At 71.3% G+C, this 44,553-nt stretch carries 39 protein-coding genes; 17 read left to right on the top strand and 22 right to left on the bottom strand.

Going from position 1 to position 44,553, the window contains the following annotated elements; all coding sequences use genetic code 11:
• Positions 1-60: 60 nt before the first annotated feature.
• Together FHE66_RS06200 and ileS are read right to left on the bottom strand one after the other, a co-directional pair.
• Positions 61-1,584, bottom strand: coding sequence for a folylpolyglutamate synthase/dihydrofolate synthase family protein (locus FHE66_RS06200; protein ID WP_255303614.1), 1,524 nt, complete (start codon positions 1,582-1,584; stop codon positions 61-63).
• Entirely contained in the window at positions 1,581-4,829 is a 3,249-nt protein-coding gene (ileS, locus tag FHE66_RS06195; protein WP_139072101.1) for an isoleucine--tRNA ligase, read from the bottom strand. Before ileS ends, FHE66_RS06200 begins: the two co-directional genes overlap by 4 nt.
• 377 nt (positions 4,830-5,206) lie before the next feature.
• Here ileS and FHE66_RS06190 point away from each other — a divergent pair, with 377 nt between their 5' ends.
• Genes FHE66_RS06190 through FHE66_RS06175 form a run of 4 tightly spaced genes read left to right on the top strand, consistent with a single transcriptional unit; the run spans position 5,207 to position 8,038 of the window.
• Positions 5,207-5,506, top strand: a complete 300-nt coding sequence (locus FHE66_RS06190) for a hypothetical protein (protein WP_139072100.1) — start codon at positions 5,207-5,209, stop codon at positions 5,504-5,506.
• A complete protein-coding gene (locus FHE66_RS06185; protein WP_139072099.1) occupies positions 5,506-6,669 on the top strand; it encodes a hypothetical protein in 1,164 nt (387 codons plus the stop codon). The genes FHE66_RS06190 and FHE66_RS06185 overlap by 1 nt, the downstream gene beginning before the upstream one ends.
• Positions 6,666-7,364, top strand: a complete 699-nt coding sequence (locus tag FHE66_RS06180; RefSeq protein ID WP_139072098.1) for a hypothetical protein — start codon at positions 6,666-6,668, stop codon at positions 7,362-7,364. The genes FHE66_RS06185 and FHE66_RS06180 overlap by 4 nt, the downstream gene beginning before the upstream one ends.
• On the top strand, positions 7,361-8,038 hold the full coding sequence (locus FHE66_RS06175; RefSeq protein ID WP_139072097.1) for a hypothetical protein: 678 nt from the start codon (positions 7,361-7,363) through the stop codon (positions 8,036-8,038). Before FHE66_RS06180 ends, FHE66_RS06175 begins: the two co-directional genes overlap by 4 nt.
• Before the next feature lie 214 nt (positions 8,039-8,252).
• Here the strand turns inward: FHE66_RS06175 and FHE66_RS06170 are convergent, their stop codons facing one another.
• The 3 genes from FHE66_RS06170 to FHE66_RS06160 all read right to left on the bottom strand — a co-directional run bounded on the left by FHE66_RS06170 (position 8,253) and on the right by FHE66_RS06160 (position 13,683).
• Positions 8,253-10,178, bottom strand: coding sequence for a DUF262 domain-containing protein (locus tag FHE66_RS06170; protein ID WP_176554673.1), 1,926 nt, complete (start codon positions 10,176-10,178; stop codon positions 8,253-8,255).
• A gap of 342 nt (positions 10,179-10,520) precedes the next feature.
• On the bottom strand, positions 10,521-10,742 hold the full coding sequence (locus FHE66_RS06165) for a hypothetical protein (protein ID WP_139072095.1): 222 nt from the start codon (positions 10,740-10,742) through the stop codon (positions 10,521-10,523).
• 304 nt (positions 10,743-11,046) lie between these two features.
• Positions 11,047-13,683: a TrlF family AAA-like ATPase gene (locus FHE66_RS06160; protein ID WP_139072094.1), complete on the bottom strand. Its 2,637-nt coding sequence runs from the start codon at positions 13,681-13,683 to the stop codon at positions 11,047-11,049.
• Between the two features lie 647 nt (positions 13,684-14,330).
• On the opposite strand from FHE66_RS06160, the gene FHE66_RS06155 reads away from it, so the two are divergent.
• On the top strand, positions 14,331-14,786 hold the full coding sequence (locus tag FHE66_RS06155) for an SRPBCC family protein (RefSeq protein WP_139072093.1): 456 nt from the start codon (positions 14,331-14,333) through the stop codon (positions 14,784-14,786).
• Positions 14,787-14,906: 120 nt separating this feature from the next.
• On the opposite strand, the gene FHE66_RS15410 is transcribed toward FHE66_RS06155, so the two are convergent.
• Positions 14,907-15,272, bottom strand: a complete 366-nt coding sequence (locus tag FHE66_RS15410; protein ID WP_176554672.1) for a PadR family transcriptional regulator — start codon at positions 15,270-15,272, stop codon at positions 14,907-14,909.
• Positions 15,273-15,274: 2 nt separating this feature from the next.
• Positions 15,275-15,727 (bottom strand): hypothetical protein, encoded by a 453-nt coding sequence (locus FHE66_RS15405; RefSeq protein WP_176554671.1) that lies wholly within the window; start codon positions 15,725-15,727, stop codon positions 15,275-15,277.
• A 98-nt stretch (positions 15,728-15,825) separates the two neighbouring features.
• Between FHE66_RS15405 and FHE66_RS06145 the strand changes: the two genes are divergently transcribed.
• Positions 15,826-16,431 (top strand): hypothetical protein, encoded by a 606-nt coding sequence (locus FHE66_RS06145; protein ID WP_139072091.1) that lies wholly within the window; start codon positions 15,826-15,828, stop codon positions 16,429-16,431.
• A 70-nt stretch (positions 16,432-16,501) separates the two neighbouring features.
• Here FHE66_RS06145 and FHE66_RS06140 read toward each other — a convergent pair whose 3' ends face one another.
• Positions 16,502-17,269: an SDR family oxidoreductase gene (locus tag FHE66_RS06140; RefSeq protein ID WP_139072090.1), complete on the bottom strand. Its 768-nt coding sequence runs from the start codon at positions 17,267-17,269 to the stop codon at positions 16,502-16,504.
• A 77-nt stretch (positions 17,270-17,346) separates the two neighbouring features.
• Between FHE66_RS06140 and proC the strand changes: the two genes are divergently transcribed.
• The 5 genes from proC to FHE66_RS06115 all read left to right on the top strand — a co-directional run bounded on the left by proC (position 17,347) and on the right by FHE66_RS06115 (position 22,696).
• Positions 17,347-18,162 (top strand): pyrroline-5-carboxylate reductase, encoded by an 816-nt coding sequence (proC, locus tag FHE66_RS06135; protein WP_139072089.1) that lies wholly within the window; start codon positions 17,347-17,349, stop codon positions 18,160-18,162.
• Between the two features lie 68 nt (positions 18,163-18,230).
• On the top strand, positions 18,231-19,664 hold the full coding sequence (locus FHE66_RS06130; protein ID WP_139072088.1) for a sugar porter family MFS transporter: 1,434 nt from the start codon (positions 18,231-18,233) through the stop codon (positions 19,662-19,664).
• Positions 19,665-19,812: 148 nt separating this feature from the next.
• Positions 19,813-20,799 (top strand): putative F420-0 ABC transporter substrate-binding protein, encoded by a 987-nt coding sequence (locus FHE66_RS06125; protein ID WP_139072087.1) that lies wholly within the window; start codon positions 19,813-19,815, stop codon positions 20,797-20,799.
• Positions 20,796-21,896: an iron chelate uptake ABC transporter family permease subunit gene (locus FHE66_RS06120; RefSeq protein WP_139072086.1), complete on the top strand. Its 1,101-nt coding sequence runs from the start codon at positions 20,796-20,798 to the stop codon at positions 21,894-21,896. The genes FHE66_RS06125 and FHE66_RS06120 overlap by 4 nt, the downstream gene beginning before the upstream one ends.
• A complete protein-coding gene (locus FHE66_RS06115) occupies positions 21,893-22,696 on the top strand; it encodes an ABC transporter ATP-binding protein (RefSeq protein WP_139072085.1) in 804 nt (267 codons plus the stop codon). Before FHE66_RS06120 ends, FHE66_RS06115 begins: the two co-directional genes overlap by 4 nt.
• A 12-nt stretch (positions 22,697-22,708) precedes the next feature.
• On the opposite strand, the gene FHE66_RS06110 is transcribed toward FHE66_RS06115, so the two are convergent.
• From FHE66_RS06110 to FHE66_RS06080, 7 genes are all read right to left on the bottom strand, one after another.
• Positions 22,709-23,785: an ABC transporter ATP-binding protein gene (locus tag FHE66_RS06110; protein ID WP_139072084.1), complete on the bottom strand. Its 1,077-nt coding sequence runs from the start codon at positions 23,783-23,785 to the stop codon at positions 22,709-22,711.
• Positions 23,785-24,849 carry an ABC transporter ATP-binding protein gene (locus FHE66_RS06105; protein ID WP_139072083.1) on the bottom strand — a complete coding sequence of 355 codons (1,065 nt, stop codon included), beginning with the start codon at positions 24,847-24,849 and terminating at the stop codon, positions 23,785-23,787. The genes FHE66_RS06110 and FHE66_RS06105 overlap by 1 nt, the downstream gene beginning before the upstream one ends.
• Complete coding sequence (locus FHE66_RS06100; RefSeq protein ID WP_139072082.1) at positions 24,849-25,760, bottom strand: carbohydrate ABC transporter permease; 912 nt, start codon at positions 25,758-25,760, stop codon at positions 24,849-24,851. The genes FHE66_RS06105 and FHE66_RS06100 overlap by 1 nt, the downstream gene beginning before the upstream one ends.
• Positions 25,760-26,698 carry a carbohydrate ABC transporter permease gene (locus FHE66_RS06095; protein ID WP_139072081.1) on the bottom strand — a complete coding sequence of 313 codons (939 nt, stop codon included), beginning with the start codon at positions 26,696-26,698 and terminating at the stop codon, positions 25,760-25,762. Before FHE66_RS06095 ends, FHE66_RS06100 begins: the two co-directional genes overlap by 1 nt.
• Positions 26,699-26,706: 8 nt before the next feature.
• Positions 26,707-28,074 (bottom strand): extracellular solute-binding protein, encoded by a 1,368-nt coding sequence (locus tag FHE66_RS06090; RefSeq protein ID WP_218013631.1) that lies wholly within the window; start codon positions 28,072-28,074, stop codon positions 26,707-26,709.
• Between the two features lie 113 nt (positions 28,075-28,187).
• Complete coding sequence (locus FHE66_RS06085; RefSeq protein ID WP_139072079.1) at positions 28,188-29,669, bottom strand: NAD-dependent succinate-semialdehyde dehydrogenase; 1,482 nt, start codon at positions 29,667-29,669, stop codon at positions 28,188-28,190.
• Positions 29,666-30,937, bottom strand: a complete 1,272-nt coding sequence (locus tag FHE66_RS06080; RefSeq protein ID WP_139072078.1) for an iron-containing alcohol dehydrogenase — start codon at positions 30,935-30,937, stop codon at positions 29,666-29,668. The genes FHE66_RS06085 and FHE66_RS06080 overlap by 4 nt, the downstream gene beginning before the upstream one ends.
• Positions 30,938-31,095: 158 nt before the next feature.
• Here FHE66_RS06080 and FHE66_RS06075 point away from each other — a divergent pair, with 158 nt between their 5' ends.
• From FHE66_RS06075 to FHE66_RS06065, 3 genes are all read left to right on the top strand, one after another.
• Positions 31,096-31,818, top strand: a complete 723-nt coding sequence (locus tag FHE66_RS06075) for a GntR family transcriptional regulator (RefSeq protein ID WP_218013630.1) — start codon at positions 31,096-31,098, stop codon at positions 31,816-31,818.
• Positions 31,819-31,950: 132 nt separating this feature from the next.
• Positions 31,951-32,514, top strand: coding sequence for a DJ-1/PfpI family protein (locus tag FHE66_RS06070; RefSeq protein ID WP_139072077.1), 564 nt, complete (start codon positions 31,951-31,953; stop codon positions 32,512-32,514).
• Positions 32,515-32,536: 22 nt separating this feature from the next.
• Positions 32,537-33,349, top strand: a complete 813-nt coding sequence (locus FHE66_RS06065) for an alpha/beta fold hydrolase (RefSeq protein ID WP_139072076.1) — start codon at positions 32,537-32,539, stop codon at positions 33,347-33,349.
• A 17-nt stretch (positions 33,350-33,366) separates the two neighbouring features.
• On the opposite strand, the gene FHE66_RS06060 is transcribed toward FHE66_RS06065, so the two are convergent.
• The 4 genes from FHE66_RS06060 to FHE66_RS06045 all read right to left on the bottom strand — a co-directional run bounded on the left by FHE66_RS06060 (position 33,367) and on the right by FHE66_RS06045 (position 36,923).
• Entirely contained in the window at positions 33,367-33,813 is a 447-nt protein-coding gene (locus FHE66_RS06060) for an iron chaperone (RefSeq protein ID WP_139072075.1), read from the bottom strand.
• A gap of 135 nt (positions 33,814-33,948) precedes the next feature.
• Positions 33,949-34,311, bottom strand: a complete 363-nt coding sequence (locus FHE66_RS06055) for a hypothetical protein (protein WP_139072074.1) — start codon at positions 34,309-34,311, stop codon at positions 33,949-33,951.
• Positions 34,312-34,386: 75 nt separating this feature from the next.
• Positions 34,387-36,006, bottom strand: a complete 1,620-nt coding sequence (locus FHE66_RS06050) for an ABC transporter permease (protein WP_139072073.1) — start codon at positions 36,004-36,006, stop codon at positions 34,387-34,389.
• On the bottom strand, positions 36,003-36,923 hold the full coding sequence (locus FHE66_RS06045) for an ABC transporter ATP-binding protein (RefSeq protein WP_139072072.1): 921 nt from the start codon (positions 36,921-36,923) through the stop codon (positions 36,003-36,005). The genes FHE66_RS06050 and FHE66_RS06045 overlap by 4 nt, the downstream gene beginning before the upstream one ends.
• 93 nt (positions 36,924-37,016) lie before the next feature.
• On the opposite strand from FHE66_RS06045, the gene FHE66_RS06040 reads away from it, so the two are divergent.
• On the top strand, positions 37,017-37,652 hold the full coding sequence (locus tag FHE66_RS06040; protein ID WP_139072071.1) for a TetR/AcrR family transcriptional regulator: 636 nt from the start codon (positions 37,017-37,019) through the stop codon (positions 37,650-37,652).
• 75 nt (positions 37,653-37,727) lie between these two features.
• On the opposite strand, the gene cofE is transcribed toward FHE66_RS06040, so the two are convergent.
• Positions 37,728-38,510, bottom strand: a complete 783-nt coding sequence (gene cofE / locus FHE66_RS06035; RefSeq protein ID WP_139072104.1) for a coenzyme F420-0:L-glutamate ligase — start codon at positions 38,508-38,510, stop codon at positions 37,728-37,730.
• A gap of 2 nt (positions 38,511-38,512) precedes the next feature.
• A complete protein-coding gene (locus FHE66_RS06030; RefSeq protein WP_139072070.1) occupies positions 38,513-39,505 on the bottom strand; it encodes a TIGR03557 family F420-dependent LLM class oxidoreductase in 993 nt (330 codons plus the stop codon).
• 131 nt (positions 39,506-39,636) lie between these two features.
• Between FHE66_RS06030 and valS the strand changes: the two genes are divergently transcribed.
• The gene (valS, locus tag FHE66_RS06025; RefSeq protein ID WP_139072069.1) at positions 39,637-42,345 is read left to right on the top strand and encodes a valine--tRNA ligase; all 2,709 of its coding nucleotides are present in this window, start codon (positions 39,637-39,639) and stop codon (positions 42,343-42,345) included.
• Between the two features lie 48 nt (positions 42,346-42,393).
• Positions 42,394-44,214 carry a long-chain fatty acid--CoA ligase gene (locus tag FHE66_RS06020; protein ID WP_139072068.1) on the top strand — a complete coding sequence of 607 codons (1,821 nt, stop codon included), beginning with the start codon at positions 42,394-42,396 and terminating at the stop codon, positions 44,212-44,214.
• A 9-nt stretch (positions 44,215-44,223) separates the two neighbouring features.
• Here the strand turns inward: FHE66_RS06020 and FHE66_RS06015 are convergent, their stop codons facing one another.
• Entirely contained in the window at positions 44,224-44,526 is a 303-nt protein-coding gene (locus tag FHE66_RS06015; protein WP_139072067.1) for a chorismate mutase, read from the bottom strand.
• Between the last annotated feature and the right edge of the window lie 27 nt (positions 44,527-44,553).

Raw genomic sequence — 44,553 nt, 5'->3', positions numbered from 1 at the left:
CCGCCGAGCGCTGGATCGTGCACGCGCGGGGCGTGCGGGATCCAGCGCTCGGCGGAGGGGTCAGTGGCCGCGGAGGAGGAGGCGGGCCTCGCCGACGAGGACGATCGAGCCGGTGACGAGGATGGCCCCGTCCTGCTCCCCGCCGTACTCGGCGCGGGCGGCCGCGAGGTCGATCGCCTCGTCGAGCCGCTCGGCGACGTGGACGCGGTCCTCGTCGAAGACGTCGCGCGCGAGGTCCGCGAGGTCCTCGAGGTCATACGCACGGCTCGAGGACGGCCGGGTGATGACGACCTCGTTGAGCAGCGGCTCGAGCCCGGAGAGGATCGACTCGGCGTCCTTGTCGCCCATGACGCCGACGACGCCGACGAGCCGGCTGAGCGAGAACGCCTCCTCCAGCGCGCGGCGCAGCGCCTCGACCCCGGCGGGGTTGTGCGCGGCGTCGAGCAGGACCGTCGGGCTCGTGCGGACGAGCTCGAGGCGGCCCGGGGAGTCCGAGCCGGCGAGCCCCTGCTCGATGACCTCCGCGCTCAGCGCCCCGCCGCCGAAGAACGCCTCGACGGCGGCCACGGCGAGGAGCGCGTTGTGCGCCTGGTGCTCCCCGTGGAGCGGCAGGAAGACGTCGGTGTACGTCGCTGCGGGGGTGCGCAGGACGAGCATCTGCCCGCCGACGCCGAGCTGCCGGTCGACGACGGCGAGGTCCGCGCCGTCGACGAGCAGCCGCGCATCGAGGGCGTGGGCGGCGTCGCGCACGAGCGCCGCGACGTCCTCCTCCTGCTCGGCGCACACGACGGTGGAGCCGGGGGTGAGGATGCCGACCTTCTCGGCGGCGATCTCGGTGAGCGTGTGCCCGAGCCAGCGCTCGTGGTCGCGGGAGATGGAGGTGAGGATCTCCACGGTGCCGTCAGCGACGTTCGTCGCGTCCCAGCGCCCGCCCATCCCCGTCTCGACGACGGCGACGTCGACCGGCGCGTCGGCGAACGCCGCGTAGGCCATGACGACGAAGACCTCGAAGAAGCTCAGGCGCGGCCCTCCCTCGGCGCGCGAGCGCTCGTCGACGAGCTCGATGTAGGGCGCGACCTCCTCCCAGAGCGCGACGAACGCCTCCGGGGAGATCGGCTCGCCGTCGATCGCGATGCGCTCGCGCACGTCGCTGAGGTGCGGGGAGGTGAAGCGCCCGGTGCGCAGGCCGCGCTCGCGCAGCAGGCGCTCGGTGATGCGGGCGGTGGTCGTCTTGCCGTTCGTCCCGGCGATGTGGATGACCGGGTAGGCCCGCTGCGGCTCACCGAGCAGCTCGAGTACCTGGCGGACCCGCTCGAGGCTCGGCTGGACGTCGTGCTCCGGGGCGCGGGCGAGGATCTCGGTGTAGATCCGGTGCACCTCGGACTGCGCCTGGGCGCGCTCGACGGGGTCGACCTCGGCGGTGACGTCCGGGGAGGCCAGGACGTCGTCCACGACCGTCGGGTCCGGCCCGGCGAACAGGCCGGACGACGTGAGCTCCTGCGCGGCGAGGTCGTGCTCGGCCTGCGCGGCCTCCTCCTCGGCCGTGCGGTCCTCGTCCTCGTCCATGTTCATGTCCCTGCTCACGCCTCCACGACCTCCAGTCGGACGCCGACCTCGTCGGTCGGGCTCACGTCCACGGCGAGGGAGACCGCGAGGGTCTCCGCGGTGACGAGCTCGGCGTGGTTCTCGATCCACCGCGCGTAGCGGCCGGGCACGTCCACCGCGAGCGCGATGCGGTCGGCGACGTGCAGGCCGGCGGCCTTGCGCTCGTCCTGGACGCGGCGCACGAGGTCGCGGGCGAAGCCCTCGGCGAGCAGCTCGTCGTCCAGGCCGGTGTCGAGGACGACGAAGCCGCCGCTGTCGAGCACGCCGGCGGCGCGCTCGTCCCCGGGCCGGTCCTCGACCTCGGTCGTCAGGGTGTACTCCTGCTCCTCCAGGGCGATGCCGTCGACGACGACGCCGTCCTCGGTCTGCTCCCAGGCGCCCGAGCGGGCGGCCTTGATGACCCGCTGGACGTCCTTGCCGAGCCGCGGCCCGGCGACCCGGGCGTTGACGGTGAGGCGGGTGTACACGCCGTACTCCTCCGCGGCGCCGTCGGCGAGCGAGCGCAGCTCGACCTCCTTGACGTTGACCTCCTGCGCGACGAGCGCGGTGAAGGGCTCGAGCAGCCCGGGCTCGTCGGTGACGACCTGGAGGCGGCGCAGCGGCTGGCGCACCCGCAGGGAGCCGGCCTTGCGCAGGCCGAGCGTGGTGGACACGACGTCCCGCACGCGGTCCATGGTGGCGACGAGCTCGTCGTCGGCGAAGGCGTCGTCGAGCACCGGCCAGTCGGTGAGGTGGACGCTGCGCCCACCGGTGAGCCCGCGCCACACCTCCTCGCTGATGAGCGGGGCGAGCGGGGCCATGACGCGCATGAGGACCTCGAGCGCGGTGTGCAGGGTGTTGACGGCGTCGGCGTCCTCCTGCCAGAAGCGGTCCCGCGAGGTACGCACGTACCAGTTGGTGAGGACGTCGAGGTGCTCGCGCACGGCCTGGCTCGCGCCGGGCACGTCGTAGGCCTCGAGCAGGCGGCGCACGTCGGCGGCCAGCGTGCGGGTGCGGGCGAGGAGGTAGCGGTCCATCACCGGCAGGCCGGCGGCCTCCTCGGGGCGAACCTCGCGGCCGACCATGCCGGCCCCGCCGTTCGCGGCGCCCGCGTACAGGGACAGGAAGTACCACGTGTTCCACACGGGCAGGAGCACCTGGCGCACGTTCTCCCGGATGCCCTCCTCGGTGACGACGAGGTTGCCACCGCGCAGGATCGGGGAGGCCATGAGGAACCAGCGCATCGCGTCCGAGCCGTCGCGGTCGAAGACCTCGTTGACGTCGGGGTAGTTGCGCAGCGACTTGCTCATCTTCCGGCCGTCGGACCCCAGGACGATGCCGTGGGAGACCGACGTCGTGAACGCCGGGCGGTCGAACAGCGCGGTCGCCAGGACGTGGAGGGTGTAGAACCACCCGCGGGTCTGCCCGATGTACTCGACGATGAAGTCGCCCGGGTTGTGGTGCTCGAACCAGTCGGCGTTCTCGAACGGGTAGTGCACCTGGGCGTAGGGCATCGACCCGGAGTCGAACCACACGTCCAGCACGTCGGGGATGCGGCGCATCGTCGACCGGCCGGTCGGGTCGTCCGGGTTCGGCCGGGTGAGCTCGTCGATGAACGGGCGGTGGAGGTTCGGCCGGCCGTCACGGTCCAGCGGCAGACGCCCGAAGTCGGCCTCGAGCTCGGCGAAGGAGCCGTAGACGTCGATGCGCGGGTAGGCCGGGTCGTCCGAGACCCACACCGGGATCGGGGTACCCCAGTAGCGGTTGCGGGAGATCGACCAGTCGCGCGCCCCGGCGAGCCAGTTGCCGAACTGGCCGTGCTTGATGTGGTCGGGCACCCAGCTGATCTGCTCGTTGAGCTCGACCATCCGGTCACGGAAGTCGGTGACGCGCACGAACCAGCTCGTCACCGCCTTGTAGATGAGCGGCTGACGGCAGCGCCAGCAGTGCGGGTAGGAGTGGTCGTAGGTCTCCTGGCGCACGAGGACGGCGCGCTCGGCCTCCGCACGGCGGGCCAGCGGGCCGGTGCCGTGCTTGAGGTCGGCGATGATCGCGCGGTTCGCCTCGAAGACCTGGGTGCCGGCGTAGTCGGCGACCTCGGGGGTGAAGCGGCCGCCGTCGTCGACGGGGACGACGGTGCCGATCCCGGCGGCGGCCGAGACGGCCATGTCCTCCTCACCGAAGGCCGGCGCCTGGTGGACGATGCCGGTGCCGTCCTCGGTGGAGACGTAGTCGGCGGCGAGCACCGTCCAGACGTTCTCCCCCAGGCCCTCGCGGCCGACGAAGTAGTCGAAGATCGGCGCGTAGCGGCGCCCGGCGAGCTCACGGCCGGTCGTGCGCGCGACCTCCTGCGGCTCCTCCCCCAGCTCGCGGGCGTAGGCGGCCAGGCGCGCGGCGGCGAGGACCACCCGCTCCCCGGCGAGCGGGCCCTCGGCGGGCACGACGGTGACGTACTCGACGTCGGGCCCGACGGCGAGGGAGAGGTTGGAGGGCAGGGTCCACGGCGTCGTCGTCCAGATGAGGGCGAGCTCGCCCGTCTCCAGGCGCACCCCGACCGTCACCGACGGGTCCTGGCGCTGCTGGTAGACGTCGTCGTCCATGCGCAGCTCGTGGTTGGACAGCGGGGTCTGGTCGTTCCAGCAGTACGGCAGCACCCGGTAGCCCTCGTAGGCCAGGCCCTTGTCGTAGAGCTGCTTGAAGGCCCAGATCACCGACTCCATGTAGGAGGGGTCGAGCGTCTTGTAGTCGTGGTCGAAGTCGACCCACCGGGCCTGGCGGGTGACGTACTCGCGCCACTCGCCGGTGTACCGCAGCACCGAGTCCTCGCAGGCCTTGTTGAAGGCCTCGATGCCCATCGTCTCGATCTGGGACTTGTCGGTGATGCCGAGCTCGCGCTCGGCCTCCAGCTCGGCGGGCAGGCCGTGGGTGTCCCACCCGAAGCGGCGCTCGACGCGCCGCCCGAGCTGGGTCTGGAACCGTCCGACGACGTCCTTGACGTACCCGGTGAGCAGGTGCCCGTAGTGGGGCAGGCCGTTGGCGAACGGCGGGCCGTCGTAGAAGACGAACTCGTTGCTGCCGTTCTCCCCCGCCGGGCGGTGGTCGACCGAGGCCTGGAAGGTGCCGTCGGCGTCCCAGTAGGCGAGCACGTCCCGCTCCAGGGCGGGGAAGCTCGGCGAGGCGGGCACCTCGCCGCCGGCCTGGTGACGCGGGTAGCGGGGGGCGGGCGTGGGGTGCTCAACAGCCATGGGCGGTGGTCTCCTCGTCGTCGTGCCGTGGGTGCGAGGACGACGTCGGACCCTCCCGGGCCGCTGCCGCGGTACCACCTCGCTTGCCGTCGGGTCCGCGGCCGGGGCCGCGGCCCGGGGCCGCTCTCCTGCGGTGATGACGGTCCGCATCCGGCCGGTTCTACTGGGGGCTGGTGCCCTGTTCTTCCGGCGGCTCACCGGTGATGGCCGGGTCGAAGCCTTTGCTGCCGACGATTGTAGCCACGTCGCGCGGCGGGCCGCGGGCCGCGATGGGGAGTTCTCCCTATCCATACCGGTGTGCAGGACGGGTCGCGCTCGCCATCATGGTCGGCGGGAGGACGCGCACGACGCACGTCCCGGCGAGAGGAGAGGCACACGTGGTCGACCTGTTCATCGACGGTGACGCCCTGGCTGCCACGCGGGCGACGCTGGAGAACATCCGCGAGACGCTGTCCGGCGCCGCCGGCGCGATGGCGTCCGTCCCCGGCGACGTCACCGCCAACGACACCCTCCGCGCCCGGCTGAGCGGCTTCGGCTCGGAGTGGAGCGACGGCATCGACAAGCTCGCCGAGGCCTCCGGCGGTGGCGCCGAGGGCCTACGGGTCATCGCCGAGGGCTTCGCCCAGCTCGACGCCGAGCTCGCGGCCGCCCTGGAGACCTCCGGGGAGGGAGCGTGATGAGCACCTTCACCGCACTGGGCTTCGACCCCGCCCCCGGCTCCCTGGGGGCCGCCGAGTCCGTGGCCGAGCAGGTCCGCACGACCGCCTCGCGCATCCGTGAGGCGGCCGACGTCCTCGGGGGCACGGGCCGCCAGGACTGGAAGGGCGAGACCGCCACCGCGTTCCACGAGACAATGTCGGAGGAACTGACGCCGCGGGTCCTCACGGCGGCGGACAGCTTCGAGACGGCCGCGACCGCGCTGGCCACCTGGGCGAGCTCGCTGCTCACCTTCCAGACCCAGGCGGTGGAGCTCGAGAGCCGCGCCCAGGCCGCCCTGGCCCAGGTCAGCGCCGCCGGCGAGGACCTCACCGCCGCGCAGAACAGCGAGGACCCGGAGGCCGACACGGACGGCCCGGCCGGCCTGCTCTCCGCGGCGGCCGCCGAGCTCGACTCGATCCGCAGCGAGGCCTGGGCGCTGGCCGACAGCTACGCCTGCGAGGCCGAGTACGTCGCCTCGTGCCTGGCCGACGCCGGTGACGCCGCCCCCGACTCCAGCTGGTGGGACGACTTCAAGGAGTGGGCAGGCGACCTCGAGGACTGGCTCCAGGACTACGTCCTCCCCGTGCTCGAGGACCTCATCGACGTCCTCGTCGTCGCGGTCGCCGTCGTCGCCATCATCGCGATGGTGCTCTCCGGGCCGGTGGGCTGGCTCGGCATGGCCGGGCTCATCCTCGGTGGCGCCGCCGTGGCCATCGACGTCGCGCAGTGGGCGGGCGGACGGGAGGACGGCACCGAGGCGCTGACCGGCGCGCTCGGCATGCTCGCCGGCGCCGGGCTCGGCAAGGCCATCCAAGGCCTGGGCAGCATGGCGATGGCGAACGGCGGCATGTCCGGCCTCGTGCCCGCCATCGCCGGGATCTCCCGGGGCACCGGAGGAGCGGGTGCGACGGCCACGGCCGTGCTGTCCTTCAACCCCGTCGGGCCGATGGCCACGTGGGGGTACATCACCGGCCGTGCCTACGAGGAGAGCAAGAACGTCATGGACACGGCCCAGGGCCTCAACGACGTCGGCAACCCCGCCTCCCGCACGGTGGAGCGCTTCCGCAACATGTTCGACGGCCACGGCTTCGTCACGGCCGAGCAGCGCCACGACATCGCCGAGAGGCAGGGCAGCAAGTGAGCGCGCCCGCGCGCGAGCGCTTCTGGGTCCCCACGCCGCCCGGCTGGGTGGAGATCGCCGCGTTCGACTCCGACGCCCGCGCCGAGCAGCACTGGCGCGACATGGTCGAGCCGGCCCGCGAGTACCTCGGAGACGCCCGCACCGACCACCTCTACACCGGGCTGCGGGCGGCGCGCGAGGCGGTCGCCGGCACCCGGATCACCTCAGCCGGCGCCGTCGTCACCGAGGTCGACGACGAGCCCGCGGTCTGGACGTTCTCGACGACGATCGAGCACGTGCGCAGCGGGGAGGTCAACCCGGTCGCGCTGGTCGAGCGGTCCCTCGGCCGGACGGGGACGGTGGAGTCGACCGAGGACATCACGCTGGTCGACGGGCGGACGGCGGTGCAGTCGTTCATCACGCTCACACCCGAGTCCCCCATGGGCCGGGCGGGGGACGACGCACCGGCCGTTCGCCCGGAGGCGGGCGAGCGGCCCGTGGACACGCTCGGCACGTGCGTCGTCGCCGTCGCGCTGCCCGGCCGGCCGCACGACCTCGTCCTCGTCACCGGGAGCTCCCCGGACCCCGAGCATCGCCCGCTGCTCGCGCACGTCGTCAGTGCCATCGCGGCCGGCGCGCACGTCGGCACCGAGCCGCCGGAGGGGGTGGCCAAGGCCGGCGGGGTGCTGCCGGTGAACGGCCCGGAGGGCGCGTGAGGTTCCTGCCGGCGACGGTCGAGCCCTACGTCACTGCCGCGGAGCGCGGGGAGACGACGGGCGCACGCCGCCCGGCGGTCCACGCCCTGGTGCGCGAGTACGTGGGGGCACCTCGCATCCTCACCGGCGCAGGGTTGTGGCTGGGCGTCGTGGCGGCGCTCGTGGTCGCCGTCGTGGGCTGCGTGGCGGTCCTCTCCACCGTCGTCGGAGGGGATCCCTCGACCACCGGCGTGCTGGGCGGCCTCGGCATCGCCGTCGCCCTCGCGGGTGGCGGCGTCGCGGCGCTGCGAGCGCGTGACCTCATCCGTGCGGGCGGGCGACTGTCACGTGCCGCGGAGGCGTGGATGACGAGCGACCCGTCGCGCACGGCCGGCCTGGGGCACCGGGTGCACGGCCTGCTCTCCGCCCTGCGCCCCGAGATCTTCCCGCGGGTCATCCTCTGCAGCGTCACCGGCCTCGCCGCCGTGCTCTGTGCCTGCGCGGTGGGCTACTCCGTCTGGCAGCTGACCGAAGGCACCCCCGACGTCGCGGTCAACGTGCTCATGGGCGTCGCGTTCGCAGTGCTTGCCGTCGTCTGCGCCGTCCCGGCCGTCGCCCTGTGGCGCGGGTCCCGCCGCATCCAACGCGGGCTCGTCCACGACCCGGCGGCGATGGCACAGGACGCTGCCGGATAGGGCACCCTCACCGGACGAGTCACCGGACGGGCTTGCGGGACGCCACGGCTGCGAGACCTTGCTACCTGTCTGACCAGCCCGTTCCCATTGATGGTTGCTCTACTGGCACGGCCCGCCGTCACCGCGACGACCGCCTTGGCGCCGGACCACGCATCGACCCTCTCCTTGGCGCCCGACATGCTTCGTGGACGATGATGTCGTGCCTGATGAGGTTTCAGTACTCCGAGGCGTCGTCGTCATCGAGGTCTTCCATCGAGTCCAGTTCCTCGTCGTCTTCTTCATCCGCAGGAGTGATGTCAGGGCGAGGCCAGACCTGCAGCGCGAGATGGGTGAGGTGCGCGCTGCGCTTCCCGATCCGGAACTCATCCCAGTCGGAGGCCCAGGTGGCCACCTCGTCGGCGTCGACGCCGGGCGGGGCAGATAGAATAGAGGCGGTCGTAATGAGCATGGTGCTCCTCTGCTGGAGCGCCGGCTTCTTGGCTGGCCAAGCCTGGTGCCGCATCTGGGCGTTCAGGCGCCCGTTGGTCAGGGTGAGATTTCCGACCATGTTGATCGCCTGCTCGCGCTTCGAGGCCGCGCGTTCATCGTTCTCGTTGGCGAGGGGCCAGTGTTCCCGCCACTTCTGCGGCATGACGTGCTCGATGTTCAGGTGCTCCCATCGGGCACGGATCGGGTTCGCGTCTTCAGCCTTATCGTCGCGCAGGTGGTTCTCAATCCCGGCGAAAAAGGCCCGCTGACGTGGGCGACTGAGGGCGTAGAAGTTGGACCCGAAGATGGCGGCGATGAACTCTCCGTCGTCGGGCCAGTTGCGTGTCTCCCCGGCCAGTCGGGCGAGTTCTTCTTCAATGGCATCGCCGGCGAGACCGTCCACACCCGCTCTAGCGCTCGCCGCCTGCAGAACAAACACGAAGATGCGGTTGTAATCCTTGCTCGTCAGTCCACAGAGCATTCGACGCGTCAGATAGGAGGCCAGCGCTCCAGCCGCCTTCTGACACTGCGCGTCGGACACGCGGTCGTCTCCGTAGATCCCCAAGATGAGCGGCCACACGGTATTGGTCTTGGTAGCAATCACGAGGTCCACCAGTGCCGCTGTTGGCTCGTCTGGCGGTTCGGTGACCAGCTGGTCATATAGGTCCGCGTATTTGCGGATCTCCTTGATGACCTCGCCCGCCCTGAAGCCACCGTCCAAGAGCCAAGCCTTGAACTCGTCGAACAGTCGCTCGACGGACACGACCTCGCCTCTCCGGACGGTCAGCCAGTAAGCGATCACCTGGTCCAGCCGACTCCGCTTGATGCGACCGGTCACGGTCTCGGCGCGCCACCGGCGTCCGTCGAGAGGGAGCCAGTGGTCCACGAGCAGCGACTCCGCGAGGTGGCGCTCGCCCTGATCCTCCACGAGGCGGAACAGCGAGTTCTTGACCAGGTCGGACTGCGAGAGCTCCACCCCCCGGTGGTTGAGCGCTTCAAAGATCACCTGAGCGTTGTCGGTCTTCTCCAGGGTAATGCGGACCAGTGCAATCCGGGTCTCCAGCGCACTGTGCAGGGCGTCCAGCCTGTCGCTTGGGTCGCCGTCACAGGTCGCCCAATCTCGGATGGCCTCTTCGAACCACAGTCGGGCCTCGGAGATGCGGTGAGCGTCATCCGGACACGGCGACTCGTCGTCCGGCTGTCGCACCGCCCACAGATACTGAGGGCGATCCTGCGGGAGTGGCCACAGCTTGTACCTGTCATCCGGCCACTTCTCGTGGACCGCCTTTTTGCTGTTCTCGACCCACTCTTCGAAGCGGCCGGCGGCGCTCTCGGCTCCGAGCTCGGTCGCTACCGAGCGTGCCGCCGCCAGCATCACCTGCAGGGTGGTCAGCCGCTGCTGCCCGTCGACCAGGATCGATCCGCCCAGGCGCTGTGGGTGGTTCGGGGTCGCCTTCACCACAATGGCACCGAGGAAGTACGTCGGTGGCTCGTTCGGCCACTCACCGCTGAGCATGTCGGCTACCACGCTGTCGGCCGCAGCGGCGATGTCCTCCCACAGGGGAAGCCAGTTGCGTTCCTTGCCCCACACGTACGGCCGCTGGAACATCGGGATCTCGTAGCGATGATTGTCGAAAAAGATGGACCCTAGCTTCACATCTCCGGCTTGCATACGACTCCTCGTGTTGGCTGCTCCGACTCTAAGCGGGCGAATCGCGACTCGCCAGCAGAACAAGGCGCACCTTGTCATATTCACCGCGATGCGACTTGTATGGCTGCTGCTGGGCCTTCTACAAGCGCAGCGACGGATCGCCCGCGGGACAGTGGCCAGCTGATCAACCGGCAGTCCTTCGGCGCGCCGATACCCGTTGGTCAACCGGGATGCGCATCGATGACCGCCGGACACGGTTGCCGCTACAGCATCGATGAATGGTCGCTGCCTTGGTTTCTCAGAGTCGGCTCCGGGCGCGATCGTCGACCACGAGGGCACGCGAAGCGCAGGTGAGTCACCTAATCAACGACCTCGTCGGGAGCGTCGCCGCTGGAGAATGACACTCACCCCCATCACCGCCCCAGCCAGTACTTGTCCTGAAGCGAAGACGATCCGCACTGCGGCGTTCTGACTTTCCCACGCGGCCAGCATCACGAGTTGGGCGAGGCCAAGCGCGAGTAGGACGAAGCCGCCAACCATGAAGAGCGTTGCCTGTCTGGACCAGGGCCATTCCACTTCGCTCATCCGACGAACCTAGTCGACCCGGTCCACATTCGTCTGGCGAAGGAGCTGCAGGGCCGAAGCACGCCTGGTTGCGCAGTGTGGATGGGCCCCTCCGCCAGAGGATGTACTCAGGGCTCGCAATTACGGACGCGGCCGGTCGCGTCAGCCGCGTCGGCCAGGCTAAGCGGCGGCGGTTGGTCGAGCGACTCGACGGCGGAGCCGACGGTGCGGGCGCGGTTAGAAACTGAGGCTCAGGTTCCAGTCCTGAGCCGGATCACTGGATGGCAGGTGGGGTGCTGGGCTGCCCGGGCCGTTGCGAACTTGTTCAGAAGCCGTATAGATGCTTACGCGCATTGAACGCGTCCCGGCCCCCCTCGAGGAGGTCCTCGGCGTAGGCACGGACCGACTGGATGTCGAGAGAGCCGACTCCGTCCGCCGCGGTGCGCCCATTCTGTCCGTCCCCTTCCAGGGTTACTACGAGCTCAGCGTCGCCGAGGACAGGGACATTGGCGTTGTGAGTGCTGACGATGATCTGTCGAACACCCTTAAGGGCTCGTAGCCGCTTCACAATGCCGTCGTAGATGAAGCGGTTATCAAGGTCATCTTCCGGCTGGTCGATCACGAGCGGGCTGTTGGAGGCGCTGAGCAGGAGCAGCAGTAGCGCAGTCGCCCTCTGACCTTTGGAGAGCTCCTCGAGCCGACGCAGATCGGAGCCCTGCCCCTTCGGCGCGAGGTTTAGGAGAACGTCGACGGCGAGTCCTACCGCGTACTCCTCCAGCTCTCGGAACAGCGGCTCTCCGGCGTCAAGAACCCCCCTACGTTGGGCCTCGGTGAGCCCGTACGGCTCGAGCCCCTCTGCACCGCTACGCGCCGAGGCGACGAAAGCGCGCACCGAGAAATCAGCAGCGTCGACCGCACGAAAGATCAAGGTCCGCTGGCCACGGACGTGCGAACTGATGACGTCCTTGATGGCCGTCCGGTCCGGGTTAGGAACTGGGCGAACGACGACCGCACGCGAGGTGGCGTTCGCCGCCCGAACGGCTTGGTGGAGTTCGTCGGTGATTGCTCTCTCGTTCTCGGCAAGTTGCGCGATCAAGGCCTCGCGCTTCTCTAGAAGTCTGGAGCGCCGGCTGGCCAGGACCGTGCGCTCCTCGGCGCGCGTGGTGAGCTTGGCCAGCTGCGCCGTCGTAGTGATGTAGGAGTCAGGGTCGTGCCCTTCCGCAATGAGACGGCGGAAGACCTCGTCATTGGCCTCGACCTCATCCTGCACCACGCCCGCCCATTCGGCGCGGGCCTGCGCCACCGTGGCTTGGGCGACAGTCAATGCCTCCTGGATTGCGCGTAGGTTGGCCTCGACAGCGTCTGCTGCGGTGGTGAGCGCCGCGTGAGCCGACTCCAGCACCTCCTTCCGTGGGCTTTCGTCGATGCCCGAGACGTCGGCTCGCACGGTCGCCAAGAGGGTGGCCGCGTCCAGCTCAGAGGTCCGGTTGGACACCAGTTGAAGCCGACGAGTGACCTCATTCAGCACTGCCTCGTCAGCGTCCAGGCGCCGCTTCGCAGCAAGTTTGTCGCCGAGGTCGCTCTTCTCAAACGCCAGCGACTGTTCGGTCAGACGCGGGATGTCTGCGAGCTCGTCCTCAAGGTTCTCTTGGCTCAGTTCCACTCTCGCCAGATCGGCGCGGTTCTCGGAGAGATCCCGCACGATGGCTGGTCGGCTGTTGGCTGCGACCGGGCGACCAGCGACTCTGGCGACCATTTCCGCCATCAGCTGCTTGTCTTGGGCGAGTTCGGCCAACTCATGCTGCCCAAAGATCTCCAGGCTGCCCACCACATCCTGTGGCCTCAGCGTCGTCACAGTTCCACTTGAATCCCGCACCACAGGAGGGTGCGGAACGGTCCGCTCGATCGTGTACCGCGCGGGCGATGGTGCGGCGACCTCCACGACGAGCGTTACCGTCGTGCCGGTGTGCAGCACGTTGCGGATGACATCATCGTGGTCTTTCTCCGCCGCAGCACCGATCGGCGCAATGTCCAGCACGTACCTCAAACTCTCGATGACGGTGGACTTGCCCGTGCCACGACCACCGATTAAAGACGTCAAATCATCGGCGAACCAGACCGTTTGACCGTCCAGGAAGCCGCCGTTCCACCTCATCTCCCGCAGAAGCACTGCGGCAGAGGTCGCGGGGTCGGCAAGGCTGATGCGCGTTTCGGGCGTGCGGACCGCATGCTTCAACCCAGCGAGCGACGGCTGGCACATCTTGAACCAGGTGGTCGCTCCCCCTGATGTGAGTGTTGAGGGGTGCGAAACGTCGTCGGCATGAACGGCGACGAGCGGATGCTTGCGCTCATATGGTGACCGGTTCGCGAGGATACGTACCTGATCACCAGCCTCCGCCACTCCCGGAGTGATACCAAGAACGTGCAGGTGCTCGCTCTGGAGAGCCTTCTCGAGAGGGCGCCCATTCATTCGATGGAGGAGGCCCGACGTCGGGACATTCACGTGCGCCGGTATGGCTAAGGCTCCCCGGCTCGCCGCTTCATCGACGATCTCGGCGAGCGGCTTCTCCGACAGCGCATGTGGCTCCTCGGACGTGAAACCGCACGCGCCGATCGCAAAGTTGATCCGCTCCATCGGAGTCCCCTCCTCGAAGATCACGAGGAGGTGAACACCCTCACTGGAGATCGCCTCGAAGCCCGGCAGTGCCGTGATATCGCGGGACTTCGCCGATTCGATGAGCCCCTCACCGGTCGAGGCCCTCCAGTGATCAGTTATAGCGACCAGCCTGACGCCCTCGGCTACGCATGCGTCCAGCAGTCCCTCGTTGTATGAGTGCTCGTCAGCGAACTTTTGCGAAGGGCTGGGGTTGCCGACATACGCGTACGGGTTCACCTGGAGCGCGGCACGGATCCACCGCGCGCTAGGAACGGGAAGCGAGTCGGCCTGGCGTTTGGCAGTCACTCCATTCACGGTAGTCGACATGCGTCGCTGCCTTGCTTGAATCCGGGCGGCCATCTGCGGCTTGCGAGAACTGGCACAGATGGGAGTCGCTGAACCGGCCGTAGCAGGCCCACCAGCACCGCAAGGGGATCGGCTCACGGAACGTCAGGAAGCGCGGCAGTACCGCATCCGGTCAGGCCCGGTTGTCGAGCCGGGTCGCTCTGCTTTCGCGAAACGTTCCCAGGCGGATTGCCTAGTCATGTTGAGGGAGTCGCCGATCTTCGCCCAGTTCCTCGTAGCCCTCCCACATGTAGATGCGTCATAGACGAGGAGCAAGCCGTGAGCGCGATTGCGACTGCGGCCAACGTCAGCCACGGTGCTCGGGCACTCCGGGCGATTGTCCGCATGCAGCGAGCCTGTCACCCCTCGATCCCACGCCGCAGTCGATCAGAACCGCTGACGCCACATCGTTGCGTACCCTCCTCCAGCTCTTTGCTGCCAGCACCGAGCGCTTCGCGAGGCCAGCCTGGCGTGCCGTAGGGCCGAGCGGATCGACATTGCGATCGCGCTGCTCCCCCTGGGATTCCGTGCGGAACCGCTCGCCGGCTTCGCGAGTCGGGCGTGCTTCTTCGCGGCGGGCCGGTGAGGTCGGCTGCCATGATCGGACGGTGTCGACGACTCTCACCCTTAACACCCGCACCCGCCACCGTGCTGAGGATCTCTTCGACCTGTCGCTCAGCATCGACACACACGTGGCGTCGATGGCAGGTTCCGACGAACACGCTGTCGCTGGAACCACCAGTGGACAGATTGGCTTGGGCGAGACCGTCACGTGGAGAGCGCGGCACCTCGGAGTGTGGTTCACGATGACCGCCGAGGTCATCGAGCTGGATCGCCCACGCCGGTTCGTCGACCAGCAAGTGCGCGGCCCCTTCCGGTCGTTCGTTCACGAGCACGACTTCCTCCAGGACGGCGGCTCAGCCGTCATGACTGACACCTTCACGATCGCCGCGCCAATCCTTGGGCGTCTGACCGAGCCGCTCCTCCTGGTGCCCTATCTCCGGCGTCTCATCACTCAGCGCAACAACCACATGCTTGCAGTGCTCGACGGGCGAGATTCCTGACCGTTTCGCAGGGCGATCGCCTGCCAGGACGGCCAGCTCGACCGCGCAGCGCGCTCGATCGCACCGGATGCGTTCGGCTAACGGGACGCCTAAGTCAATTCACATCGGCAGCCGTTGCTACTAGGTGCTTGCGATGGTCGTGGGATCGATGAGATTCGCGTTGATGCCTGCGAGGAACTGCGAGCCGATGGTTGTCAGCGACAGTTCCTTGCGCTTGGCTCCGGTACGCGGCGCGTCGACATCATCGCTGGCGACAAGGCCGGAGTCCTGGAGTCTCTTGAGGGTCCGGTAGAGGCCTCGCTCGGTGATCTGCCAGCCGGTGGTTGAGGTGACGCGGCCAGCGACCTCAGCGACGGTGGCCGGCTGATGAATGGCGATGAGTTGAAGGATTACCGGGGTGAGCATCGCCTTCTTGTAGGTCTCGATCCAGGATTCGACCCGACTGTCCACCCATTCTTGCGTCTCACTCGGGCGGGCGGTGTTCACCCTCAATCCTCCCAGCCGCGGCCAAGGACCACGCCGGTCAGATGGACAAGTAGCCCAAGGCCCCACACCGCGCTCATCACGAGCGTCGCGCCGAACCACGGGGTGGCCAGCAGGTTCTGGGCGGCTGCCTGGAGTGCTTCGGCGCCGGAGCTCAGGGCGACAGTGCCCACGACGGCATGGAGGTTGAACGACGTCGTGACGGTGACGAAGGCGATGGTGTGGGCGATGACTACACCGAAGCGGACCTGTGTGAGCTTCCTGTAGTTGTGCCATAGCCATGCCGCGATGCAGATAGCGACTAGGCCAGTGAGGGCTCCGGCAAGCGCACTGACTTCACCGCCGGTCGCTGCGATGACTGTCTGGATGAGCACCATCGCTGCGACCAGCCCCAGCGTGTAGGGCAGCAGGAGTGAGCGTGCATTGACCGTATCTGGCATGACGTTCGATGTGTCCATACCGGTACTGTACCAGTAGTACATGTCCCTTGACGTGCGACCGTCCCCGCGACACCAGGACGTGGCACGGGGTCGACCATGAGACGCACTTCCAGGGCGTGCGAGACCTCGACGCCGCCGCGCTCTCCGTGGCCGCGGCGGTGCTGACCAGGCACACCACGACGCCGACCGCCGGCGTCGCCGCGGTCTGGGAAGGGTGGGGCGGGCTGACGAGCGCGGCGGGCCGCGTGCAGCTGGTGCTGGCCTCCTCACGCCCTCGTCGTCTGATGGTGGCCGCACGGCACGGCGCGGCTCGGGTGCGCGACGCGGTGCGTCACCGCCTCGGCACCTCCGTGCGGGAGCCGGAGCCGGGCACCGGGATCCTGCCTCGGGAGCCGGCCGCCGGGCCGCGGTTCGGCCTGCACGCAGGGACCGGACGCCGCTACGTCCTGTTCGAGGCCGGTGCGGCGGACTTCGCGGACGTCGGATGGACCGCCCGGGCGCCATGGGTCGACGGCGATCTCTGGGCGCAGTCCCCCAGCATCATCTGGCCTGATGACCACGCGTGGGTGCTGGCCACCGAGATCGACTTCGACTCCACGCTCGTCGCAGGCACTCGGGCGCTGGTCGAGGAGCTCGTACAGACGCCGGGCATCGAGGTACTTCCCGTCCCCACCGACGCAGACCTCAGCTGGCAGGGGGACGCGCTCAACCGCCCTGGGTGACGTCCCAGTACTGCCTGCGGGCCCGGCATCACGTGGATGGGGTCCGTCGCCGCTCTCGGCGGCCGGCCGGTCACCGGTCGCGCGCCAACACGGTGTTCGACGCCTGCGCCCTGGGGCGCAGGACCATGAGGTCGACGTTGACGTGGTGCGGGCGGCTCAGGGCCCACGCGATCGCGTCGGCGACGTCCTCGGCGAGCAGCGGCTCGGCGACCCCCTCGTAGACCTTCGCGGCCGCCTCCTCGTCACCCAGCCGGTTGAGCGCGAACTCCTCGGTGCGCACCATGCCCGGCGCGATCTCCAGGACGCGCACCGGCTGGCCGACGAGCTCCAGGCGCAGGGTGGTGGCGATGGCCCGCTCGGCGTGCTTGGCGGCGACGTACCCGCCGCCGCCCGGGTAGGTGTCCAGCGCCGCGGTCGAGGACACGACGAGCACGTCGCCGGCGCCCGAGGCACGCAGGTCGGGCAGCAGCTCCTGGGTGAGGCGCAGCGTCGCCAGGACGTTGATCTCGTACATCCGCCGCCAGTCCTCCACGCGACCGTGCTCGACCGTGTCGGCCCCGAGCGCTCCGCCCGCGTTGTTGACCAGGCTGTGCAGCGGCCCGCCCGCGCGGACCTCGGCGACGAGCGCGGCGACGTCGTCCTCCTCGGTGAGGTCGGCAGGCACGACGGCGCAGCCGGTCTCGCGCGCGAGGTCGGCCAGGCGGTCGGCGCGCCGGGCGGTGGCGACGACGTCCCAGCCGTCGGCACGCAGCCGGCGCACGGTCGCGGCGCCGATCCCGCTGGAGGCACCGGTGACGAGCGCGCGGCGGGCAGGGGTGGGAGTGGTCCGGGTGTTCATCCCCCCATGGTGCCCGGCCCGGCGGGGGTGCGCGGCGCTACTGTGGCCTCCGACCACGAGGCGCAGCAGGAGGCGGCATGACCATCGGATTCGTCGGCGCGGGCACCATGGCGGGCGCCATCGTCCGCGGCATCACGGCGGCGGGAGTCGTCCCGGGCGCGGACGTGCTGCTCTACGACGTCGCCACGGACGCGGCCCGGCGCCTGGCCGACGACGTCGGGGCCACCGTGGCGCGCTCGGCGCAGGAGGTCGTGTGCGGCAGCGACGTCGTCGTGCTTGCCGTCAAGCCGCAGGTGCTGCCGGCCGTGCTCACCGACCTCGCCGGCGCCGTGAGCGACCGGCGACCGGTCCTCGTGTCCATCGCCGCGGGGATCACCCTCGGCGCCCTGGAGGAGCTGCTCGGGGGCGCGGACGTCCCGGTCGTGCGGGTGATGCCGAACGTCAACGCGATGATCGGGGCGGGCATGGCCGCGGTCTGCGGGAACGCGGCCGCGAGCGCCGAGGACGTCGCACGCGTCGTCGAGATGTTCGACGCCGTCGGTGGCACCGTCGAGATCGCCGAGAAGGACTTCGCCACCTACACCGCGATCGCCGGCTCCTCCCCGGCGTTCGTCTTCACCTTCATCGACGCCCTCGCCCGCGGCGCCGTCCGCGGCGGGATGCCCAAGGCGCTCGCCACCCGCATCGCCGCCCAGGCCGTGCTCGGCAGCGCCCGGATGGTCCTCGAGCGCGCCGAGGCCGGGGTGAGCCCGGCCGACCTCGTCGACATGGTCTGCTCCCCCGGCGGCACGACGATCGCCGGCATCGTCGAGATGGAGGAGGCCGGCTTCTCCCCCGCCGTCGTGCGCGGGGTCCAGGCCGTCATCGACCGGGACCGCGAGCTCGGCGGCTGACCCCCTCGCCGCGCCGAGGCGCGTTCGCGGCGTTACCGTGCCCTCGACACATCGACGGGGGAGGCGACATGGGCACCGCGGACGACCGGGCGACGACGCTCAACGGCAGGATCCTCGGCATCAGCCTGGCGGCAGCGCTCGGAGGGTTCCTCTTCGGCTTCGACACCGCCGTCATCAACGGCGCGATCGACGCGATGAGCACGGACTTCGGGATCAGCGGCTTCCTCCAGGGCTTCGCGGTCTCCTCCGCCCTGCTCGGCTGCATCGCCGGAGCCTGGTTCGCCGGCCCCCTCGCCTCCCGCCACGGCCGCATCCGGGTCATGGTCATCGCCGCGTTGCTGTTCTTCGTCTCCGCGATCGGCTCCGGCCTGGCTGTCGGCACGTGGGACCTCATCGCCTGGCGCGTGCTCGGCGGCCTGGGCGTCGGGGCCGCCTCGGTCATCGCCCCGGCCTACATCGCCGAGGTCTCCCCGGCCGAGATCCGCGGCCGGCTCGGCTCCCTGCAGCAGCTGGCGATCGTCCTCGGCATCTTCGCCGCCCTCCTGTCCGACGCGTTCCTCGCCGACACCGCGGGCGGCGCGGCGGAGGAGCTGTGGTTCGGGCTCGCGGCGTGGCGCTGGATGTTCATGGCCGAGGCCGTGCCGGCCGTGCTGTACGGCCTGTTCGCGCTGACCATCCCGGAGTCGCCACGGTTCCTCGTCGACCAGAAGCGCGAGAAGGAGGCCGCCGAGGTCCTGCGCCGGTACACCGGGGTCGCGGACACCACGGCCAAGATCACCGAGATCCGGGAGTCGCTCAAGCGTGAGCAGCGCGAGAGCCTCGGCGACCTCCGGGGAGCGCGGCTGGGCCTCAAACCGATCGTCTGGGTGGGAATCGGGCTGGCGGTGTTCCAGCAGTTCGTCGGGATCAACGTCATCTTCTACTACTCGACGACGCTGTGGCGCTCGGTCGGCTTCGAGGAGAGCCAGGCGCTGACGACGTCGGTCATCACCTCGGTGACGAACGTCGTCGTCACGGTCGTGGCGATCCTCCTCGTCGACAAGATCGGCCGCCGGCCGCTGCTCGTCGGCGGCTCGGCCGGCATGGCCCTCACGCTCGGGACGATGGCGGTGGCCTTCTCCCAGTCCCAGGGCACCGGCGAGGACGTCGCGCTGCCCCAGCCCTGGGCCACGGTCGCCCTGGTCGCGGCCAACCTCTTCGTCGTCTCCTTCGGCGCGACCTGGGGTCCGGTCATGTGGGTGATGCTCGGGGAGATGTTCCCCAACAAGATCCGCGCCACCGCGGTCTCGGTGGCCTCCGCGGCGAACTGGTTGGCGAACTTCGCCGTCTCGACCACCTTCCCGAGCCTCGCCGAGGTGGGGCTGAGCCTGGCCTACGGGCTGTACGCGTTCTTCGCGCTCGTGTCGTTCTTCATCGTCGTGTGGCAGGTGCCCGAGACCAAGGGCCGCGAGCTCGAGGACATGACCGACGAGTCCCGCCGCCGCAAGCCGGCCCCCACGTAGACCGCGTGGCCCCTGCCGGGGCGGCCGCTGTAGGCTGGCCGCGGATCACGGGCCCTGCCCGGAGACGGGTCACGTCCTGGACCCGCGGTCCCCGCGCGGCGCTGTGACTGCGCAGAGTTCCCTCGTCGAACCTGCCCCGGAGTCGCCCGTGTCCCGCCGCCGTACCGCCGTCCTGCTCGCCGTCCCCGCCCTGCTCCTCACCGCCTGCGGGACCGCAGGCGGTGAGGAGGGCGCCGACGCGACGCCGTCGCCGACCGCCGCCGACGCCGGGTTCCCGGTCACCGTGGCCACCTGCGGGACGGAGACCACCCTCGCAGCGCCGCCGGAGCGGATCGTCACGATCAAGTCCGCGGCGACCGAGATGGTCCTCGCACTGGGCGCCGGGGACCGGATCGTCGGCTCGGCGTTCGCGGACGGGCCGCTGCCCGAGGGCGTGACCGAGCCGCCCGTGCTCGCCGAGCGCAACCCCTCACGCGAGGCGGTCCTCGACCTCGCCCCCGACCTCGTCTACGCCGGGTGGGAGTCCAACCTGTCCGACGAGGGCGCCGGGGAGCGCGCCGGCTACGAGGAGCTGGGGATCTCGACGTACGTCTCCCCCTCCGCCTGCCAGGACCCGGCCCACCAGCCGAACCCACTGACCTTCGAGGACGTCTTCGCCGAGATCGAGGAGGCCGGGCGGCTCCTGGGCACCCCGCAGGAGGCCGCGGCGCTCGTCGCCGAGCAGCGCGCCGCCCTCGAGGCCGTCGAGCCCGACGGCGAGGGCCGCACCGCCCTCTGGTACTCCTCGGGCCGGGACACCCCGTTCGTCGGCGCGGGGATCGGCGCCCCGCAGATGATCATGGAGGCCGCCGGGCTGACGAACGTCGCGGCCGACGTCCAGGACACGTGGACCTCGCTGTCCTGGGAGGCGGTCGCCGAGCGCGCGCCGGACGTCATCGTGCTCGTCGACTCGGCGTGGAACACCGCCGCCCAGAAGGTCGAGGTGCTCGAGACCAACCCGGTGACCGCGGCCCTGCCGGCCGTGCAGGAGGGCCGTTACCTCACCGTCCCCTTCGCCGCGACGGAGGCCGGCGTGCGCAACGTCGCCGCCGTCGCCGACCTCGTCGACCAGCTCACCGCCCTGGGGGCCGGATGACCGACGCCGCCACCCGGGCACCGGCCCGCCCCTCACCGGGCACGACGCCGCCCGCCGGCACCGCCCGCCGGCGTCTCACCCTGCTCGCCACGCTCGCCGGACTGCTCGTCCTGCTCGTCCTCGTCATGACGTGGGCGGTGACCGTCGGCCCGGCCTCGATCAGCGTGGGCCAGGTGTGGGGCTCGGCGTGGCACCACGTGTGCTCGGCGCTCGCGCCGGGGCAGGTCACCTGCCCGGGCGACCCGTTGACCCCGGTGCAGGAGGCGATCGTGTGGCAGGGCCGCGGCGCCCGCGTCCTCGCCGCGGCTGCGGTGGGGGCGGGTCTGGCGGTCGCCGGGACCGTGGTCCAGGCTGTCGTCCGCAACCCGCTCGCCGACCCCTACCTGCTCGGGGTGTCCTCCGGGGCGGCTCTCGGCGCCGTCGCCGTCCTCGTCCTCGGCGTCGCGGTGCTCCTGCCGGTCGCCGCGTTCGCGGGGGCGGTCGCCGCGCTCCTGCTCACCCTCGCGCTCGCCGCCTCCCGCGGCGGGCTGCCGCCGGTGCGCACCGTGCTCGCCGGGGTGGCCGTCGGCCAGGCGTGCTCGGCCCTCGTCAGCCTCGTGATCTTCTGGTCGACCACCGGGGACTCCTACCGCGAGATCCTCTCCTGGCTCATGGGGTCCCTCGGCGGCATCACGTGGCCCGAGGCACTGCTCGCCGCCGGCGCGACGCTCGTCCTCGGCGGCGCGCTCGCCACCCGGTCGCGCGTCCTGGACGCCTTCGCCCTCGGGGACGTCGCCGCCTCCTCCCTCGGTGTCGACGTGCGCCGCGCGCGCTGGGTGCTGCTCGTGGGCGTCACCCTGCTCACCGCCGTCCTCGTCTCGGTGTCCGGCGCGATCGGGTTCGTCGGGCTCGTCGTGCCGCACGCCGTACGGCTCGTCCTCGGCGCCCGCAACCACCGCGTGCTGCCGGTCGCGGCGCTCACCGGCGCGGTCTTCCTGCTCCTGGCCGACACCGCCGCCCGCACCCTGTTCGACCCGCGCGAGCTGCCTGTCGGCATCCTCACCGCCGCGGTCGGTGCGCCGGTGTTCGCCGTCCTGCTGCGCCGGAGCCGGCTGTGAGCGCGGGGACGACGGCGCAGGCGGTACAGGCCGCCGCGCTCGCCGTCGCCGGCCTGCGGCTGAGCATCGGGGAGGCGCAGATCCTGCGCGACGTCGCTGCCCAGGTGCCGCCCGGGGAGCTCAGCGCCGTCGTCGGGCCCAACGGCTCGGGCAAGTCGACGCTGCTGCGTGTGCTCGCCGGGGCGCTCGAGCCGGACGGCGGGGCGGTCCTGCTCGACGGCCGCGAGCTCAGCGCGATGCCGCGGCGCGCCCGGGCGCGCGAGGTGGCGCTCGTCGAGCAGGACGGGGCCGCGCCGGCCGCGCTCGACGTGCTCGACGTCGTCCTGCTCGGCCGCACGCCGCACCGGCCCACGTGGGGCGCGGACTCCGCGGAGGACCTCGCCGTCGCACGGGACGCGCTCGAGCGGGCGGGCGCGGCGGACCTCGCCGACCGGGACGTCGCCACCCTCTCCGGCGGCGAGCGCCAGCGGGTCCACCTCGCCCGGGCGCTGGCGCAGTCCCCCCGGCTGCTCCTGCTCGACGAGCCGACCAACCACCTCGACGTCGCAGCCCAGCTCGACGTCCTCCACCTGGCCGGTGAGCTGGCGGGGGTCGGCGTCACCGTGCTCGCCGCACTCCACGACCTGGGCCACGCGCTGCGGTACTGCTCGCACGTCGTCGTCCTCGACGGGGGCCGGGTCGTCGCCGCCGGGCCGCCCGCCGAGGTGCTCTCGGCCGAGCTCGTCTCGCGCGTCTACGGGGTACGCGCGGAGCGGGTCGTCGTCGGCGGGCGGGACATGCTCCTGTACGAGCGGCGCTGACCGGCGCGGCTCCTAGCGGCCCACCTCCGAGAGCGTGAGCCCGGTGGCCGCGTCGAAGAGGTGGGCGCGGTCGAGGTCGACGCTGACGGACAGGCGCTCACCGAGCGTTCCGGTGACGGCCGGCCGGGCCTTGACCTTGAGCATCTCCTTGCCCACCTTGACGTCGACGACGGTGCGGTCCCCGAGCGGCTCGAGCCCGTAGAGCTCCCCGGCGAGCGCCGCGGCGCCGCGTGCCTCGACGGACACGTCCTCGGCGCGCAGGCCGAGCAGCAGCGGGCGCCCGTCCTCCGCCGTCGTCCACCGCGGTCGCGGCAGGGTCCAGCCCTCCTCCCCCACGAGCCGGTCCCCCTCGGCGCGGCAGGCGAGCAGGCTGATCCGCGGGCTGCCGACGAACCCGGCCACCCACTGGTTGGCCGGGCGGTCGTACACCTCGGTCGGGGTGCCGACCTGCTGCACCGCCCCCTCCCGGAGCACCGCGACCTGGTCCGCCATGGACAGCGCCTCGACCTGGTCGTTGGTGACGTAGACGAACGTGCCGCCGAGGCTGCGGTGGATCCGGGTGAGCTCGGTGCGCATCTCGACGCGGAGCTTGAGGTCGAGGTTGGTCAGCGGCTCGTCCATGAGGAACGCGCGCGGGTTGCGGACCAGTGCCCGCGCCAGGGCCACGCGCTGCATCTCCCCGCCCGAGAGCTGGGCAGGCTTGCGGGCGAGGAGCCGCTCGATGTGGAGCAGGTCGGAGACCTTCGCGACGGCGGAGGCGATCGCGTCGGCCGAGGCACCCCGCGCCCGCAGCGGCGAGGCGATGTTCTCGAAGACGGTCTTGCGCGGGTACAGGGCGTAGCTCTGGAAGACCATCGCGAGGTCGCGCGCGGCCGGGGTGTCACCGGTCGCGTCGCGCCCGTCGAGGTGCACCGTGCCGGCGTCGAGCCGCTCGAGGCCGGCGATGGCCCGCAGGGTCGTCGTCTTGCCCGCCCCCGAGGGTCCGAGGACGACGAAGAACGCGCCGTCGGGCACCTCGAGGGTCACCCCGTCGAGCGCCTGCACCTCACCGAAGGACTTGCGCAGCCCGTAGGCAGCCACCGTTCCCATCAGGCCACCAGCTCTTCCGTGCTCGAGTCGTAGACGGGCGGGGGCCCGCCGGTGTGCCGCAGTCCCACGGACTCTTCGGGGTCGAAGCGGACGGTCCGAGGCATGCGGACACGGACGTCCTGCTCCCCGCTGGTGACGACGTAGATGATCTCGTCGCCCAGCACCTCGACGGACACCACCTCGCAGGGCACCGTGTCCTGCGTGCCGGGCGGGGTGATCTCCAGTGCCTCGGGCCGCACGCCGGCGACGAGCGGCCGGTCGCGCCGCAGGCCGGACGGCGGGGTGAGGGCGAGCCCGCCGGGCGCGCGCAGCAGCCCGTCGGCAACCTCGACGTCGAGGAGGTTCATCGGCGGGGAGCCGATGAACGCCGCGCAGAACAGGCTGGCCGGGCGGTTGTAGACCTCCAGGGGCGTGCCGACCTGCTCCACCCGGCCCTTGTTGAGGATCGCGATGCGGTGACCGAGCGACATCGCCTCGACCTGGTCGTGGGTGACGTAGACCATCGTCGTGCCGAGCTCGGCCTGCAGGTGCTTGATCTCGGTCCGGGTGTCGGCGCGCAGCTCGGCGTCGAGGTTGGTGAGCGGCTCGTCCATGAGGAAGGCGCGCGGCCGCCGCACGAGGGCCCGGGCGAGCGCGACCCGCTGCTGCTCCCCGCCGGAGAGCCGGTGCGGCTTGCGGTCCATGAGCGGACCGAGGCGCATCATCCGGGCGGCCTCGTCGACCCGCTCGCGGATCTCCGCCTTGGGCATGCCCTCGGCACGCAGCGGGAAGGCGAGGTTGTCCCGGGTCTTGAGGTGCGGGTAGAGGGCGTAGAACTGGAACACCATGGCGATGTCCCGCTCGGCGGGCGGCAGGTCGTTGACCAGGGTGTCCCCGATGCGGATGTCGCCCGACGTCTGGCGTTCCAGACCGGCCATGGCGCGCAGCGTCGTCGTCTTGCCGCAGCCCGACGGGCCGAGCATGACGAAGAGCTCGCCGTCACCGATGGACAGGTCGACGTGCTCGACCGCCACCGTCCCGTCCGGGTAGCGCTTGTGCAGGGAGGTGACCTCGATGCCGGCCATCAGCGCCTCACCGCCCCGAGGGTCACGCCGGCGACGAGGTGCTTGCGCACCAGGTAGGCGAACACGAGGACCGGGAGCGCGAACACCACCGCCGAGGCGGCGACCAGGCCCCAGTTCACCGTGGTGCCGCCGATGAGGCCGGCGATGGCCGGTGGGGCCGTCCGCACCTCCTGGCTGGACGTGAGGAAGATGGCATAGACGAACTCGTTCCACGAGAAGATGAGCGCGAACACCGCCGTCGCGGCGATGCCCGGGATGAGCAGGGGCAGGGTGAACTTCCGGAACGCCTGCAGGCGGGTGTAGCCGTCGAGCATGGCCGCGTCCTCGTACTCCGAGGGCACCTCGTCCACGAAGCCCTTCATCATCCAGATCGTGAACGGCAGGTTGAACGCCGTGTAGATGAGGATGAGCCCGAGCCTGGTGTCGATGAGCCCGAGCTCGCGGTACATGAGGAAGACGGGGATGACGACGACGACGGGCGGCATGAACCGGGTGGAGAGGATGAAGAACAGCTGGTCCTTCTTGGCCTTCAGCGTGAACCGTGAGTAGGCCCATGCCGCGGGGACGCCGAGCAGGGTGGCCAGCAGGGTCGAGGACCCTGCGACCACGACGGAGTTGAGGAACGACTGGGACAGGTCCGAGCGACCCCCGCCGGGGGCCACGAAGACGTCCTTGTAGTGCTGCAGGGTGACGTCGAACCCGAGGAACTTCGCCGGGACGGCGTAGATGTCCTGGCCGGTCTTGACGGACGTCTGAAGCATCCACATCACCGCGAAGAGCGAGCTGCCCAGCAGCACGGCCAGCAGCGCGATCTCGATCGCGGACCGGGCCCTGCCGACGTTCCCGCGGCGCGCACGCGTCGAGCCGCGGCTGACGGGACCGGGGACGGCGTCGTCGACGGAGATCGCCATCAGCCCTCCTTGAGCTTGTTGAGGTAGCGCAGGTAGAGCTGCGCCAGGACGATGACGACGAGGACCATGAGGATCCCGTACGCCGAGGCGGCCCCGGTACGGAAGCCGAGGAACGCGACCTTGTAGATGTGGAACGACAACGTCTCGGTGGACACCCCCGGTCCGCCGTTGGTGAGGACGTAGACGAGGTCGAACTGGCGGAAGGCCTCGATGGCTCGGAACATCACCGCGATGAGGAGCAGCGGCCACACCATCGGCAGCGTGATGTTGCGGAACCGGAACCACTCCGAGGCCCTGTCGATGGAGGCTGCCTCGTACAGGTACTTGGGCACCGCGGTGAGCCCGGCGAGCGCGATGAGCATGATGAACGGCGTCCACTGCCAGGTGTCGACCAGGATCAGCGAGAACAGCGCCGTCCGCTGCTGGGTGAGCCACTCCACCGGTTCGAGCCCGAGGGAGACGAGCAGGCTGTTGACCACGCCGAACTGCGCGTCGAGCATGAAGCGCCAGAACAGCCCGACGACGACCGGCGAGAGCATCATCGGGACGAGGAACAGCGTGGTCAGCAGCCCGCGCCCGCGCGTGCGCCGCGAGATGAGGTACGCGATGGAGAAGCCGAGCACGGTCTGCAGGACGACCGCACCGGCGACGAACAGCGCCGTCGTCAGGGCTCGCGCGTGGACCTCCGACGACGTGAGGACGTCGGCGTAGTTCTCGAACCCGACGAAGCTGCCGGGCTCGCTGCTCGTGGCCGAGTAGTCCGTGAACGACAGGTACAGGGCCCACAGCAACGGGAAGACCGACATGCCGAGCAGCAGGAGCATCGCCGGGGAGATGAAGGCCACGGCGAGCCCACGGTCACGCAGGCGGGGGGAGCGCCCCGGTGAAGGAGGCAGGGCTGCTGCCTCCTCCACCGGGGCATCGATCGACGTCGTCATGCTCCGGCTCACAGCCCGCCGTCGCCGTCCAGCACCGACTGCTGCTCCCGGGCGATGTCGTCGAGTGCCGTCTGCGGGTCCTTGGCCCCGTTGAGGGCCGCGTTGACGTTCGTGTTCTCGATGTCGATGAGGCGGGCGTACTCGGGCACGTTCCACATGTCCCGCTGCCGGGAGACGGAGTCGGCGTAGACCTGGTTGAACGGTCCGGCCTCGAGGAACTCCGCGGACTCCAGGGCGTCCGTGCGCGAGGGCACGCCGCCGGCCGCGGCCCACTTCTTCTGGATGTCCTCCTGCTCGAACCACCGCATGAAGTTCAGCGCCTCGGCCACCCGGTCGTCGGGGGCGTAGGCCGAGATGTGCATCCCCATGCCGCCGAGCGGCACGAGGTCGGTCTCCTGCGTCGGCAGGGTGGCGAAGCCGAGCTTGTCGAGGATCTCCTCGCGTGTGTCCCCGAGCGTGGACTGCGCCGGGTCGAGGAGCCCGCCACTCGCCGCGATCCAGTTGAACGCGATGCACGCGCTGCCCTGCGCGACGGCGGCGTTGACCTCGTCGAGGAACCAGTTGCCGGAGCCGGGGGCCGTCAGCGGCTTCATCTCGTTGACGAGGACGTCCATCGCCCGCTGGCCGGCCTCGTCGTTGATGACGCCCTCGATCTGGCCCTCCTCACGGTTCCAGAGGTTGCCGCCGTAGAGGGCGTTGACCGTGTTGTAGGTGACCGCCGCGGCGTCCGAGCCGTTGGCCTGGTGGAAGGCGAGCCCGCTGACGCCAGGGTTGTCCTCCTGGCACTGCGCGGCGACCTCGATCATCTCGTCCCACGTCTCGGGGGGCTCGTCGCCGATGAGGTCCTTGCGGTAGATCATCGTCCACGTGTCGCCGAGCAGCGGCAGCCCGTACATGCGCGCGTTCTCGTCACGCTGCCCCGTCTCCGCCTGCGGGTACTGGCCGTAGGCCGCCAGGAGGTAGGGGTCGTAGGCGTCGGTCTCGATGTTCTCGTTGATGAAGTCGGTGATGTCGAGGATGTTGCCGTTCGTCACGGCCTCACCGATGTGCTGGGAGTCGAGGACCGCGATGTCGAAGTCCGTCTGTCGCGCGGCGAACTGGGTGAACATCGCGTCGTGCCAGTTCGCGTTCGGCACGGTGTTGACCGTGATGGTGACGTTCGGCCGCTCCTTGGTGTACTCCGCGTTGGCGAAGTCCTCGAGGAGCTGGGCGGGGGGCCACTCGAACCAGATGAAGCTGAGCTCGAGCGGCTCGTCGGTGAGCTCGGGGATCGTCGCGGGCGCTACGGGACCCTCTGCGTCCGCGTCGTCGGTGCTGCCCTCGCCGCCGCCGCCACAGGCGGCCAGGGCGAGGGCGAACAGCGTGGTCGCTGCCACTGCCCCAGCCCGGCGGCCGTGGCGAGAGCTCCGTCGGTCTCGCTGTGGGTTGGTCATCGGTACTCCTGCTTCCTGCCTCGGGGATGGTGCGGTCGGTTCCTTGCGGTGCGGTGTCACCAGGACGTCGCTACGTACTGGGTCTCCATGAACTCGAGCAGGCCCTCGGTGCTCCCCTCGCGGCCCAGGCCGCTCTGCTTGGTGCCGCCGAAGGGCGCGGCAGGGTCGGACACGAGCCCCCGGTTGAGGCCGACCATGCCGCTGTCGATGCTCTCGGCCAGCCGCAGCCCGCGGCCGAGCTCGCCCGTGTAGAGGTAGCTGACGAGGCCGTACTCCGTGTCGTTGACCATCGTGAGCATCTCCTCCTCCCGCTCGAAGCGGACCACCGGGGCCACCGGCCCGAAGATCTCCTCGTGCAGGAGGCGGGCGTCCGCCGGCACGTCGACGAGCACGGTCGGCGGGTAGTAGGAGCCCGGTCCGTCCTCCGGCCGGGCGCCGCCGAGGACGGCGCGGGCGCCGCGGGCGAGCGCGTCCTGGACGAGCTCGTCGACCTTCCGGACGGCGTCGTCGTTGATGAGCGGCCCGCACTGGGTGCGCTCGTCGGAGCCCGGCCCGACCCGGACGTCGGCCATCCGGGCGACGAGGCCCTCGACGAAGGTGTCGTGGACCGGTGCCTGGACGAAGAACCGGTTCGCAGCGGTGCACGCCTGGCCCCCGTTGCGCATCTTGGCGACCATCGCCCCCTCGACCGCCGCGTCGACGTCGGCGTCGGCGAGGACGACGAACGGCGCGTTGCCGCCGAGCTCCATCCCGCACTTGAGCACCTGGTCGGCGGCGGTGCGCAGCAGGCGGCGGCCGATCTCCGTCGAGCCGGTGAAGGAGAGCATGCGGGTGCGGGGGTCGGTGAGCACCGCCTCGATGACGGGACCGGGCCGCCTCGTGGTGAGGACATTGAGGACCCCGTCGGGCAGCCCTGCCTCCTGGAGCAGGGCCGCCACCGCGAGCGCCGTCAGCGGTGTCTCGGTGGCCGGCTTGAGGATCGCGGTGCACCCGGCGGCGAGGGCCGGCGCGATCTTGCGGGTCGCCATCGCCGCGGGGAAGTTCCACGGGGTGATGAGCACGCTGATGCCGACGGGCCGGTGGGTGACCACCAGCCGGTTGCCCCCGCCCGGGGAGAGCCCGACCTGGCCGCGCAGCCGGACCACCTCCTCGCCGTACCACCGGAAGAACTCCGCGGCGTAGGCGACCTCGGAGCGGGCGTCCGCCAGCGACTTGCCGTTCTCGAGGCTGATGAGGAGGGCGAGCTCCTCGCTGCGCTCGTGCATGAGCGTGTGGACGCGCAGCAGCAGCTCGGCCCGGGCGCGGGGCGCGGTCGCCGCCCACCCTGCCGCGGCGGCTGCCGCGGCGTCGACCGCGTCCTGGGCGTCCGGGACCCCGGCGTCGGCGACGGAGGCCAGCACCTCGCCGGTGGCGGGGTCGCGCACGTCGATCCGTCCCCCGTCGTGGCCACCGCGCCAGGCACCGGCCACGAGGAGGTCGGTGGGGACGTCGAGGCGGTCGAGGACCGGTCGCACGGACTCGTGCATCCTGAGGCTCATCGGGCAGCTTCCTTCGTGGTGAGGTCCGGGGCGGACGGCCCGGACGCCTGGCGCAGCGACGCCCGGTCGCCGCTGTGGGCGGCGCGCACGATCCGCTCCAGGGAGTCGGCGTCGACCGGACGGGGGTTGTTCGCGACGAGCCGCGCGGCCCCGAGGGCCTGCTCCGCCGTCCAGCGCAGCCGGTCGGCAGGCAGCCCGAGGTCGGCGAGTGTGGCGGGGATGCCCACGGCAGCGAGCAGGGCCGCGACCCGGTCGATCGCCTCGTCGGCCAGGTCCTCCTCGGCGGCGTCCCGGGACGCGCCCATCGCCAGGGCGACGGCGGCGAGCTCGGGGACGCGGGCCGGCCGGTTGAACTCCATGACGTAGGGCAGCAGGACCCCGACCCCGACGCCGTGCGGGGTGTGGGTGAGCGCGCCGACCGGGTACTGGATCGCGTGGGCCACGGCGGTGCCGGCCGTGCCGAGGGCGAACCCGCCGGCGGTGGCCCCGAGCATCATCGCCTCGCGCGCCGCCATGTCGGTCGGGTCCGTCCACGCGCGCACCAGGGCGCCGGCGATCTGCCGGACGGCCATGAGGGCGTAGGTGTCGGTCAGCGTGTTCTTCCCGACGAAGACCCGCTCCGTGGCGAGCTCGGCGCTGACCGGACGGCGGATCGCGGTGAAGGCCTCGATCCCGTGGGACAGGGCGTCGGCGCCCGCACTCGCGGTGAGGGCGGGCGGGCAGCCGACGGTGAGCTCGGGGTCGCACACGGCGGTGTGCGGGATGAGGTGTGGGCTGGAGATGCCGACCTTGCTCACCCGCTCGGGGTCGGTGAGCACGGCGACGGGTGTCACCTCCGACCCGGTCCCGGCGGTCGTCGGCAGCGCCACGACCGGCATCACCGGGCCGGGCACGCGGCACTCCCCGTAGTAGTCCGACGGCGCTCCCCCGTGCGTGAGGAGCACGGCCACCGCCTTGGCGAGGTCGAGACAGCTGCCACCTCCCATGCCGACGACGACGTCCGGCTCGGCGTCGGCGGCGAGGGCGGCGCACTCGATCACCTGGTGCACGGGGACGTCCGCGAGCACCTCGGCGAAGACCGTCACCCGCACCCCCGCGCCCTCGAGCAGCCCGACGAGCTCGGCGAACTCCTCCGTGGCACCGAAGCGGGCGTCCGTGCAGACCAGGGCCCGGGAGCCGAGAGCGGCGGTGAGGCTGCCCAGGGCGCGACGCTGCCCGACGCCGAACACGACCTGTCGAGGTGCACGCAGGACACCGAGCATGCTCATGGGGGCTCCATGGGTAGTGGAAGAAGCCGGCGGGACGTACGCGACAATGCGATGTGGATGAAGCGCCGATGCTTTCCGATACGATCCGATGTGCCGAGATCATGGAGCACCCGGCGAGCCGCTGTCAACCACCGCGAGACGAAAGTGGGCACACCCCTGTGAACGAGGACATGACGCCGGAGCGCGCGGCCGGCGGCCCGCACCCGGGAGCACAGCCCGGCCGACCCCTCGCCGACGAGGTGCACGACACCCTCCTCCGCCAGCTCATGTCCTCGCGGTTCGTGCCGGACTCCCGGGTGACGATCGACGCCCTGGCACGCGAGCTCGGCGTCTCGCAGACGCCGATCCGGGCTGCCCTCAACCGCATGGAGGCCGACGGCCTGGTCGTCCGGGTGCCGCACGCCGGCTACCGGATCCCTCCCCTCATCACCCGCGAGCGGTTCGACGACATGCTCGAGCTCCGCCTGCTCCTCGAGCCCGCGGCTGCCCGCCGCGCCGCCGAGCGAGCAACGTCTGCCCAGGTCAACGAGCTGCGCAGGCTACTGGAGGAGATGGCGGGCCTGGAGGAGGGTGACGGGCCGAGCGCCTACGGCACCTTCGGCCTGCGCGACGCCGCCTTCCACGACCTCGTCGCCTGCAGCGCCGGGAACCAGCTCGTGCGCGAGGCACTCGCCCGGCTGCACACCCACGTGCACCTCTTCCGGCTCGTCTACGACACCCAGGTGACCTACCTGGCCATGAGCGAGCACGACGAGATCCTCGCCGCCATCGCGGCGCGCGACCCCGACCAGGCCGCCTACGCCATGCGCCAGCACATCCTCCTCTCGGGCGACAGGTTCCGGCCGCTGTTCGACGACGCACTGCTCACGACCGCTCCGTAGACGGGGGTTGACTGGCAGCCGCCCGGCGCGCGATCCTTGGGCGTCAGACCAGATCGGATCGGATCTGATCCGCTCGGCCCCACCGGCCGAGCGGCACCCCTCACCCAACGTCGAGTGCGAGGAGACAGTCAGGTGCCCAGAGCGTTGCTCCTGACCGGCGATGCCGCCGAGGAGCTTGACACCATGTACCCCTACTACCGCGTGCAGGAGGGCGGCTGGGACGTCGACGTCTCGTCGAGGACGATGCGCGACGTGCAGCTCGTCATCCACGAGTTCGACCCGAACTCCGACGCGTACGTCGAGAAGAACGGCCGCAAGCTGCCGGTCGACGTGCCCTGGGAGGACGTCGACGTCGAGCTCTACGACGCCCTCATCATCCCCGGGGGCCGCGCGCCCGAGTGGATCCGGGTGGACGCCCACGTCCGCCGGATCACCGAGCACTTCTTCGCCCGCAACCTGCCGATCGCGCTCGTGTGCCACGGCGCGCAGGTGCCGGCCGTCTACGGGCTGCTCGAAGGTCGCCGCACGGCGTGCTTCCCACCGATCACCGGCGACATGGAGAACGCGGGGGCGATCGTCGTGGACGCCCCCGACGTCGTCGACGGCAACCTCGTCTCCTGCCGGGGATGGCCGGACATGCCGCAGTTCGGGCGGGCGATGATGGACCTCTTCTCGAAGTCCCTCGTCACCGCCTGATGCGCCCGACCACCCTCGACCGGTGAGGGCCGAGCGCACCGTCGTCGTCGACGGTTCGCCGGTCCACGTGACCGAGGGCGGCGCCGGACCGGCGGTCCTGCTCCTGCACGGCTCCGGACCCGGGACGACCGGGTCCGGAGCCTGGGCCGCCACCATCGACGCGCTCGCGGGCTCGTGGCGGCTGGTGGCCCCCGACCAGGCGGGCTTCGGCCGCACCCCCCTGCCACTGGGCTCGCGCGGCGGGCTGCGGGTCTGGACGGAGCAGGCCGCCGCGCTCATGGACGCCCTCGGCCACGAGTCCTACGCCGTCGTGGGCCACTCCATGGGTGGCGCCGTCGCCCTGGCGCTGGCGGCCGCGCGTCCCCGGCAGGTCACCCACGTCGTGCCGGTGGGGACGATGGGCGCCCCGGGGGCGCCGTTGTCGCCCGACCTCGACGCCGTGTGGGCCGCTCCCGCCACCGAGGACGGCGCGCGGGACATGCTCGAGCGCATCCTGCTCGACCGGTCGCTGGTCACCGAGGCGGCGGTGTCGGCCCGGGCCGCGGCGATGCGGGCCGGCCAGGCCGCGTTCGCCCGGCTCTTCCCGCCGCCCCGCACGCGGTGGGCTGAGGACCTCACCCTGTCGGCGCAGACCCTGGCAGCGGTCCGCGCGCCGGCCCTGCTCGTCCACGGCGCCCAGGACCGCCTCACTCCCCTGCGCGCGGCGGCGCTGCCGCTGCTCGACCACCTCGCCGACGTCCGTCTGCACGTCCTGGGGCGGTGCGGTCACGCGCCGCAGGTCGAGCACCCGGAGGAGTTCCACCGGCTGCTGGGCGGCTTCCTCGGCCGGGAGTGAGAGCCGGGCCCACCTGCTCAGTTCGTGGCGCCCGCCGCTCGCCGGACGAGCTGGGCGATCTGCTCCTGCTCGGCCGGACCGAGCGGGCCGGTCACGGCGTACGACGTCGGCCACATGACGCCGTCGTCGAGCCGGGCCGCCTCCTCGAACCCGAGGCTGTTGTAGCGGGTGCCGTACTTCGCGGCAGAGTGGAAGAAGACGACGACCTTGCCGTCGGCGTCGGTCCACGCCGGCTGCCCGTACCAGGTCTTCGGGCGCAGGCCGGGCGCGGCCTCGGAGACGATGACGTGGACGCGCTCGGCGACGGCCCGCTGGTCCTCCGGCATCGCGCGGATGCTCTTCAGCAGGTCCTCGAGTCCCGCCGCAGCCTTCTTCCCTCCCTTCTCCGCGCGCAGCTCCGCAGCGCGTTCCCTGATCGCCGCGAGCTCCACCTCGGTGAACCCACCGGACTCCTCGTGTGCCATGAGCCGCTCCTCCCTCGTCGATGAGGTCACGCTAGGGCGACGGGCGGCACGGTCGCTTCTCGAATCCTGATCGAGTTCCGCGGCGCCTCCTCCAGCGGGTACCGAGACATCCGGTCCGGGACCCGCTCGCGGTCGTCAGTACCCGGTGACAGAACCCGCCGAGCCCCGCACCGCTCCGATGCCGGCGATCGCGACGAGGACGAGGACCAGCATCGCCGCACGGGTCAACCAGCGCCGGCGACGCCCCCAGGTCGACGCGACGACGACGGACAGTGCGTAGACCGCCGCGACGATGCCCGTCCACGTCACCCCGGCAGGCCTTCGCTCCGCGCCGCCGCACCCTGGCGGAGCCGGATAGATCGCTGGGCAGACGACTTCCATGGGAACCACCAGCCACCAGATGGCTGCCAAGGTGGCCACGAGGACGACGGTCGCAGCGATGACCACGCTTCGCGTCCCCATGCCGGGTGACGTCGCCGTCGAGTCGCCGACGGTCATGTCGTGAAGGTTAGCGTTCTCGGCGGCCGGGGCGAACGGCACTCGGTACGCAGACTCCGCAACCGCGCGGCGGGATCAGCGGGCGAGGTCGCGGCGACGGAACCCGGCGAAGCCGATGAGGAGGAAGCCTGTGGTGAACAGGGTGATCCACAGGAGCCCGGTGAGGTCGACGGCGGTCGCAGTCACCTCGGGGACGTGCCAGAAAGGGCTGATTCCCAGGACCCAGTCGTCCAGGCCGAACGTGGGACCCAGGAGGGTGAGGCCGAAGGAGGCCACGACCCCGATCCAGGCGGCCAGGCTGACGGCCGGCCGGGCGCCGATGACGGCGGCGGAGACGGCGACGACGGTCCACACGGCAGGGACGGTGGCGAGGGCCTGCAGGAGGACGTCGGAGAAGGTGACGCCGATGTCGGAGCCCGAGGCGAGGGCCGCGACGAGGGTGCCCGCGATCAGCAGGTAGATGGTGGGCGCACCGAGCGCGAGGAGCACATTGCCGGCGTAGTAGCGGGAACGGGTGACGGCGGTCGCCATGACCGGCTCGACGCGGTCCTCCATCTCCTCGCTGCGGACCTTGAGCATGGTCTGGACGCCGGGAACGGCGGCGATGATGCCGAGCAGGCTCAGGAGCGTGAGGAGGAACGCGGAGACCAGGTGGGACTGTCCGGTCGCACCCGCGGCGAGGATCTGCCCGGCCGGGCTGTCGGGGCCCAGGACGTCGGTGATGGAGGCCGCGAGGTATCCGAACACGATGCCGAGAAGGGCGAAGGCGATGGTCCAGGCGATGAGAAGACCGCGGTTGAGCCTCAGCGTCAGCCCCCAGGCGGTGCGGGCCCTGCCGCGCGAGGGTCCGGGCGCCGGCTTGATCGCTCCCTGCCCGAAGTCACGACGTGCCTGCAGGATGAATGCGGCGACCAGGGCGACGAGTGTGAGCGCGCCGGCGAGCAGCAGGGGCCACCAGTGGTCGCCCGTCGCCGGCCGGGTCTCGGTCATCCAGCCGAGCGGGTTGGCCCAGACGGCCCACGCGGGTGCCTCGACGGCGTAGGCGAAGCCACGGAGGACGAACAGGGTGCCGAGGGTGGCCACGGCGATGGAGCTCGCGGTGTGTGCGTCGGAGCCGAGCTGGGCGGCGATCGCCGCAACGCCGGTGAACATCCACCCGGTGGCGGTGAAGGTGGCCCCGAGCAGCATGGAGGGTCCCCACCCGCCTCCGCAGGCGACGGTGAGCAGGGCGGAGACCAGGCCGAGCACGAGGCTGCCGGTCAAGGCCATGGCGACGCCGGTGAGCAGGCGACTGGAACGGCCGAGCACACCGGAGGCCAGAAGCTCGGCCTGTCCGGAGTCCTCCTGGCCGCGGGTGGCACGCATGACGGTGGAGATGGCCCCGAGCGCCGCGAGGAACCCGCCCAGGGCCAGGGCGCGCCAGGCGTTGAACCCGTCGGCGGTGGTCACGTCGAACGCCGGTCCGAAGATCAGGCCGAGGGCCGGGTTCGCGCCGACCGCAGCCGCCAGACCCTGGCGAGCCTGCTGCGTGTGGAAGACCCAGGGGTAGACGAGGACCGAGGAGGCGGACAGGACGGTCGCGATGGCGACCCATGGCGCGAACGTGCGCCCGTCGTGCCTGAGGGACGTGCGCAGGAGTGGGAGGGTCCCGGTGAGGCTTCCTCCTTCGGCCCTGGCAGTGGCGGCCGGGCTCATCGCGTCCCTCCGGCGGCGTGTGCTGCGTCCTCGTCCTCGTACAAGCGGAGGAACACGCTCTCCAGGGACGGCGGCTCGACAGTCAAGGACACGAGCCCGTACCCGGTCAGCAGGGTCATGGCGTCACCGATGCGGTCGGACTCGACCGTGACGTCGAGACGGTTCCCCTCGAGACGGACGTCGTGCAGGCGGGTGAGGTCGTTCGGGTCCGGGACCCGCTCGAGGACGGCGTGCACCGCGGTCCGGGCGTCGCCTCGCACGTCGGTCAGGGTGCCGGACCGGATGATCCGCCCGTTGCGGATGATGCTGAGCCGGTCGGCCAGCGTCTCGATCTCCGCCATGATGTGGCTGGAGAGCAGCACCGTCGTGCCCCGCGCCCGGGCCTCGGCGATGACGTCCTGGAACACCTTCTCCATCAGGGGGTCCAGGCCGCTGGTCGGCTCGTCGAGGATGAGCAGCTCGGCGTCGGAGGCCAGGGCGGCGACGATCGCCACCTTCTGACGGTTGCCCTTGGAGTACTGGCGGCCACGCTTGGTGGGGTCGAGCTCGAACCGTTCGACGAGCTCCGCCCGGCGATCCTCGTTCAGGCCGCCGCGCATGGAACCGAGCAGGTCGATCGCCTCTCCGCCCGTCATCCCGGGCCACAGCGAGACGTCGCCGGGCACGTACGCCAGGCGTCGGTGCAGAGCCACCACGTCGCGCCACGGGTCCTGGCCGAGCAGCCGTACGGTGCCGCCGTCGGCCCTGAGCAGCCCGAGGAGCACGCGGATGGTCGTGGACTTCCCTGCGCCGTTCGGGCCGAGGAAGCCGTGCACTTGGCCGCGCTCGACCCGGAGGTCCACGCCTCGCAACGCCGGGAACTTGCCGTAGGACTTCGTCAGGCTGTCGATCTCGATCACTGCCTCTGCCGCGCTCATGCGTCTCTCCCAGCCTGCGAGTAACCCATCCATGGCAGGTCCACCATAACTCCACGGGTGAGGAACTCTGCAAGTGGGGAGTTAAGGTGGGGTATGACCGACGACCCAGCCGGATCCCGGCGTCGACCGACGGGGCGACGCCCCGGCGACAGCGGGACCCGCGAGGCGATCCTGGACTCCGCCCTGGCGCTCTTCGCCGAGCGCGGGTACGAGGGAGCCTCGATCCGTGCGATCGCGACCGACGCAGGCGTGGACCCGGCACTGATCCGCCACTTCTTCGGGGACAAGGACGCCCTCTTCGCCGTCGCGGTCTCGGACCGCACGGCGATACCCGAACGTCTGGCGGCCTCGCTCGTCGGCGCCCCGCAGGAGATCGGCCACCGCGTCACGGACAGCTACCTGCGCATGTGGGACGAACCGCAGACGCGTCGGGTCCTGCTCGCCCTGGTCCGCTCCACGACCACCGCGGAGCGGGCAGCGGACATGGTGCGCGACCTCCTCGGAGCGCACATGCACGAGACGACGGGGATCACCGCAGAGGACCCCCGGATGCTGGGCGTCGCACTCGCCGCCTCCCATCTCCTCGGCGTCGCCCTCGCCCGCCACGTCATCCGGGTGCCCGCCCTCGCCACCATGGATCACGCCGCCCTCGTGGACCAGGTCGCACCTGCGGTGCAGCACTACCTGGGGAGCGTCGTCGCGCTCCCCGGCGGCGCACGGAGGGACTAGACCCACCGCCCGGCATGTCGGCCGCAGCGGGGTCCCCTCTGCGTGCCTGGACGCGTGGGACGCGCCCTGCGCCGGTCAGCCGCGGCCGTCGGCGAGGCCGCGGGCGTACGCCTCGGCCGAGCCCTCCCGGAACAGGTCGTCCTCGGACCGGCGGGCGAGCACGCGCGCACCCTCGCCGTCCTCGCGGGTGACGAGGTGCCCCAGCCCGCGGACGACGGCGACAGGGCGTCCGTCGGCCTTGCCCTTGACGAGCTCGGCCGCGGCGGCGATCTCGTCGGCGGCGGCGATGACGGTCATCCGCAGCTCGCGGCCGTAGCCGTCGCGCCGGCCACGGTGGTCCTGGAGGGTGCGGATGCCTGCGGCGCCGATGGCGATGTCGGTGACGCCCTCGCGCCACGGCCGCCCCACGGTGTCGGTGACGACGACGCCGGGCCGCACCCCGAGCCGCGCGTCCAGCCCGCGGCGCAGCGCCCGGGCGGAGGCGTCGGGGTCCTCCGGCAGGAGCAGCGCGGTCCCGAGCGGGACGTCGGAGGTGTCCACGCCCGCTGCCGCGAGGACGAGCCCCTGCGGGTTCTCCACGATGCGCAGCGTCGAGCCGTCGGGGCGGACGCGCTCGGCCACCACGCGCACCGTCTGGCCGGCGATCACCTGCTCCAGCTCCTCGCGGGTCCGCGCGGCGACGAGCCGTCGCTCGGCCTTGGCCACGACCTTGCTCGCGACGACGACGACGTCCCCCTCGACCATCCCCGTCGAGCCGTCGGGCCAGGTGAGGGCGCGCAGCCCCGGGCTGAGCAGCGCGGCGAGGTCGTCCCCGCCGGTGACGGGCGGGACGCCCTCGACTGCCTGAGCCATGATCATCATCAGCGCACCACCTTGGGGAGGACGTCGCGGCCGAAGACCTCGAGCCACCGGCGCTGGTCGCGCCCGACGTTGTGGAGATAGACGTGGTCGACGCCGAGGTCGGCGTACTTCTGCAGCTCGGCGCGGTGGACGTCGGGGTCGGAGGAGATGACCATCCGCCCGGCGAAGTCCTCGGGCCGCACGAGGCGGGCCATCGCGGCGAAGTCGAACGGGGAGCGGATGTCCGCCTTGGCGAAGCGCATCGCCCCGTTGGGCCACTCGGTGAGCGCGTTCGCGAGCGCCTCCTCCTCCGTGGGCGCCCACGACAGGTGGAGCTGGAGGATCTTCGGCATCGTCGCCGGGTCCTTGCCCGCCTCCCGGGCGCCCTGGGCGAATCGGTCGAACAGCCCGGCCACCTTCTCCACCGGGGCGCCGACGGTGATGATCCCGTCGGCGTGCTTGCCCGCACGCCGCGCGGTCACCGGGCCGCCGGTGGCGACGTAGATGGGCGGGGCCTGCTCCGGCATCGTCCACAGCCGGGTGGACTCCAGCCGGAAGAAGGTGCCCGAGTGCTTCGTGTCCTTGCCCGCGAGGGAGGCGGTGAAGAGCTTGGAGATGATCTCCACGGCCTCGAACATCCGGTTGATCCGCTCGGGCGCCTCGGGCCAGTACGGCGCGACGACGTGCTCGTTGAGCGCCTCACCGGAGCCGATCCCCAGCCAGTGCCGTCCCGGGTACATCGCCGCGAGCGTCGCCGAGGCCTGCGCGACCACCGCCGGGTGGTAGCGGAAGGTCGGCGCGGTGACGCCCGGGCCGATGTCCCCGCGGGTGCGCTCCCCCAGCGCCGCCAGGACGTTCCACACGAAGGAGGCCTGGCCCTGCGTCGGTGTCCAGGGCTGGAAGTGGTCGGCGGCCATGACGCCGGTGAAGCCGTGGGCCTCGGCGTGGGCCGCGTAGTCGAGCACCTCCCGCGGGTGGAACTGCTCCAGGGCAGCGGCGTAGCCGATCTTCATGCCGGCCAGTCTCCCAGGCCCGCGCTGCGGCCCGCACACGCCCCCTCCGTGCCGCGGCCCACACGACGTCACCGGGTCCCCGCCGGGACCCCTGCGCGCCGCGGGGCGGGACCGTGGAAGAATCGGGTCCCATGACCGACGAGCACGACCTCACGCCCGCCGCCCCGCTCGCCAACCCGTCCGTCCCGGACAAGGTGAGCCTCGAGGGCCTCGAGGACAAGTGGGAGACCCGCTGGAGCGAGCAGGGCACCTACCGCTTCGACCGCACGGCGACGCGCGAGCAGGTCTTCTCGATCGACACCCCGCCGCCGACCGTCTCCGGCTCGCTGCACGTGGGGCACGTGTTCTCCTACACGCACACCGACGTCGTCGCCCGCTACAAGCGGATGACCGGCAAGGAGGTCTTCTACCCGATGGGGTGGGACGACAACGGCCTGCCCACCGAGCGCCGGGTGCAGAACTACTACGGCGTGCGCGTGGACCCGACGCTGCCCTACGTCCCGGACTTCGTGCCCCCGCACGACGGCGGTGACGGCAAGAGCGTCAAGGCCGCCGACCAGCAGCCGATCTCCCGGCGCAACTTCGTCGAGCTGTGCCAGCGCCTCACCCAGGAGGACGAGAAGCAGTTCGAGGCGCTGTGGCGCCACCTCGGCCTCAGCGTCGACTGGGCCATGCACTACCAGACCATCGGGCGGGAGTCCCAGCTCGTCGCGCAGGCCGCGTTCCTGCGCAACCTCGCGCGCGGCGAGGCCTACCAGGCCGCGGCCCCCGGCCTGTGGGACGTCACGTTCCAGACCGCCGTCGCCCAGGCCGAGCTCGAGGCGCGCGACTACCCCGGCCACTACCACCGGGTCGCCTTCCACCTGGCCGACCCGGCCGTCGGCGAGGGCCTGGAGCAGGTGACGGACGGCAAGGTCTATATCGAGACGACCCGCCCGGAGCTGCTGCCCGCCGTCGTCGCCCTCATCGCCCACCCCGACGACGAGCGCTACCAGCCGCTGTTCGGCACCACCGTGCGCTCCCCGCTCTTCGGCGTCGAGGTGCCGGTCCTCCCCCACCCCGCCGCGGAGATGGACAAGGGCGCCGGCATCGCGATGTGCTGCACCTTCGGTGACCTCACCGACGTCCAGTGGTGGCGCGAGCTCGACCTGCCCACCCGCTCGGTCATCCGCCGCGACGGCCGCCTCCTCGCCGAGGTGCCCGAGTGGGTCACCGAGCCCTCCGCCGTCGCCCTGTGGACCGACTCGCTCGCGGGCAAGACGACGTTCAGCGCCCGCAAGGAGATCGTCGAGGCGCTGCGCGCGAGCGGCGACCTCGACGGCGAGCCCACGCCCACCCAGCGCAAGACCAACTTCTTCGAGAAGGGCGACAAGCCCCTCGAGATCGTCACCTCCCGCCAGTGGTACATCCGCAACGGCGGACGCCCGGCCACCGACGCCCAGGGCCGTGACCTGCGCGAGGCGCTGCTCGAGCGCGGCCGTGAGCTGGGCTTCCACCCCGACTTCATGCGGGTGCGCTACAACAACTGGGTCGAGGGCCTCAACAGCGACTGGCTGATCTCGCGCCAGCGCTTCTTCGGGGTGCCGATCCCCGTGTGGTACGCCCTTGACGACGCCGGCGAGCCGGACTACGACCGCGTCCTCACGCCCTCGCAGGACATGCTCCCCGTCGACCCGAGCATCGACGTCCCGCCGGGCTACACCGAGGAGCAGCGCGGCCAGGCCGGCGGCTTCGTCGGCGAGGTCGACATCATGGACACGTGGGCGACGTCCTCGCTCACCCCTCAGATCGCCGGTGGCTGGCTGCGCGACGAGGACCTCTTCTCCCGCGTCTACCCGATGGACCTGCGCCCGCAGGGCCAGGACATCATCCGCACCTGGCTGTTCGCCACCGTCGTCCGCGCGCACCTCGAGTTCGACGGCCTGCCGTGGAGCGACGCCGCCATCTCCGGCTGGATCCTCGACCCGGACCGCAAGAAGATGTCGAAGTCCAAGGGCAACGTCGTCACCCCGATGGGCCTGCTCGAGGAGCACGGCTCTGACGCGGTGCGCTACTGGGCCGCCTCCGCGCGCCTGGGCACCGACGCCGCCTTCGAGGTCGGCCAGATGAAGATCGGTCGCCGCCTGGCGATCAAGGTCCTCAACGCCTCGAAGTTCGCCCTGACGATGGGTGGGGACACCCCCGCCCGGCTCGACGTCTCGGCCGTCACCGAGCCGCTGGACAGGTCCCTGCTCGCCGCGCTCGCCGACGTCGTCGAGGGCGCGACGACGTCCTTCGAGCGCTACGACCACACCCGCGCGCTCGAGCTCACCGAGACGTTCTTCTGGACGTTCTGCGACGACTACCTCGAGCTCGTCAAGGACCGCGCCTACGGCACCACCGAGGCCGGCTTCACGCCCACCGAGGTCACCTCCGCGCGCACGACGCTCGCGGTGACCATCGACGTCGTCCTGCGGCTGCTCGCCCCGTTCCTGCCCTTCGCCACCGAGGAGGTCTGGAGCTGGTGGCGCAGCGGGTCGGTGCACACCGCACCGTGGCCCTCCGCCGCTCCCCTGCGCCAGGCCGTGCCCGACGCCGACCCGGCACTGCTCCAGGTCACCGGCAGCGCCCTGGCGGCGCTGCGGAAGGTGAAGTCCGAGGCGAAGGTCTCCCAGCGGACGACCTTCGCCCGGGTGCGCCTGGACCTGCCCGCCGCCGACGTCGAGCGCATCGGCCACGCGGTCGGTGACCTGCGGGCCGCCGGGCGTGTCCGCGGCGACCTCGAGATCGCCGGGCACACGGACCTCGAGGGAGCCGTCGTCGGCGCCCACGAGCTCGACGAGCCGCCCACCAAGCGCTGAGACCCATACCCGGGGCGCCACCACTGCCCCAGACCGCGAGGAGATCCCATGAACGCGCCACGTCCGGAATCCAGTACCCCGGGGCTCGGCCACCTCGAGCCCTCCATGTCCCTGCCGTGGGTGCTCAGTGACCGTCTCTCCCGCGACCCCGCCGGGGTGATCTTCGAGCGCAAGGCCTCCCTGGGCGGGCGCTTCGTCCCGGTGACCGTGCAGACGTTCGCCGGCGAGGTCACCGCCGTCGCCAAGGGCCTCATCGGCCTGGGCATCGAGCCGGGCGACCGCGTGGCGATCATGGCGCACACGAGCTACGAGTGGACGCTGCTCGACTTCGCCGCGTGGTCGGTGGGCGCGGTGCCCGTGCCGATCTACGAGACGTCCTCCGCCGAGCAGGCCGAGTGGATCATCACCAACTCCCAGGCCCGCATCGTCTTCGCCGAGACCCGTGCGATGGGCGCCCTCGTCTCCCCGCTCATCGAGCGCACCGAGCACCTCGAGCAGGTCCTCGTGCTCGACGAGGACGCCATCGACACGGTCATCGGCCACGGCACCGACGTCCCCGCCGAGCGGGTCACCGAGCGGGCGGCGGCCACGTCGATGGACAGCCTCGCGACGATCATCTACACCTCGGGCACCACCGGCCGCCCCAAGGGCGTCGAGCTCACGCACGGCAACTTCGTCCACCTCGTCGTCAACGGCAGCGACGACCCGAACTTCTCCGGCGTCGTGCGGGGCTCGGACAAGCGCACCCTGCTGTTCATGCCGCTCGCCCACGTGTTCGCACGGTTCATCCAGGTCCTGTGCGTGTACTCCGGCGCGGCCATGGGCCACGTCCCGGACGCGAAGAACCTCGTGGCCGACCTCGACGCGTTCAAGCCCACGTTCCTCCTCGCCGTCCCGCGGGTGTTCGAGAAGGTCTACAACTCCGCCGACGCCAAGGCGGGTGGCGGTGCGAAGCAGCGGGTCTTCCGCTGGGGCGCGAAGGTCGCGATCACCTACTCCCGCGCCCTGGAGACCCCCGAGGGGCCCTCCGCGGCGCTCAAGGCGCAGCGCGCCCTGGCCGACCGCCTCGTCTACCAGAAGATCAAGGCGGCGATGGGCGGCAACCTCGCCTGGGCGGTCTCCGGCGGCGGTCCCCTGGGCGAGCGGCTCGGGCACTTCTTCCGCGGGATCGGGGTCGGTGTGCTCGAGGGCTACGGCCTCACCGAGGTCGGCGCGCCGACCACCGTCAACCGGCCGGGCCTCGTGAAGATCGGCACGGTCGGCCCGCCCTACCCCGGCACGAGCGTCGCCATCGCCGAGGACGGGCAGGTGCTCGTCAAGGGTGCCCACGTCTTCCGCGCCTACCACGGCAACCCGGAGGCCACCGCCGAGGCGTTCACCGAGGACGGCTGGTTCATCACCGGCGACCTCGGTGAGCTGGACTCCGACGGCTACCTGCGCATCACCGGCCGCAAGAAGGAGATCATCGTGACCGCGGGCGGCAAGAACGTCGCCCCCGCGATGCTCGAGGACCGCCTGCGCGGCCACCCGCTCGTCTCCCAGGTGGTCGTGGTCGGCGAGGGTCGCCCGTTCATCGGCGCGCTCATCACGCTCGACGCGGAGATGCTCCCCGGCTGGCTCGCCAACCACGACCTGCCGCCCATGACCGTGGACCAGGCCGCCACCGACGAGCGCGTCCTCGCGGCCCTGGACCGGGCGGTGACGCGCGCCAACGAGGCCGTCTCGCGGGCCGAGTCGATCCGCAAGTTCAAGGTCCTCACCATCGACTTCACGATGGAGAACGGCTACCTCACGCCCAGCCAGAAGGTGAAGCGCGCCAAGGTCATCAGGGACTTCGCCGCCGAGATCGACGACATCTACGGCACCTGAGGCCGCGCGTCAGGACGTGTGCCGTGACTCCGCCACCGCCTCGTGGTGGCGGATGACCTCCTGGACGATGAAGGAGAGGAACTTCTCGGCGAACACCGGGTCCAGGCCTGCCTCCTCGGCCAGTGCCCGCAGCCGCCGGATCTGCTCCGCCTCGCGGTTCGGGTCCGACGCCGGCAGCCCGAGGTCCGCCTTGATGTGCCCCACCCGCTGGGTGCACTTGAAGCGCTCGGCGAGCAGGTGGATGAGGGCGGCATCGATGTTGTCGATCGTGCCGCGCGCCTGGGCCAGCTCGGCCGGGATCGTCTCGCTCATGCCCCGATCCTAGGTCTCCCCCGGCGC

Origin of the sequence: Georgenia sp. 311, assembly GCF_006151955.1 — a bacterium.
Taxonomy (GTDB): domain Bacteria; phylum Actinomycetota; class Actinomycetes; order Actinomycetales; family Actinomycetaceae; genus Oceanitalea; species Oceanitalea wutianyii.
The sequence above is the reverse complement of the archived record's forward strand: the minus strand, read 5'-3'. Positions and strand labels throughout refer to the sequence as shown.

What these genes read in the sequence shown, in the direction of transcription:
- FHE66_RS06130 (WP_139072088.1), top strand. Translation starts at nt 18,231, where the DNA reads ATGGGCACCGCGGACGACCGGGCGACGACGCTCAACGGCAGGATCCTC.
- FHE66_RS06100 (WP_139072082.1), bottom strand. Translation starts at nt 25,760, where the DNA reads ATGGCGATCTCCGTCGACGACGCCGTCCCCGGTCCCGTCAGCCGCGGC.
- FHE66_RS06170 (WP_176554673.1), bottom strand. Translation starts at nt 10,178, where the DNA reads ATGCAAGCCGGAGATGTGAAGCTAGGGTCCATCTTTTTCGACAATCAT.
- FHE66_RS15405 (WP_176554671.1), bottom strand. Translation starts at nt 15,727, where the DNA reads ATGGACACATCGAACGTCATGCCAGATACGGTCAATGCACGCTCACTC.
- FHE66_RS06095 (WP_139072081.1), bottom strand. Translation starts at nt 26,698, where the DNA reads ATGACGACGTCGATCGATGCCCCGGTGGAGGAGGCAGCAGCCCTGCCT.
- FHE66_RS06085 (WP_139072079.1), bottom strand. Translation starts at nt 29,669, where the DNA reads ATGAGCCTCAGGATGCACGAGTCCGTGCGACCGGTCCTCGACCGCCTC.
- FHE66_RS06050 (WP_139072073.1), bottom strand. Translation starts at nt 36,006, where the DNA reads ATGAGCCCGGCCGCCACTGCCAGGGCCGAAGGAGGAAGCCTCACCGGG.
- FHE66_RS06015 (WP_139072067.1), bottom strand. Translation starts at nt 44,526, where the DNA reads ATGAGCGAGACGATCCCGGCCGAGCTGGCCCAGGCGCGCGGCACGATC.
- FHE66_RS06020 (WP_139072068.1), top strand. Translation starts at nt 42,394, where the DNA reads ATGAACGCGCCACGTCCGGAATCCAGTACCCCGGGGCTCGGCCACCTC.
- FHE66_RS06105 (WP_139072083.1), bottom strand. Translation starts at nt 24,849, where the DNA reads ATGGCCGGCATCGAGGTCACCTCCCTGCACAAGCGCTACCCGGACGGG.
- FHE66_RS06060 (WP_139072075.1), bottom strand. Translation starts at nt 33,813, where the DNA reads ATGGCACACGAGGAGTCCGGTGGGTTCACCGAGGTGGAGCTCGCGGCG.
- FHE66_RS06040 (WP_139072071.1), top strand. Translation starts at nt 37,017, where the DNA reads ATGACCGACGACCCAGCCGGATCCCGGCGTCGACCGACGGGGCGACGC.
- FHE66_RS06030 (WP_139072070.1), bottom strand. Translation starts at nt 39,505, where the DNA reads ATGAAGATCGGCTACGCCGCTGCCCTGGAGCAGTTCCACCCGCGGGAG.
- FHE66_RS06165 (WP_139072095.1), bottom strand. Translation starts at nt 10,742, where the DNA reads ATGAGCGAAGTGGAATGGCCCTGGTCCAGACAGGCAACGCTCTTCATG.
- valS (WP_139072069.1), top strand. Translation starts at nt 39,637, where the DNA reads ATGACCGACGAGCACGACCTCACGCCCGCCGCCCCGCTCGCCAACCCG.
- FHE66_RS06045 (WP_139072072.1), bottom strand. Translation starts at nt 36,923, where the DNA reads ATGAGCGCGGCAGAGGCAGTGATCGAGATCGACAGCCTGACGAAGTCC.
- cofE (WP_139072104.1), bottom strand. Translation starts at nt 38,510, where the DNA reads ATGATCATGGCTCAGGCAGTCGAGGGCGTCCCGCCCGTCACCGGCGGG.
- FHE66_RS06080 (WP_139072078.1), bottom strand. Translation starts at nt 30,937, where the DNA reads ATGAGCATGCTCGGTGTCCTGCGTGCACCTCGACAGGTCGTGTTCGGC.
- FHE66_RS06185 (WP_139072099.1), top strand. Translation starts at nt 5,506, where the DNA reads ATGAGCACCTTCACCGCACTGGGCTTCGACCCCGCCCCCGGCTCCCTG.
- FHE66_RS06110 (WP_139072084.1), bottom strand. Translation starts at nt 23,785, where the DNA reads ATGGGAACGGTGGCTGCCTACGGGCTGCGCAAGTCCTTCGGTGAGGTG.
- ileS (WP_139072101.1), bottom strand. Translation starts at nt 4,829, where the DNA reads ATGGCTGTTGAGCACCCCACGCCCGCCCCCCGCTACCCGCGTCACCAG.
- FHE66_RS06140 (WP_139072090.1), bottom strand. Translation starts at nt 17,269, where the DNA reads ATGAACACCCGGACCACTCCCACCCCTGCCCGCCGCGCGCTCGTCACC.
- FHE66_RS06055 (WP_139072074.1), bottom strand. Translation starts at nt 34,311, where the DNA reads ATGACCGTCGGCGACTCGACGGCGACGTCACCCGGCATGGGGACGCGA.
- FHE66_RS06120 (WP_139072086.1), top strand. Translation starts at nt 20,796, where the DNA reads ATGACCGACGCCGCCACCCGGGCACCGGCCCGCCCCTCACCGGGCACG.
- proC (WP_139072089.1), top strand. Translation starts at nt 17,347, where the DNA reads ATGACCATCGGATTCGTCGGCGCGGGCACCATGGCGGGCGCCATCGTC.